50 protein-coding genes, 1 tRNA gene, 2 pseudogenes and 1 other annotated feature are annotated in these 44,984 nt (G+C 44.2%); of the genes and pseudogenes, 48 read left to right on the top strand and 5 right to left on the bottom strand.

What is annotated here, in order from left to right; translation table 11 throughout:
- Positions 1 to 218: 218 nt before the first annotated feature.
- The 29 genes and pseudogenes from ACKI5G_RS06430 to folD all read left to right on the top strand — a co-directional run.
- Positions 219 to 833, top strand: a pseudogene (locus tag ACKI5G_RS06430) (malate dehydrogenase); the annotation flags it as partial.
- Positions 834 to 1,057: 224 nt separating this feature from the next.
- The gene (locus ACKI5G_RS06425) at positions 1,058 to 1,321 is read left to right on the top strand and encodes a hypothetical protein (RefSeq protein ID WP_407398724.1); all 264 of its coding nucleotides are present in this window, start codon (positions 1,058 to 1,060) and stop codon (positions 1,319 to 1,321) included.
- The gene (gene tadA, locus ACKI5G_RS06420; protein ID WP_407398722.1) at positions 1,322 to 1,858 is read left to right on the top strand and encodes a tRNA adenosine(34) deaminase TadA; all 537 of its coding nucleotides are present in this window, start codon (positions 1,322 to 1,324) and stop codon (positions 1,856 to 1,858) included.
- Positions 1,859 to 1,967: 109 nt separating this feature from the next.
- Positions 1,968 to 3,242, top strand: coding sequence for a dicarboxylate/amino acid:cation symporter (locus ACKI5G_RS06415; protein WP_407398720.1), 1,275 nt, complete (start codon positions 1,968 to 1,970; stop codon positions 3,240 to 3,242).
- Between the two features lie 113 nt (positions 3,243 to 3,355).
- Positions 3,356 to 4,486, top strand: a complete 1,131-nt coding sequence (locus tag ACKI5G_RS06410) for an HAD family hydrolase (protein WP_407398718.1) — start codon at positions 3,356 to 3,358, stop codon at positions 4,484 to 4,486.
- Positions 4,487 to 4,525: 39 nt separating this feature from the next.
- Complete coding sequence (locus ACKI5G_RS06405) at positions 4,526 to 5,230, top strand: tetratricopeptide repeat protein (protein WP_407398717.1); 705 nt, start codon at positions 4,526 to 4,528, stop codon at positions 5,228 to 5,230.
- A gap of 172 nt (positions 5,231 to 5,402) precedes the next feature.
- Positions 5,403 to 6,281, top strand: coding sequence for a 4-(cytidine 5'-diphospho)-2-C-methyl-D-erythritol kinase (ispE, locus tag ACKI5G_RS06400; RefSeq protein WP_407398715.1), 879 nt, complete (start codon positions 5,403 to 5,405; stop codon positions 6,279 to 6,281).
- A gap of 2 nt (positions 6,282 to 6,283) precedes the next feature.
- Positions 6,284 to 6,973, top strand: coding sequence for a GntR family transcriptional regulator (locus ACKI5G_RS06395; protein WP_027397316.1), 690 nt, complete (start codon positions 6,284 to 6,286; stop codon positions 6,971 to 6,973).
- Between the two features lie 32 nt (positions 6,974 to 7,005).
- Positions 7,006 to 8,373 carry a bifunctional UDP-N-acetylglucosamine diphosphorylase/glucosamine-1-phosphate N-acetyltransferase GlmU gene (glmU, locus tag ACKI5G_RS06390; RefSeq protein WP_276839820.1) on the top strand — a complete coding sequence of 456 codons (1,368 nt, stop codon included), beginning with the start codon at positions 7,006 to 7,008 and terminating at the stop codon, positions 8,371 to 8,373.
- A gap of 119 nt (positions 8,374 to 8,492) precedes the next feature.
- Positions 8,493 to 9,443: a ribose-phosphate diphosphokinase gene (locus ACKI5G_RS06385; RefSeq protein WP_407398712.1), complete on the top strand. Its 951-nt coding sequence runs from the start codon at positions 8,493 to 8,495 to the stop codon at positions 9,441 to 9,443.
- 70 nt (positions 9,444 to 9,513) lie between these two features.
- A complete protein-coding gene (locus tag ACKI5G_RS06380; protein ID WP_407398710.1) occupies positions 9,514 to 10,680 on the top strand; it encodes an aminotransferase class I/II-fold pyridoxal phosphate-dependent enzyme in 1,167 nt (388 codons plus the stop codon).
- 139 nt (positions 10,681 to 10,819) lie between these two features.
- A complete protein-coding gene (locus tag ACKI5G_RS06375) occupies positions 10,820 to 12,325 on the top strand; it encodes a Na+/H+ antiporter NhaC family protein (RefSeq protein ID WP_407398708.1) in 1,506 nt (501 codons plus the stop codon).
- 129 nt (positions 12,326 to 12,454) lie between these two features.
- Positions 12,455 to 12,862, top strand: coding sequence for an acyl-CoA thioesterase (locus tag ACKI5G_RS06370; RefSeq protein WP_407398706.1), 408 nt, complete (start codon positions 12,455 to 12,457; stop codon positions 12,860 to 12,862).
- 37 nt (positions 12,863 to 12,899) lie between these two features.
- Complete coding sequence (locus ACKI5G_RS06365; protein WP_407398704.1) at positions 12,900 to 13,460, top strand: hypothetical protein; 561 nt, start codon at positions 12,900 to 12,902, stop codon at positions 13,458 to 13,460.
- A 14-nt stretch (positions 13,461 to 13,474) separates the two neighbouring features.
- Positions 13,475 to 14,143 carry a F420-0:Gamma-glutamyl ligase gene (locus tag ACKI5G_RS06360; protein WP_407398702.1) on the top strand — a complete coding sequence of 223 codons (669 nt, stop codon included), beginning with the start codon at positions 13,475 to 13,477 and terminating at the stop codon, positions 14,141 to 14,143.
- A 57-nt stretch (positions 14,144 to 14,200) separates the two neighbouring features.
- A complete protein-coding gene (gene rph / locus ACKI5G_RS06355; protein ID WP_407398700.1) occupies positions 14,201 to 14,944 on the top strand; it encodes a ribonuclease PH in 744 nt (247 codons plus the stop codon).
- 228 nt (positions 14,945 to 15,172) lie between these two features.
- Complete coding sequence (locus tag ACKI5G_RS06350; protein ID WP_407398698.1) at positions 15,173 to 16,015, top strand: fumarate hydratase; 843 nt, start codon at positions 15,173 to 15,175, stop codon at positions 16,013 to 16,015.
- Positions 16,016 to 16,032: 17 nt separating this feature from the next.
- Positions 16,033 to 16,590, top strand: coding sequence for a Fe-S-containing hydro-lyase (locus ACKI5G_RS06345; protein WP_407398696.1), 558 nt, complete (start codon positions 16,033 to 16,035; stop codon positions 16,588 to 16,590).
- Between the two features lie 45 nt (positions 16,591 to 16,635).
- Positions 16,636 to 17,256: a succinate dehydrogenase gene (locus ACKI5G_RS06340; RefSeq protein ID WP_407398694.1), complete on the top strand. Its 621-nt coding sequence runs from the start codon at positions 16,636 to 16,638 to the stop codon at positions 17,254 to 17,256.
- Positions 17,257 to 17,356: 100 nt separating this feature from the next.
- Entirely contained in the window at positions 17,357 to 19,111 is a 1,755-nt protein-coding gene (gene sdhA / locus ACKI5G_RS06335) for a succinate dehydrogenase flavoprotein subunit (RefSeq protein WP_407398726.1), read from the top strand.
- A 17-nt stretch (positions 19,112 to 19,128) separates the two neighbouring features.
- The gene (gene sdhB, locus ACKI5G_RS06330) at positions 19,129 to 19,884 is read left to right on the top strand and encodes a succinate dehydrogenase iron-sulfur subunit (protein ID WP_407398692.1); all 756 of its coding nucleotides are present in this window, start codon (positions 19,129 to 19,131) and stop codon (positions 19,882 to 19,884) included.
- 159 nt (positions 19,885 to 20,043) lie between these two features.
- Positions 20,044 to 21,435, top strand: a complete 1,392-nt coding sequence (gene amrA, locus ACKI5G_RS06325; protein WP_407398690.1) for an AmmeMemoRadiSam system protein A — start codon at positions 20,044 to 20,046, stop codon at positions 21,433 to 21,435.
- A gap of 212 nt (positions 21,436 to 21,647) precedes the next feature.
- Complete coding sequence (locus ACKI5G_RS06320; protein ID WP_407398688.1) at positions 21,648 to 22,619, top strand: polyprenyl synthetase family protein; 972 nt, start codon at positions 21,648 to 21,650, stop codon at positions 22,617 to 22,619.
- A gap of 32 nt (positions 22,620 to 22,651) precedes the next feature.
- Positions 22,652 to 22,784 (top strand): annotated as a pseudogene (gene tatA, locus ACKI5G_RS06315) (twin-arginine translocase TatA/TatE family subunit); the annotation flags it as partial.
- A gap of 246 nt (positions 22,785 to 23,030) precedes the next feature.
- Positions 23,031 to 23,234, top strand: a complete 204-nt coding sequence (tatA, locus tag ACKI5G_RS06310) for a twin-arginine translocase TatA/TatE family subunit (RefSeq protein ID WP_407398686.1) — start codon at positions 23,031 to 23,033, stop codon at positions 23,232 to 23,234.
- A gap of 2 nt (positions 23,235 to 23,236) precedes the next feature.
- Positions 23,237 to 24,007 carry a twin-arginine translocase subunit TatC gene (gene tatC / locus ACKI5G_RS06305; RefSeq protein WP_407398684.1) on the top strand — a complete coding sequence of 257 codons (771 nt, stop codon included), beginning with the start codon at positions 23,237 to 23,239 and terminating at the stop codon, positions 24,005 to 24,007.
- Positions 24,008 to 24,017: 10 nt separating this feature from the next.
- Positions 24,018 to 25,478 carry a menaquinone biosynthesis decarboxylase gene (locus tag ACKI5G_RS06300; RefSeq protein WP_407398682.1) on the top strand — a complete coding sequence of 487 codons (1,461 nt, stop codon included), beginning with the start codon at positions 24,018 to 24,020 and terminating at the stop codon, positions 25,476 to 25,478.
- Positions 25,471 to 26,346 (top strand): 4-hydroxybenzoate octaprenyltransferase, encoded by an 876-nt coding sequence (locus ACKI5G_RS06295; RefSeq protein ID WP_407398680.1) that lies wholly within the window; start codon positions 25,471 to 25,473, stop codon positions 26,344 to 26,346. Before ACKI5G_RS06300 ends, ACKI5G_RS06295 begins: the two co-directional genes overlap by 8 nt.
- A gap of 17 nt (positions 26,347 to 26,363) precedes the next feature.
- A complete protein-coding gene (gene folD / locus ACKI5G_RS06290) occupies positions 26,364 to 27,224 on the top strand; it encodes a bifunctional methylenetetrahydrofolate dehydrogenase/methenyltetrahydrofolate cyclohydrolase FolD (protein ID WP_407398678.1) in 861 nt (286 codons plus the stop codon).
- A gap of 77 nt (positions 27,225 to 27,301) precedes the next feature.
- On the opposite strand, the gene ACKI5G_RS06285 is transcribed toward folD, so the two are convergent.
- Complete coding sequence (locus ACKI5G_RS06285; RefSeq protein ID WP_407398676.1) at positions 27,302 to 27,730, bottom strand: hypothetical protein; 429 nt, start codon at positions 27,728 to 27,730, stop codon at positions 27,302 to 27,304.
- A gap of 84 nt (positions 27,731 to 27,814) precedes the next feature.
- Between ACKI5G_RS06285 and ACKI5G_RS06280 the strand changes: the two genes are divergently transcribed.
- Positions 27,815 to 29,278, top strand: coding sequence for a serine/threonine-protein kinase (locus ACKI5G_RS06280; protein WP_407398674.1), 1,464 nt, complete (start codon positions 27,815 to 27,817; stop codon positions 29,276 to 29,278).
- A gap of 77 nt (positions 29,279 to 29,355) precedes the next feature.
- On the opposite strand, the gene ACKI5G_RS06275 is transcribed toward ACKI5G_RS06280, so the two are convergent.
- On the bottom strand, positions 29,356 to 29,706 hold the full coding sequence (locus ACKI5G_RS06275; protein ID WP_407398672.1) for a helix-turn-helix domain-containing protein: 351 nt from the start codon (positions 29,704 to 29,706) through the stop codon (positions 29,356 to 29,358).
- Between the two features lie 373 nt (positions 29,707 to 30,079).
- Between ACKI5G_RS06275 and ACKI5G_RS06270 the strand changes: the two genes are divergently transcribed.
- The 7 genes from ACKI5G_RS06270 (at position 30,080) to ACKI5G_RS06240 (ending at position 32,974) form a co-directional block, all read left to right on the top strand.
- Positions 30,080 to 30,286, top strand: a complete 207-nt coding sequence (locus tag ACKI5G_RS06270; protein WP_407398670.1) for a hypothetical protein — start codon at positions 30,080 to 30,082, stop codon at positions 30,284 to 30,286.
- Positions 30,287 to 30,466: 180 nt separating this feature from the next.
- The gene (locus tag ACKI5G_RS06265) at positions 30,467 to 30,763 is read left to right on the top strand and encodes a hypothetical protein (protein WP_407398668.1); all 297 of its coding nucleotides are present in this window, start codon (positions 30,467 to 30,469) and stop codon (positions 30,761 to 30,763) included.
- A 148-nt stretch (positions 30,764 to 30,911) separates the two neighbouring features.
- Complete coding sequence (locus ACKI5G_RS06260) at positions 30,912 to 31,319, top strand: hypothetical protein (protein ID WP_407398666.1); 408 nt, start codon at positions 30,912 to 30,914, stop codon at positions 31,317 to 31,319.
- Between the two features lie 22 nt (positions 31,320 to 31,341).
- On the top strand, positions 31,342 to 31,722 hold the full coding sequence (locus tag ACKI5G_RS06255) for a YkvA family protein (RefSeq protein WP_407398664.1): 381 nt from the start codon (positions 31,342 to 31,344) through the stop codon (positions 31,720 to 31,722).
- 77 nt (positions 31,723 to 31,799) lie between these two features.
- Positions 31,800 to 31,991: a hypothetical protein gene (locus tag ACKI5G_RS06250; RefSeq protein WP_407398662.1), complete on the top strand. Its 192-nt coding sequence runs from the start codon at positions 31,800 to 31,802 to the stop codon at positions 31,989 to 31,991.
- 147 nt (positions 31,992 to 32,138) lie between these two features.
- A complete protein-coding gene (locus ACKI5G_RS06245; protein ID WP_407398660.1) occupies positions 32,139 to 32,384 on the top strand; it encodes a hypothetical protein in 246 nt (81 codons plus the stop codon).
- A gap of 386 nt (positions 32,385 to 32,770) precedes the next feature.
- Positions 32,771 to 32,974: a hypothetical protein gene (locus ACKI5G_RS06240; RefSeq protein WP_407398658.1), complete on the top strand. Its 204-nt coding sequence runs from the start codon at positions 32,771 to 32,773 to the stop codon at positions 32,972 to 32,974.
- Positions 32,975 to 33,061: 87 nt separating this feature from the next.
- Here the strand turns inward: ACKI5G_RS06240 and ACKI5G_RS06235 are convergent, their stop codons facing one another.
- The gene (locus tag ACKI5G_RS06235) at positions 33,062 to 33,961 is read right to left on the bottom strand and encodes an Rpn family recombination-promoting nuclease/putative transposase (RefSeq protein WP_407398656.1); all 900 of its coding nucleotides are present in this window, start codon (positions 33,959 to 33,961) and stop codon (positions 33,062 to 33,064) included.
- A gap of 338 nt (positions 33,962 to 34,299) precedes the next feature.
- Complete coding sequence (locus tag ACKI5G_RS06230) at positions 34,300 to 34,476, bottom strand: hypothetical protein (protein WP_407398654.1); 177 nt, start codon at positions 34,474 to 34,476, stop codon at positions 34,300 to 34,302.
- 278 nt (positions 34,477 to 34,754) lie between these two features.
- Between ACKI5G_RS06230 and ACKI5G_RS06225 the strand changes: the two genes are divergently transcribed.
- Together ACKI5G_RS06225 and ACKI5G_RS06220 are read left to right on the top strand one after the other, a co-directional pair.
- Positions 34,755 to 35,114 carry a type II toxin-antitoxin system RelE/ParE family toxin gene (locus tag ACKI5G_RS06225; RefSeq protein ID WP_303725282.1) on the top strand — a complete coding sequence of 120 codons (360 nt, stop codon included), beginning with the start codon at positions 34,755 to 34,757 and terminating at the stop codon, positions 35,112 to 35,114.
- Positions 35,111 to 35,416, top strand: coding sequence for a helix-turn-helix domain-containing protein (locus ACKI5G_RS06220; RefSeq protein WP_407398652.1), 306 nt, complete (start codon positions 35,111 to 35,113; stop codon positions 35,414 to 35,416). The genes ACKI5G_RS06225 and ACKI5G_RS06220 overlap by 4 nt, the downstream gene beginning before the upstream one ends.
- A gap of 92 nt (positions 35,417 to 35,508) precedes the next feature.
- Here the strand turns inward: ACKI5G_RS06220 and ACKI5G_RS06215 are convergent, their stop codons facing one another.
- A complete protein-coding gene (locus ACKI5G_RS06215) occupies positions 35,509 to 35,700 on the bottom strand; it encodes a hypothetical protein (protein ID WP_407398650.1) in 192 nt (63 codons plus the stop codon).
- Between the two features lie 294 nt (positions 35,701 to 35,994).
- Here ACKI5G_RS06215 and ACKI5G_RS06210 point away from each other — a divergent pair, with 294 nt between their 5' ends.
- From ACKI5G_RS06210 to ACKI5G_RS06170, 9 genes are all read left to right on the top strand, one after another.
- A complete protein-coding gene (locus ACKI5G_RS06210; protein WP_407398648.1) occupies positions 35,995 to 37,662 on the top strand; it encodes a formate--tetrahydrofolate ligase in 1,668 nt (555 codons plus the stop codon).
- A gap of 27 nt (positions 37,663 to 37,689) precedes the next feature.
- Positions 37,690 to 38,433 (top strand): methylenetetrahydrofolate reductase, encoded by a 744-nt coding sequence (locus ACKI5G_RS06205; RefSeq protein WP_407398646.1) that lies wholly within the window; start codon positions 37,690 to 37,692, stop codon positions 38,431 to 38,433.
- Between the two features lie 21 nt (positions 38,434 to 38,454).
- The gene (locus ACKI5G_RS06200) at positions 38,455 to 39,294 is read left to right on the top strand and encodes a sulfide/dihydroorotate dehydrogenase-like FAD/NAD-binding protein (RefSeq protein ID WP_407398644.1); all 840 of its coding nucleotides are present in this window, start codon (positions 38,455 to 38,457) and stop codon (positions 39,292 to 39,294) included.
- 6 nt (positions 39,295 to 39,300) lie between these two features.
- The gene (gene gltA / locus ACKI5G_RS06195) at positions 39,301 to 40,701 is read left to right on the top strand and encodes an NADPH-dependent glutamate synthase (protein ID WP_407398642.1); all 1,401 of its coding nucleotides are present in this window, start codon (positions 39,301 to 39,303) and stop codon (positions 40,699 to 40,701) included.
- 81 nt (positions 40,702 to 40,782) lie between these two features.
- Entirely contained in the window at positions 40,783 to 41,265 is a 483-nt protein-coding gene (locus ACKI5G_RS06190; RefSeq protein ID WP_407398640.1) for a DUF523 domain-containing protein, read from the top strand.
- Between the two features lie 3 nt (positions 41,266 to 41,268).
- Positions 41,269 to 41,694 (top strand): hypothetical protein, encoded by a 426-nt coding sequence (locus ACKI5G_RS06185; protein WP_407398638.1) that lies wholly within the window; start codon positions 41,269 to 41,271, stop codon positions 41,692 to 41,694.
- A gap of 28 nt (positions 41,695 to 41,722) precedes the next feature.
- Complete coding sequence (locus ACKI5G_RS06180; protein WP_407398636.1) at positions 41,723 to 42,865, top strand: glycerate kinase; 1,143 nt, start codon at positions 41,723 to 41,725, stop codon at positions 42,863 to 42,865.
- A gap of 59 nt (positions 42,866 to 42,924) precedes the next feature.
- Positions 42,925 to 43,009 (top strand) — tRNA-Leu (locus ACKI5G_RS06175).
- A 73-nt stretch (positions 43,010 to 43,082) separates the two neighbouring features.
- Positions 43,083 to 43,321, top strand: a binding site (T-box leader).
- Positions 43,322 to 43,371: 50 nt separating this feature from the next.
- Positions 43,372 to 44,984 (top strand): valine--tRNA ligase (locus tag ACKI5G_RS06170; RefSeq protein WP_407398634.1); only part of this gene is annotated, 1,613 nt, incomplete at its 3' end.

The raw sequence follows: 44,984 nt of genomic DNA, 5'->3' as shown, positions 1-44,984 counted from the left end.
TTCATGTCATTTTTCCTTTCTCACTTTTATGTGATTTAACAAACTATCTCTTCTACATATAAATTGAATAAGTAATTCACATAATCACTTTCTTCAAATAATCTTTGTGATGTGAAATCTCCATATTTTTGAATAAGTTCACCTATCGTTATTTCTTTTGCTTTTTGTAAAGCAACGATATCACTTTCTTGTATTCTTCTTATGATTTCTAAAGAAGAATCTTCATTGTTATTTCCAATCCTATGGATGCAATGACTTATTTGGCATTTAAGAACTCTGGCCTTCCTAAGAACAAGGTTATCGGTATGGGTGGCATGTTGGACAGCTCCCGTTTCCGTTATTTCCTTTCCCTTGCTCTGAAGGAAAAGGGCTATCCTGCTACTCCTACTGATATTGATGGTATGGTTATCGGTGGTCATAGTGACAAGACTATGGTTCCACTTGGATCTATCGCTACATACAAAGGTATCCCTGTTACTCAGTTCTTGTCTGATGCTGAGCTGGAGGATGCGATTGCAAAGACTAAGGTTGGCGGCGCTACACTGACCGGTCTGTTGGGCACTTCCGCTTGGTATGCTCCAGGCGCTGCTGCTGGTGAGCTGGTTAAGTCCATCATCACTGATGGCAAGAAGCTCATTCCTTGCTGCGTATACCTCGAGGGTGAGTATGGCGAGGATGACCTCTGCATCGGCGTTCCAGTTATTCTGGGCGAGAACGGCATTGAGAAGATTGTTGAGCTGAAGCTCGAGGGCAAGGAGAAAGAGCGTTTCGCTGAGTCCGTACAGGCAGCTCGCAACACTCAGAACAACCTGGGCGATGCACTGAAGAAGTAATTTTACTTCTAAACATCACATTTAATATGTACATGAAAGGTCTGCAGATTCCTGTGGGCCTTTTTTGTATATTTGAAAAGGATAAAAGTATACATGAATTTTTCAGAAAATAATGTTAATTTATAGGTAAATAGTACCGATATATGTGGCAAGAAGAGATAATTATTTAATTTTGGGGGCTTATGGTCGATGGTTTATTAAATTAAAAAAGTGAGGTGATCATCATGTTAGAGAAAATTGAGAGAGTAGCAAGAGTAAAAGGCGTTGACTGTGATGTGAACAGCCCATTCCTGCGGAAAAATAATCGTGATGATCAGGACAATGGTAAATCCCCGTTTCACAAGATGCTGAATGAAAAGATGAGACAGCAGAGGGAGGAGCCTCCGGTTTCTGAGGCTTACGTGCTGGATTGCCAGCAGGTAACCCAGTCATTATTCTATCAGGGTGGCGTGGATTTGCGATTCTTTAGAGGAGGAGCTGAAGCGTAAATGATATTAGATGACGAAAAGTATATGAATCTTGCCCTGGCTGAAGCTCAGAAGGCTTACGAGCTCGGGGAAGTTCCTATAGGTGCCGTCCTTGTGGCCAAGGACGGCACTACTGTTTCTGTGGGACATAATCTGCGTGAAACAGCTAAAGATGCCACAGCCCATGCGGAGATAGAGGCTATACGGGCGGCAAATAAAAAACTGGACAGGTGGCGTCTTTCCGGCACTACTCTTTATGTGACCATAGAGCCTTGTCCTATGTGTGCCGGGGCCATTGTGAATAGCCGTATAGATCGGGTGGTATACGGTGGCGCAGATATTAAGGCTGGGGCAGTGCATTCTATTTTTAATGTGCTGACCAACAGTAATCTTAACCATCAGACGGAGGTTACGGCAGGGGTACTGGAGGATAGATGCTGTGGCATAATGAAGGATTTTTTTAAGATGCGAAGGGAACAGAATAAAAAGAGAAAACAAAACAATACTTTGAGTTGTGAAAAAATAGACAAAGACACCTGTACTCTTGAAAAAGAATGATAAAATATTAATTGACAATTATATATTTTTTGAGTATGATACTAAGCATATTACATACAAAACCGACTAAAAGGGTTGGTAATGTATGAGAAGAAAGAGGGGGAAGGATATGTCTAGTGAAAATGATGTTCAGAAGAAGGCTCAGGAGGCCATAAAGCAGACTGATCAAAAGGCTCAGATAAAACAGATGATTTTATGGTTTTCAGCACTGATTGTGGGTGGAGCCTTGGGGTGGCTTAATATTCCTGTGCTTAACGATTTGTTCAATTTCGTTGCCACCGTATTTACCCGCCTGTTCCAGTTTGTGGCAGTTCCAACAATTGCTCTGGCAGTTATAACCACCTTGGCAACATTGGGCACCAAGAAGGAAACAGGCCGAATTTTTGGTCATGCTGTGGTATACACCATGCTTACCACCATTGCGGCAGCAGCTGTGGGCTTGGCATTATACATTTTTATTGCTCCGGAAAATCTGCCAGCAGATGTTATTGGTGCGGGAGTTGCTGAGGTACCAGATAAGTTGGGCAAGCTGTCATATTATGATCACTTTCTGTCAGTAATTCCGAACAATTTACTTCAGCCGTTTTTAGCTGGCAATGTGTTATCTATTCTCTTAATTGCCTTTGCTATAGGTCTTGGCTTGGCTCACATGGCAAAAACAGAAAATGTACAGATACTTATAAAGGCGATAAATGGTCTTCAGGAATTGCTTTTTACTCTGATAAGAGGCATTGTTTACGTGTTACCAATCGGTATTGTTGCCTTTGCTGGTCAGCTTGCTGCCCAGATTGAGGCCGGTGTAATCGTAGGCTCCCTTGGTAAATATGTGGCTGTGGTTATGGGTGGAAACGTAATCCAGTTCTTCATTGTTTTGCCAATCTTCCTGCTTCTCAGGGGTCTTAATCCATTTACCGTATTCAAGAAGATGTCCCCGGCGTTGGCAGTGGCACTTTTCACCAAGAGCTCTGCCGCAACATTGCCTGTTACCATGGCATCAGCTGAGGATAACTTAAAGGTAAACAAGAAGGTTTCCCGCTTTGTTTTGCCAATCTGTACAACAATCAATATGAATGGTTGCGCTGCATTTATTTTGGTAACTTCATTGTTCGTAATGCAGAATGCGGGCTTTGAGCTTTCCATGGGAACTATGATCACCTGGCTTTTTGTGGCAGTGTTCGCCGCAGTGGGGAATGCAGGTGTGCCAATGGGATGTTATTTCCTCACATTGTCCCTTATGTCCTCTATGGGAGCGCCACTGGGAATTATGGGTGTGATTCTTCCAATTTACACTATTATTGATATGATAGAAACTGCAGAAAATGTTTGGTCTGACTCCTGTGTATGTGCTATGACCAACAATGATCTGAAGGATTCTCTTGATTAAAAAATAATCTATGTTTTTAGTTAAGTCGGTTACTGAAAGGTGACCGACTTTTTCTTCGCCTATTGACTTTTATGGTACCTGCTACCATAATTATTTGGTAGGAGTTGGTAACAATGTTTGATATGTTTCTTGAAAATAGAATTGTATTTTATGGCATGATTGCCGGGATTTTTATAGTGGTAAACGGGCTGGCTTATCTATTATTGAAGTATATTCTTCCTTGGCAGGCTATGAGGACCTTGAAAAAGTTCAAGATTCATGCCAAGAGCCGCAAGCTGCTTCCGTTGTTAAATCTTACTGGACAACTGGTAATGGGCCTTTCCGGTGCTGTTACCAAGGGAGTGCCAATGGTTTATGATATTATTCCCGCTGGTATTGCCCCTTCAAAGATGATGACCATTGCGGCATCTGCTGAGGCGGGGGTACAGCATCCTTTGGCTGATGCAATAGCCGAGTGGGCTGACGAAAAACACCTTGAACTTTCTGAGGCGTCTGCCAGCAATGTGGTTCCTGGAAAGGGCGTTGAGGCACTCATTAATCATCAGGAGGTAAGAGTCGGTACGGCGGCCTTTTTACAGGACCATGATGTAAAAATTCCTGCGGAAATATTGACCAGAGCCGATCAGCTGGCAGGCAAGGGAAATGTGGTTTCCTTTGTGAGCATTGGCGGTTTTTGCCGTGGCTTTATTGTATTCAGTGATGCATTGCGGCCAACTGTTCCCGGTGCTGTTCAGACCCTTAGGGATTATGGAATTTCCACTGTTATTATGACCAGTGCTGCTGGCAGCACTGCCCGTAATATTGCACGACAGGCCGGTATTAATAATGTTAATGCAGAAATGGATACCATGGAGAAGGCCAAGAAGATTACTATAATGAAGACCTCTGATTCACTAATTGGAGCTGTGGCCACCACCAGTAATACTCAGGTCTTGGCCCAGTCAGCGGATATCAGCTTCGCTCTCAGCATTACGGAGCAGTCCTTAAAGGAGCAGTGTGATGTTTATGTGGACAGCGTTGATTTCGGTAATATAATGAGTGCAGTGGATATTGCCAGATATACATACAGTAAGCGAAAAACAGGTATCGTTGTTACGGTGCTGTTTAATCTTGTTTTAGGTGCCATTACCAGCTATATTGTGGCTGAGTCAGCTCTGCCGTTTTTTGCGCCAGTGCTGCCGATTATGGCAGGAGTGCTTTTCCTCATTGGTATTATTGCCAACCAATTTACTTATGGTTATTGATGGTAAAATAGATTTAGATGCGTAAGGAGTTACATTTTTATGGATAAAGAAGAATTTTCAGAATTAGTAAATATTGTTCTTGATAATACCGCCCGTCCACCACAGGAGCTTTTTGCCAATGGCTATGATGATTGGCATTGTCGTGCCCGTTTAGGGCATTTTCTTGCCATGCCGGAATTTAATCGTCTGGATGCTGCCAAGGAGCTGTTTATGTCTGTGCTGGACGTGGAGCCTGACGAGGAAAACAGCCAGGATGTGGAGGAGAAGGCCTATGCTCTTCAACACCTTAGCCAGGTGGAGAAGGATCAGAAGATTTATAACAAGGCTCTTGAGCACATCAATATGGCTATTGAAACGGCAGAATCCTATGATTATCTTTACAAATATATACTTAGAGGTGAGCTTTGGGCTCAGCGCTGGAATATTATGCATCTCATGAAGCAGACTGAGGATGCTGAGGCTGAGGTGGATGAGCGTATTGAGGTGTTCAAGGACATTCCTATAGAGCATAACAGCTATCTGTATTATGGTTACCGCTTCAAGGCCCAGCTGGCGGCTGAGCGGGGAGTACCATTGGTGGCCAAGGATTATATGCACATGGCACTTCACAATATGGAGATTACCGAACAGTACAAAAAACGGTTGGATCAGGCATTTGCTGCTACCCATGAAAATATTTCCTGGATTTTGTCAGAAATTGACAAGGCAACACCTAATCCTGATAATTTGCACTGGGACATCTGACATTTATAAGGAAAGGTGGAAGGTATATAGAATGACGTATTTTGCGTCGGTACTTAACGAACAGCAGGTGAGTTTAGTATCCGCTACGCAAACTAGTGAGCGGGAGCGTTCATGAGATGTACCTTCCACCTGGACTTGAGCTATTAAGTAAATGTTTAAAGGAGTGGGAACTGTGAGTTCCAATAAAATCGAAATACAGGCGAATGCCAAAATTAATTTGACATTGGACATTTTGGGCACCAGAGATGATGGCTACCATGAGGTGGCTATGGTTATGCAGGAGGTAAGCCTTCACGACAACCTATATATGGAAAAGACAGATGGTGGTATTGAGCTTGAAATTCCGGGCTCTGACCTGCCTGCTGATAATACCAATCTGTGCTATAGGGCAGCTGCACTTGTTATGGAGGAGTGCGGTCTTAATGCTGGGGTGAAAATAACCTTGGATAAGCATATACCCATTGCTGCAGGTCTGGCAGGAGGGTCATCTGATGCGGCGGCTGTTCTGAAGGGAATGAATCAACTTTACAGCTTAAAAATGTCTGAGGAACGGCTTTGTGAATTAGGGGCACGTCTTGGTTCAGATATTCCTTTCTGCATAATGGGAGGCACCATGTTGTCCACTGGCCGGGGGGAAATTTTGGAGCGTTTGCCGGATTTCCCGGAGGTGGATATCGTTTTGGCAAAGCCTAAGGTGGGAGTATCTACTGCCTGGGCCTACAAGACCTACGATGCGGGCTATACTGGTCCTCACCCTGATAACAAGGCCATGATAGAAGCTATAGAGCATGGTGATGTTTTATCTGCAAGTAAATTGTTGTGTAATGTGTTGGAAAGTGTTACTATAGACAAGTATGCCATTATCGACAGATATAAGAAGGAAATGTTGGATAAAGGGGCACTGGCCAGTATGATGTCGGGCAGCGGTCCTACTGTATTCGGTATTGCTCCTGACGACTCTGTGGCAAAGAAAATGGCAGCGGCGGTTAAAAACATAGATAATGAGGCGGCTGTATTTACAGCGAAAACAGTTGGCAGAAATAGAGGTTAATTATGGACACTAAATTATCACCTATTAAATTGGATAGCTATCAGCCTCTACGTGAGGTAGTTTGTGAAACCCTCAGGGATGCTATTCGCAAGGGGAAATTGAAGCCCGGCGAAAGACTTATGGAAAGCCAGTTGGCAGAGGATTTAGGTGTCAGCCGTACCCCTGTAAGGGAAGCAATCCGCAAGCTGGAGCTGGAGGGCTATGTTATAATGATGCCCCGTCGTGGAACCTATGTGGCTAATTTGTCCATCAGGGATGTAAATGAGGTTTTTGAAATCCGTACTTCCCTTGATTCTTTGGCCAGCGGTTTGGCCGCAGAACGCATTACCGATGAGGAGCTGGAAAGATTACAGCGTCTATTGGTAGCCATCGGAGGATATATTGAGGAAAATGATATGGACAAAATCGTTGAGTGCGATACTGAGTTCCATGATCTTTTGTATCAGGCAAGCCGCAATTCCCGTTTGGTAGGTATAATTTTCAATCTTCGTGAACAGCTCACCAGATTCCGTTCCACCTCCATGGCCTTTCCAGGACGTCTGAAGGCAACCTTGGAGGAGCATCGTCGCATTGTGGAGGCCATTGCCCAGGGGGATGTGGCAGAAGCCCGTGCGGCTGCTGAGTATCACATGGAAAAGTCTGAGCAGACTCTTTTAGAGAGCATGGAAGCCATGAAAAATCGGGGAAAATAATCTTATATATAAAAAATTGGAGGCAATCTTTAATGCTGGATTTAGTAACAGTAATTTTAGCGGCAGGCAAGGGCACAAGAATGAAGTCCAAGCTGCCAAAGGTTTTACATAAAGTAGCGGGTAAGTCTATGCTGCAGCACGTTCTTGATGCTGCAACCAAGGCTGGTTCCAAGCGCAATGTTGTTGTCGTAGGCTTTGGTGGAGATACTGTTAAGGAAGCTATTGGGGACCAGGCTGAGTTTGTGGTACAGGCTGAGCAGCTGGGAACTGGTCATGCGGTAAAGCAGGCTGCACCACTTCTTTCAAAGGAAAATGGTACTGTTATGGTGCTTTGTGGTGATACCCCATTGGTTACTGCCGATCTTATCAGCAAGCTCTACGAGGGTCATAAGGCTGCTGGTGCCAAGGCAACTGTGCTCACTGCCATTATGCCGGATGCCACTGGTTATGGACGTATTATCCGTACTGCTGAAGGTGATGTTGCCCGTATCGTTGAACAGAAGGATGCCACTGAGGAGGAACGCCAGGTTAAGGAGGTAAACTCCGGCATTTATTGCTTTGAGTGCAAGGACTTGTTTGAGGCTCTGGAGAAGGTGGGCTGTGATAATGCCCAGGGTGAATATTACCTTCCGGACGTATTGGGAATTCTCCGTGAGCAGGGTGAGAAAATCTGGGCTGTGGCTGCAGATGATTATGAGTCCACTTTGGGCATAAATTCCCGCGTTCAGCTTTCCGGAGCAGAGAAGATTCTCCGTCGCCGCAAGAATATTGAATTGATGGATAACGGAGTAACCCTTATGGATCCAGACAGCACCTTTGTGGATGCTGATGTTGAGGTAGGGCCGGATACAGTTATCTATCCGTTCACCTGGCTGGAGGGCAATACTAAAATTGGTGCCAATTGCGAAATCGGTCCTAACTGCCGTTTTAGTAATGTAACTATTGGGGATGGTGTGAAAGGCCACTTCGCTTATGGTCATGACTGTATCGTTGATGATGGTGTTGATTTTGGTCCTTATGTTCACCTTCGTCCTAATACTCATATTGGTAAGGACGTTCATATTGGAAACTTTGTTGAGGTTAAGAATTCCAACATCGGTGAGGGTACCAAGCTGCCTCATCTCCAGTATATTGGTGATGCTGATGTGGGAAGCCATGTAAATTGTGGCTGTGGTACTGTTACCGTTAACTACGATGGAAAAAACAAGCATCGTACTGTTATTGGTGACAATGCCTTTGTGGGGTGCCAGACAGCATTGGTGGCTCCTGTAACAGTTGGTGAGGGCGCATATATTGGTGCCGGTTCCACTATTACCAAGGATATTCCAGCCTCTGATTTGGCTATTGCCAGGGCCCACCAAAAAAATATAACTGGTTGGGCAGATAAACGAAAAAATTAAAGTGGATATTTCAGTGGTTTACTGATAATATATATACGGAAATTTTTTGCTAGGACATTCTGGCAGGATAATTTTCCGAAAGAAATTTGTTTTATTAAAGTTTGGAGGCTTTATAAAAAATGTCACAATCTGCAAAGAGTAACATGCGTCTTTTAGCTGGTAATGCGAACCCGGAGCTGGCTCAGGAAATTGCCGAGCACCTTGGTATCAGCCTTATCGAGGCTCAGGTGGGCCATTTCAACAATGGTGAAATCCAGGTTATGATCAGTGAAAGTATTCGCGGTAAGGATATCTTCATTATCCAGCCTACCAGCCAGCCAGTTAATGAGAATCTGATGGAGCTTCTCATTATGACTGATGCTTGTAAGCGTGCATCTGCTCATAGCGTAACTGCCGTTGTTCCTTATTATGCTTATGCCCGTCAGGATCGTAAGACCCGTGGCCGTGAGCCTATTTCCGCAAAGCTGGTTGCAAATCTGATGCAGTCTGCTGGCTTGGACCGTGTAGTTACTGTTGATCTTCATGCTGGTCAGATTCAGGGCTTCTTTGATATTCCAGTTGACCATTTGGCAGCGGCTCCTGCAATGGCTGAGTATTTCAAGGAGCTTAACCTTGAGGATGCTATTGTGGTATCCCCTGACCTTGGCGGTGTTACCCGTGCCCGTAAAATGGCTGATTTGCTTGATGTTGGCATTGCCATTGTGGAGAAGCGTCGTCCACGTCCTGGTTGTGCAGAGGTTATGAATCTCATCGGTGATGTTAAGGGCAAGACCTGTATCATGATTGATGATATGGTTGATACTGCTGGTTCCCTGTGCGAGGGTGCCAAGGCTCTGAAGAAGCTGGGTGCCAAGGAGGTTTATGCTTGCTGCTCCCATGGTATCTTAACTGATCCTGCTGTACAGCGTATAAATGACTCTGTTATTAAGCAGCTTGTTATTACCAATACTATTCCATTGGCTCCGGAGAAGCGTTCCAATAAGATTGTAACCATTTCTCTGGCTCCTATGTTGGCTGAGTTCATTGATTGTATTTACAACAATGGCTCTGTAAGTAAGCTCTTCAAATAATAATTAAATAATGCAAGGGGCGAATCTCGGTTCGCCCTTTTCGTTTAGCAATAATTTTGGGGTGATAATAATGGAATTTGCAAAAAGAATGGAACAGTTTGGAGAAGGGGTTTTCTCCAGATTGGCAGAAATGCGCAAGGCACGTGTGGCTGCCGGCAAAAATGTCATTGACCTGAGTATCGGTGCGCCTAATATTCCACCGGCCAAACGTATTATGGAAGCGATGGCCAAGGCCGTAATGAATCCGGCCAATTATGTGTATGCCATTTCTGACAGAAAGGGTATGCTGGATGCTGTGGCCCAGTGGTATCAGCGTCGCTACAATGTAACTTTGGATCCTGATACAGAAATTTGCTCTCTTTTGGGATCCCAGGATGGATTGGCCCATATTGCCCTTTCAATTTTGGATCCAGGGGATATTATGATGGTTCCGGATCCATGCTATCCTATTTTTGCAGATGGTCCACGAATTGCCGGGGCTGAGCTTTATTATATGCCTCAGAAAAAAGAGCATGATTATGTGATTCAGCTTAAGGATATTCCGGAGGAAGTGGCCCGTAAGGCCAAATTTATGTTGGTTTCCTATCCTAATAACCCTACTGCTGCTATGGCACCGATAGAGTTCTACAAGGAGCTTATTGCGTTCGCAAAAAAATATGACATCATTGTTTTGCATGATAATGCTTACAGCGAGCTGGTATTTGATGGCCGTGAATGGGGGAGCTTTTTGGAGCTTCCTGGTGCCAAGGAGGTTGGAGTGGAGTTTAACTCCTTGTCAAAGACCTACGGCCTGGCCGGTGCCCGCATAGGCTACTGCCTTGGTAATTCCAAGGTTGTTGGTATGCTAAAGACACTGAAATCAAACATGGATTACGGAATGTTTTTGCCAATTCAGGCGGCGGCTATTGAGGCGATTTCCGGGGATCAGTCCATTGTGGCTGAAACCAGGGCAGCTTACGAGCGTCGTCGTGATGTTCTCTGTGATGGCCTCATAGAAGCCGGCTGGCAGATGGATAAGCCACCTGGAACTATGTTTGTATGGGCACCAATTCCAGCCTATTATGAAAATTCTGAGGCCTTTGTTAAGGATTTGCTGGATAAGACAGGGGTGCTGGTAACTCCTGGTAGTGCCTTTGGACCTTCCGGGGAAGGCTATGTTCGTATGGCACTGGTACAGTCTGAGGAGGACATGCAGCGGGCTGTGGAAGAGGTAAAGAAATCCGGCATTTTTGACTGATGTAGTCTGTCAATGGACTTTTGCTATGCTTAATTGTTATATTAAGTATCCGAAATATATATTTTTAGTTGAGAAAAAATGTATTTTGTATTAAAATAAATGAGTATTTATTCTCAATAAAAGAAAGTAGGAAAAACACATGGTAGAATCTGTATGGTCAATATTGCCACCTATAATCACTATTGTGCTGGCATTGGCGACAAAGGAAGTGTATATGTCACTGCTTATCGGTATTTTATCCGGTGCTTTGTTATATACAAATTTCAATGTTATTGAAGCAGTTATGACGATGTTTGATGTGCTGGCCGACAAGGTGGGCGGAAACGTCAATATACTGGTATTTTTGGTAATTCTTGGTATTATCGTAGCTGCCATTACCCGCTCCGGAGCTACCCGGGCATATGGTGAGTGGGCAGCGGAGAATATCAAGGGACGCCGCAGTGCAATGCTGCTTACCGCTTTTTTGGGTATCGTTATTTTTATTGACGATTATTTCAACTGTCTGACTGTAGGTACTGTAATGCGTCCGATTACAGATAAATTCAAGATTTCCCGGGCGAAGCTGGCCTATATTATTGATGCCACTGCGGCACCAATTTGTATTTTGGCTCCTGTATCCAGCTGGGCAGCAGCTGTAGGCTCTTCTTTGCCGGAGGACAGTACAATAGACGGTTTTGGCCTTTTCCTGCAGACAATCCCATTTAATCTTTATGCATTACTGACTATGGCATTTATGGTGTTCATCATTGTTTCCCAGCGTGATGTGTTTGCAATGGCGGCTTATGTCAAGAAAAACCAGGAGAACTTCATTGTTCCTAAGGAATATCGTGATTGTGAGCAGGAAGGACCTGCCGGTAACGGCCGGATTATTGACCTTATTCTGCCACTGCTTGTTCTGATTGGGGCATGTATATATGGTATGCTTTACACCGGCGGCATCAATGAAGGAAAGACAATTGCCGAGGCTTTTGCTGACTGCGACAGCTCCAAGGGATTGGTATTTGGTTCCTTTACTGCCTTTGTATTTACTGCGTTGTTGTATCTGCCACGGCGTGTTATAACCTTTAAGTCCTTCTGCGAAACCTTCGTTCAGGGCTTCAAGGCCATGACTCCTGCCAATCTGATTCTCTGCTTTGCATGGACTCTGTCCGGCATCTGCAGCGAGAAGTATTTGAATTTGGGTGGCTATGTAGGTATGCTGGTAAGTGCAAATGCTGATGTGGTTATGTTCCTGCCAGTTATCTTCTTTGTGGTAGCAATTATTTTGGCTTTTGCTACTGGCACCTCATGGGGTACCTTTGGTATTCTCATTCCGATTGCGGTAGCTGTCATTGGACCAAATGATGCTAATATGCTGGCAATTACAGTAGCGGCAATTCTATCCGGTGCTGTAGGGGGCGACCACGCATCGCCGATTTCCGATACCACTATTCTGGCCTCTGCCGGTGCCCAGTGCAGTCATCTGGATCACGTAGGAACTCAGATTCCGTATGTGCTGATTGTTGCCAGTGCCAGCTTCGTCGGTTATATGGTTGATGGCTATACCATGAATGGCTGGTATGGTCTGGGCACTGCGGCTGCTATTTTGGCAGTGGTTATGGTTATAATCTGTGCCAAGGTTAAGCCTGTGGACGTGGATCATTGATTTTTATTTTTTATATCATTACAACACCTGTGCTTTTTGTGCAGGTGTTTTATTTTCGCCTTGACATTCAGTTGGTATAGTTTTATTCTAAATAAGTTGTAAAAGAATGAAAAATGAGGAGATGATGTTGTGGTCACAACAGTACGCCACAAGGTTAACTTTTATGACACGGATGCTATGTCTGTGGTGCACCATTCAAATTACATTAGATGGTTTGAAATTGGTCGTGTGGAATTTCTCCGTGAGGCAGGCATTACACTGAATCAGTTGATGGATGACGGCTTTGTTTTCCCCATTACAGAGGTTAGTGCCAAATATGTCAATTCTGCAAAATTTGATGATGAACTGATTATCGAAACAACACCAGAGGCTCTTACCAAGGCAAAGATGGCCTTTACCTATCGTATTTTACGGGCATCTGATGATACTCTGCTGGTAAGCGGCAGAACACAGAACGTGTTTACTTCAATGGAGACCGGCAAGATTACCCGTTTGCCGGATGCTTACTATAACAAATTAAAGGCTATGCTTGATTGAGCCATAATGAAGCATTAGTAATTTGGAGGAATAATTTATGGAAACCATTTTATTATGTATTATCGCTATTGCAGTTCTGGTTGTAGCTCTGGTGAAATTGTATTTTTCCCATTTGGGAATTGAGGAGATTATTGCCAAGACAGACAGCAGAACTGATTTTAAGGTTGATGAACAGACTGAGGACAGCCTGACCTTCAGTACCGATATTGAGTTCGTGAATGAAGGCAAGCAGTGTGCAACATTAATGGATTGTTTTGTGCGTCCACAGCTTCCTTATGAGCAGTATGATGGCCTTGAGCTTAAGGGTCATGCAGAGCTTTTGTCAGCTCCCCGTGAGGATGATTATTTTGAGGCGTATATTATTCAGAGAAAAGGCTATGAGAACAATCTTGACCATGCCTTTATTAAAGCTCAGGTTAAGTTGACTGCCCGTCATGGTATGACTATAAAAGAAGCTATTTCTAAAATGCCTGACTTCAATTTCCAGATTATTTGGCTGGAAACCGGTCGTCGTGTGGCCAACTATCGTCAGGTGCGTATTGAGGTACCTGCGGCAGAGCTGGCCAAGCTTGCCGGTACAGAACTGGTGGAAGCATAAGGAGGGCATTTGAGATGAGTAATGATGTAAAAATTGAACTGATTCCAATTCCTACCAGGATTCTCACTGATAAGGATAATATTATTGATACAGTTGAGCGTTATACCAAGGGCAAGATTGGACCGGATGATGTAATTTCCGTGGCAGAAAGTGTAGTGGCAATTACCCAGGGGCGTGCAGTTCGTCCGGAGGATTTGAATATTACCAGGGTGGCTCGTTTCTGCTGCCGATTTATTCCTGATTATGGCTCCTTGGCCAGCCCACACGGAATGCAGTCCCTGATGGATGTGGAAGGTAAGTGGCGCGTAGCTGGGGCGTTGTTCCTGGGCTTTTTCGGTAAATTGGTTGGTGCCAATGGCTTATTCTACAAGTGGGGCGGTGAGCAGACAGCTCTTATTGATGATGTTACCGGTACTATGCCACCATTTGACAAGCACATTGTTTATGGTCCAAAGGATCCTGACAAGGTTGTGGAACAGCTCAAGGAGCGTCTTGGCTGCTTTGGCGGTCTTATTGCTGACGTAAATGACTTGAAGCGTTCCCGTGTAGTAGGTCAGTCCAAGGGCCTCAATGGCCTTATGGCGGCTAATCTTCTGATCGATAATCCTTTTGGTAACGCTTCCCAGAAGACCCCAATTGTTATTATCAAGAACTTTAGACAGTACCAGGAACAGAATAGTTAAGATTTTAGTGCCCCGTCGCCCATATAGGTGGCGGGGATTTTTTCTAAGGAGGAAAATATGGAAAGAAAAGATGGCCGTAAGAATGACCAGCTCCGTAAATACAAAATAAACCGTCATTTTCAGATTCACCCCGCCGGCTCCGTTCTTATTGAAATGGGCAACACCAAGGTGATTTGTGCTGCAACTATCGAGGACCGCGTGCCCAGCTTTTTAAAGGGAACAGGAGAAGGATGGCTTACAGCTGAATATTCCCTGTTGCCAAGTGCTACCAATACCCGTACTTCCAGAGAGGCTGCCCGTGGAAAGCAAACTGGCCGTACCCAGGAAATTCAGCGCCTCATTGGCCGTAGCTTGCGTTCTGTTATGGATTTAAAGGCTTTGGGAGAAAGAACTGTTACTGTTGACTGTGATGTTATCCAGGCGGATGGCGGTACTCGTACTGCTTCTATTACAGGTGCATTTATAGCAGTGGTGGAGGCCTGTGCAACCATTTATGATGGCACTAAGCCTTTCCCTGTAAAAGATTTTTTGTCTGCCATCAGCGTGGGAATTTCAGCATCGGGTGAGCCTGTACTTGATTTAAATTATGAGGAGGACTCCAGCTGTATTGTGGACATGAATGTGGTGCGTACTGGCATGGGCCAGTTCGTGGAGGTTCAGGGTACCGGCGAGGGCAGACCGTTTAGTCGTGACGAAATGGATAATTTACTTGCACTGGCAGAAAAAGGCACCGATGAACTTATATCCTATGAAAAGGATATTTTGGGCAATGATTTAGTTTGGAAAGTTGGTCGGGAATAAAAAGTTTTATTTTTTTTTTCGTCGGTAAAATATGCTAATGATAAGGCGAATATTATATAAACACCGATTATCACTGAATTGTCAGACGACCAAGCAAAAATTACGAATACCATTCATCTTTTTAGTGGCAAACCCTTGTGGTTATTGGCTTGAAAGCACATTAAAAGTATGATAATATGAGATATGTATGCGAGTGTAATTTTTTTATTATATTAGGGAGGGTTTAATTTGCGTACGATCAATGTTGAACAGATCACAGCAGAAGTAGCGCAGATGTGTAAGGAAGCTGCCTACTATTTACCTCAGGACGTGTATGAAGCTCTTAAAAAGGGCCGTGAGACAGAAGAGTCTCCAGTTGGTCAGGTTGTTCTTGATCAGATCATTCGCAACTCTGAGATTGCTAGAGCTGAGGATCGTCCTATCTGCCAGGATACTGGTATGACCATTATTTTCCTTGAGGTAGGTCAGGATCTTCATATCGAAGGTGGCGATCTGACAGAAGCTATCAACGCTGGCGTTGCTAAGGGCTACACTGAGGGTTATCTCCGCAAGTCCGTTGTTGCTGAGCCTTTATTTGACCGTAAGAACACTCAGAACAACACACCAGCTATTATTTATACCAAGATTGTACCAGGCGATCAGCTTAAGATTGAGCTGACCTGCAAGGGCTTTGGTTCCGAGAACAAGGGCGGTATCAAGATGCTGGTTCCTGCTGATGGCGTTGAGGGTGTTAAGAAGGCTGTTCTGGATATTATCCAGCATGCAAGCTGTAACCCATGTCCACCAATGGTTGTTGGTGTAGGTATCGGCGGCACTATGGATCAGGCTGCTTATCTTTCCAAGCGCGCTCTCATGCGTAAGATTACTGAGCGTAATGCTCATCCTGATTACGCTGAACTGGAGAACGAGCTCCTCGGCCTTATTAACAAGACCGGTATCGGTCCTCAGCTTGGCGGTACTACTTCCGCATTGGCTGTAAACATCGAGTGGGGTCCTACTCATATTGCCGGCCTGCCAGTAGCAGTTACCATCTGCTGCCATGCTTGCCGTCATTCCCATCGTGTTCTTTAATATAGGAGGTTTATATAATGGCTGAGACAATTCGTATAACTACTCCTCTTAAAGAAGAGGATTCCCGCAAGCTGCGTGCTGGCGACAGCGTGCTCATTACCGGTACTATCTACAGTGCCCGTGATGCTGCACACAAGGTTATGACTGAGGCTCTGGCTCGTGGTGAGAAATTGCCAATCGACTGGAATAATCAGATAGTTTACTATCTTGGTCCTACACCTGCAAAGCCAGGCGATCCAATCGGTTCCTGCGGTCCTACTACTGCTGGTCGTATGGATGCGTATACCCCTACCATGCTTGAGCAGGGTATCAAGGGTATGATCGGTAAGGGTTCCCGTGCTCCAGAGGTAGTTGAGTCCATGAAGGAAAACGGCGTTACTTACTTCGCTGCTGTTGGTGGTGCTGCTGCCCTCATCGCAAAATCCGTTAAGAAGTACACCGTTATCGCTTACCCTGAGCTGGGCCCAGAGGCTCTTGCTGCTCTTGAGGTTGAGGATTTCCCAGCAATCGTAGTTATCGATTCTGAGGGTAATGACTATTACGAGATTGGTCAGAAACCATATCGTAAGTTATGATATTAAATACTTTCCTGTGTGAAAGAAAATTTTAGGAGGTCAAGAATGATTAACGTATCTTTTTATCTTCGTCGACTGCATTCCCTGTGCGGACTTGTAATGCTCGGCGGTGTGCTGATTGAGCATTTGCTCACAAATGCATCAGCAATGGGCGGCCCAGAGGTGTTCAATAACGGCTTAGCAATGATGGAGCAGATTCCTCAGCCAATTTTCCTCGGCATTGAGATCTGCCTCTACGCTGTACCTATCCTGTTCCATGGTATCTACGGTGTATATATTGCTATGCAGGCTAAGAACAACCCTAGTGAGTACGGTTATTCCCGTAACTGGAAGTTCGCTCTCCAGAGATGGACTGCTTGGTATTTGGTAGTATTCCTCATCTGGCATGTTGGTTACCTTCGTATTTACACTAAGGGCATCTTGGGTGAGCATATCAGCTATGCTTTGGTTCAGTCCACTTTGGCTAATCCAGTTGTATTTGCTTTGTATGCTCTTGGTATGTTTGCTGCAATTTTCCATTTCTGCAATGGTATTACTACCTTCTGCATGACTTGGGGTATCACCAAGGGACCTCGTTCCCAGTGTGTTGTTGACAAGGGTGCTATGGGTCTGTGTGCCCTCATGTGCCTCTTCACTTTGGCATTCATGTCTTCTTACTTCATGTAATAAAGTAAGAGTGTCGTAGTAGTAAAGATTTATTTATAAGGAGAGAACCTACGTGGCTAAAAATAAGATTATTGTAGTAGGTGGCGGCTTATCAGGTCTGATGGCTACCCTTAAAATTTGTGAAGCTGGCGGCGAAGTAGATTTATTCTCTTACTGCCCAGTAAAGCGTTCTCACTCCCTCTGTGCACAGGGTGGTATTAATGCCTGCATGGATACCAAGGGTGAGCACGATTCCATCTATGAGCATTTCGATGACACCGTATACGGTGGTGACTTCCTGGCTGACCAGCTGGCTGTTAAGGGCATGGTTGAGGCAGCTCCAAAGCTCATCAAGATGTTTGACCGTATGGGTGTACCTTTCACCCGTACTCCAGAAGGTGTTCTTGACCTCCGTAACTTCGGTGGCCAGAAGAACAAGCGTACCTGCTTTGCTGGTTCCACCACTGGTCAGCAGCTCCTCTATGCTCTTGACGAGCAGGTTCGTCGTTGGGAAGTTAAGGGCGGCGTAACCAAGTACGAGTTCTGGGAATTCGTAAAGATCTTCAAGGATAAGAATGGTGTTTGCCGTGGTATCATTGCTCAGAGCATGAACTCCATGGAAATCAAGGCTTTCAAGGCTGATGTTGTTATTCTTGCAACCGGTGGCCCTGGTCAGGTATTTGGCCGTTGCACCGCTTCCACTATTTGTAATGGTTCTGCAGTTTCTGCAGTTTATCAGCAGGGCGCAAAGATTGCCAACCCTGAGTTCATTCAGATTCATCCAACCGCAATCCCAGGCTCCGATAAGAACCGTCTGATGTCAGAGGCTTGCCGCGGTGAGGGTGGTCGTGTATGGGTTTACAGAGATGGTAAGCCTTGGTACTTCCTTGAGGATATGTACCCAGCTTATGGTAACCTGGTACCTCGTGACGTAGCATCCCGTGCTATTTTCAAGGTTTGCGTTCACATGGACCTCGGTATTAACCATGACCGTCGTGTATACCTCGATCTGTCCCACATTCCTGCAGATTATCTGGAGCGTAAGCTGGGCGGTATTATCGAGATTTACACTGAGTTCGTTGGTAAGGATCCTCGTAAGGTTCCAATGGAGATTTTCCCTTCCGTTCATTACTCCATGGGCGGTATCTATGTAGATAGAAAGCATTTCACCAACATTCCTGGCCTCATGGCTTCCGGTGAGTGCGACCATCAGTATCATGGTGCAAACCGTCTTGGTGCCAACTCTCTGCTGTCCGCTGCTTACTCCGGTACCGTTTCCGGTCCAGAGGCTATGAAGTGGGCTAAGGAGAACGTATCCAAGCTGTGCGAGATCTCCGATGCTGAAATCGAGGCTGCACGCAAGGAAGTTCAGGATGAGTACGACAAGATCCGTCAGATGAACGGTCCTGAGAATGCTCATAAGCTCCATCAGGAGATGGGCGAAATCATGTACGAGTATGTATCCATCGAGCGTGATAACAATGGTCTGGATATCTGCCTCGGCAAGCTGAAGGAAATCCTGAAGCGTTGGGAGAACATCGGCGTAACTGACCATGGCAACTGGGCTAACCAGGAGGCTATGTTTGTTCGTCAGCTCCGTAACATGATTATCTATGCTATGGCTATCACCAAGTCTGCTCGTTCCCGTGATGAGTCCCGTGGTGCACATGCAAAGATTATGCTGGATGAAAATGGCAAGCGCATTGAGAAGGATGGCGAGTTACAGTTCTATCCTCGTAACGATGAGAAGTTCATGTTTACATCCGTTGTAAGCTTTGATGCAGCAACTGAGGAGCCAGTTGTAACTTATGAGGAGTTTGAGCACTCCCTCATTAAGGCACGTCCTCGTAACTACGCTGTTGCAAAGAAAGAGTAATAGGGGGATAAAATAGAATGGCAGAACAGAAGAAAACAGTTAAGTTTATTATTGAGCGTCAGGATAGCCCTACCAGCAAGCCTTACACTCAGGAGTTCGAGATTCCATATCGTCCTGCTCTGAATGTAGTAGCTTCCCTGATGGAAATCCAGAAGAACCCTGTAACTACTGATGGCAAGAAGGTTGCTCCAGTAGTTTGGGAGTGCAACTGTCTGGAGAAGGTTTGCGGCGCTTGTATGATGGTTATTAACGGTCGTGCCCGTCAGGCATGCTGCGCACTGATCGATGAGCTGGAGCAGCCAATTCGTCTGCAGCCAGCCAGAACATTCCCTGTAATCCGTGACCTCCTTATTGACCGTTCCGTAATGTTCGAGTCCCTCAAGCGCGTACAGGCTTGGGTTGAGGTTGATGGTTCCTGGGAAGTTAAGGATGCTCCTATCCAGAATCCTTACACTGCAACCACTGCTTATGAGATTTCTCACTGCATGACTTGCGGTTGCTGCTTGGAGGCTTGCCCTAACGTTGGTCCTCAGTCCGACTTTATCGGTGCATCTCCATCCGTACAGGCTTACCTGTTCAACCTCCATCCACTTGGAAAGTTCGACAAGGAAAAGCGTCTTGAGGCTCTCATGGGCAAGGGCGGTGTTACCAGCTGCGGTAACTCCCAGAACTGCGTAGAGGTTTGCCCTAAGAACATTAAGCTGACTACTTATTTGGCACAGCTGAACCGCGATGTAAATAAGCAGGCTCTTAAGAACATTTTCAATAAGTAATTGAATATTTGTTGAATAGAAATGACTGCCGTGTTGATTTCAACGTGGCAGTCTTTTTGTTATTATTACGGGGTCTGACATGGGAATATTAAACACAAAAAAGGACTTTGTTATAAGATGTCGTAATATAAAAGTAAAAAAGAATTTGGAGGTGTTCGTATGCCATTTCTTGGAGCATGTGTTGTGCCACATCCACCACTAATTTTGCCGGAGATTGGCAGAGGTGAGGAAAATAAAATTTCTGCTACTATAGAAGCATATAAGAGCGTAGCAGCCTGGATCGTGGAAAATAATCCTGACTTGGTGATTATTACCAGCCCTCATGCCACCATGTATGCTGATTATATCCAAATTTCCTCAGGCACCTTAGTAGAGGGTAGCTTTGCCAATTTTGGACATCCTGATTTGGCTTTCCATGCTGAATACGACGAGGAATTCATTCAGCAGGTGGCAAATACCGCCGAAGAAATAAAGCTGTCTGCGGGCACTCTGGGGCGCCAGGACAGCCACTTGGACCATGGGACAATGATTCCCCTGTATTTCCTCCAAAAGGCTGGATATAACGGGAAGATTGTGCGTATAGGTCTTTCCGGCCTTTCCAATATTCATCACTATACTTTAGGGGTACTTCTTAGGGAAACAGCGGATATTATGAATCGTCGCATGATGATAGTGGCCAGCGGTGATTTATCCCATAAGCTGAAGTCGGATGGCCCTTACGGTTTTGCCAAAGAGGGACCGGTTTTTGACCAGCGCATGGCAGAGTGCTTTTCCTCAGGAGATTTTCTGGAATTGCTCACAACTCCGTCCAAACTGGCAGAGGGTGCAGCAGAATGCGGTCTGCGTTCATTTTGGATAATGGCGGGAGCCTTTGATTGCCTGAATGTGGATGCAGAGCTGTTATCATGTGAGGGACCATTTGGTGTTGGCTATGGAGTGGCACGATTTACCCCTAAGGGAGAGAACGTCAAGCGCAACATAGGTGAGCAGGTTGTGGATTCTCATAAAAAGAGTATGGAAGAGCTACGGAAAAAAGAAGATGATTATTTAAGGCTGGCACGGAAAAGTCTGGAAAGCTATGTACGTTATCATAAACATATTGAAGTACCTAAAGGCTTGCCGGAGGAAATGATTAATACCAGGGCAGGTGCTTTTGTGTCCATAAAAAAAGCAGGTCAGCTTCGGGGATGTATAGGTACTATATTGCCTGTAAGGGATAGTCTGGCATCAGAAATTATTGCTAATGCAATATCAGCCGGAACTGGTGACCCGCGGTTCCCGGCAGTAACAGAGGATGAATTGGATGATTTGGTATATGATGTGGATGTGTTATCAGAGCCTGAGGCGATAGAAAGTCCTGCTCAGCTGGATGTGAAGCGATATGGCGTGATCGTGTCAAGTGAGGATGGGTATAGGAGAGGGCTTTTATTGCCAGACCTGGACGGTGTGGATACTGTGGAGGAGCAGATTTCCATTGCCAGACGCAAAGGCGGGATTTCACCTGCGGAAAAGGTAAAATTACAGCGGTTTGAAGTGACTAGACACGAATAAGACTATAGCCTGATAATCAAAGTTTTTCCGATGCCAACGGCTACTACAACTCCCACTTTAAATGTGGCAGTTAAGCATCCGTAAGGCCCTGGGTAAAATTCGACTAAATTCAGCGGACACATATACTGTTGAATAAGTCTCATTTTATTTGAAAAACAATGCAATATATAGTAGAATTATTAAGGCTTAGTTTATTTGTGTGAGGGATAGAATTGGCTAACAAGTTATTTGAAATAATAAAGTCAGATTTGGCTGAGCTGGAAACAGCTTTACATGAATCTGTTGTATCTCCGGTTGCCACCATCACCGAGATTGGCAATCATCTGATAAAGGCCGGGGGCAAGAGATTGCGCCCAGCAATGTTTTTTCTGGCTGCCCGTTGCAGTGAGAATTTCGATTTAAAAAGAGTAATGCCACTGGCTGTGGCGTTGGAGCTTATACACATGGCTTCCCTGGTCCATGATGATGTTTTGGACAGTGCCGCTACCCGTCGTGGTGAGGCTACTGCCAATGCCAAGTGGGGCAACCAGCTGGCTATTTTGGCAGGAGATTATCTCTTTGCCAAAGCCTTTGTGCTGGTAACGGAAAATGGCTATGGTGAGAGAGTAAACAACCAGCTTTCCAGATTGCTGGCGGATCTTTCTGCCGGTGAGCTTATTCAGAACAAGGAAATCTATAAGGCTTCCTGTGATACTGAGGAATATTATGAGCGTATTGCCATGAAGACTGCCAATTTTTTGGCTATCAGCTGTCAGCTTGGCGGTCATGTGATGGGACTCCCTGAAAAGGATGTTCAGGCCTTGTACGACTACGGTTATTGTGTAGGAATGGCTTTCCAGCTTACTGATGATTTGCTGGATCTTACCGGTGATTCCAAGACCATTGGCAAACCAGCCGGTAATGATATCCTTCAAGGCATTATTACCTTGCCGGCTATCAGAGCTTTGGAAACCTCTCCGGATAAGGAAGAGCTTCTTTCTATAGTCACTAATCGCAATATGAGCAAGGATGACTTGGACAGGGCTTTGGAAATTGTAAGGGCAACAGATGGTATTGATTTTACCAAGAATAAGGTTGAGGAATATCTGGACAGAGCGCGAAATGTTTTACCGGAGAGCATTCCTGAGGATGTGAGAGCTGCCTATGTGATGGCTGCTGATTTCATTGCTGGCAGAGAATTCTAAGAGAGATATGTTTTTTTCACGGAGGTAACGTGATGTTTGGCATAGGTGCCCCAGAGCTTATTATTATTCTTATCATTGGTCTTATTGTGTTTGGTCCCGGCAAGCTGCCTGAATTGGGCAGATCCCTGGGTAAAACTATAAGGGAGTTCCGCAAGGTGTCCAATGGCATCATGGAGGAAGAGCCTACTGAAAAGACTGCCAAGAAGCTGGAGGCTTCCACTGAAGAAAAGAAGGTGGATGAATCCGCTGAGTCTTCCAGTATGGTTGATGAGAAAAATAAACAGTGATAATTATATATCCCCTTCATTTTCTGGAGGGGATATTTTGTTAGAGATTTTCCCTTGGTATGGGAAAAATATGAACAAATAGGGTATAATCAAAGAGAAGTTATGTGTTCGTAGGAGGTATATTATGTTTGGTGGATTTGGTGTACCGGAACTTATTTTAATTTTAATTATTGGTCTTGTGATTTTTGGGCCTGGTAAGCTGCCTGATATCGGCAAAGCCTTTGGCAAGAGCATTAAGGAATTTAAGTCTGCACAGAACAGCAGTGAGGATAAGGATACTATCAATATCACTGCTGAGTCTAAAGATAAGTCCAAGGATGAAGCATAATTATGGGTGCAGATGAAGAAAGATTAGAGGACATTGAAGCTGAGGGCATGGCTGACACTGAGGAAATCACCATCCCGGATAATGATGATGAAATGTCCATTATTGACCATCTGACAGAGCTGAGACGGCGTCTTATTCGCTGTGTTGTGGCGGTTCTGTTGGGAAGCTGTATAACCTATGTCTTTGATGAGGAAATAATGCAGTTTTTGCTGGCACCGGCGGGAAAGCTATATTTTATGCATCCTGGCGAGGCCTTTTTTTCCTATGCAAAGGTGGTTTTGTTCTCCGGATTTTTATTAGCTACTCCGGTGGTTTTTTATGAAATCTGGCGTTTTTTTGTGCCGGCCTTTACCAGACGGGAGCGGATGGTGCTGGGGATCATGGTCCCAAGCTCCATTATGTTGTTTTATGCTGGACTGGCCTTTTCATTTTTCCTCATTGTTCCTATTGGAATAAAATTCTTTATGGGGATGGGCTCAGAGGATTTATCGCCACTGTTTTCCATTGAGAAGTATCTTGATTTTATAATTACATTCCTGCTGCCCTTTGGGCTGGCCTTTGAGCTGCCATTGATTATTATAATTATGGCGGCCATTGGGCTGGTAACTTCCCAACAGCTCAAAAAGTATTTCAGGTATGTATTTTTTGTTTCTTTCATCATTGGTGCCCTGCTGACACCGCCGGATATAGTGTCTCAGATCACTTTGGCGCTGCCACTGACGGTACTCTATGGATTGAGTTATTTGGTTGTAAGATTTGTTTTGAGAAAGTAGGAGGCTAAGCATGGCTTTTAAGGATTTACGGGAGTTTATTGCTGAATTGGAGAGCCGCGGTTTGCTGAAGCGTATTAAGACTGAGGTGGACTGTGAGCTGGAGATTACAGAGATAACGGACCGGGTATCCAAAATGGAGGGGGAGAAAAATGTCGCTCTGCTCTTTGAGAATGTAAAGGGCTACGATATGCCGGTGCTCATGAATGCCTTTGGCAGCATGGAGCGTATGGCTATTGCCTTTGGTGTGGAAAAACTGGATGATATAGCGGATGAGCTGAGGGAAATCCTGCGTCTTCCTTACATTTCCGTTTCCCATAAAATGGATTTGCTCAGCATAATTCCAACTGCCAAGGGGGCTATTAATTTCCCTAAGTATGTGAAGAAGGCACCTTGTCAGGAAGTGGTTATCACCGATAATCCATCTCTGGACAAGTTCCCGATTTTGAAGTGCTGGCCTCAGGATGGTGGCCGCTTCATAACCTTGCCGTTGATTTTTACCAAAAATCCAAATACGGGAAAGCGCAATGTGGGTATGTACCGCCTTCAGAAGTACGACAGCAAAACCACCGGTATGCACTGGCATATCCATAAAAACGGCGCGGACAACTACCGTGACACCAAGTCTATGGGGGCGCAGCGTATGGAGGTGGCAGTAGCCATCGGTACTGATCCTGTGGTGACCTATGCTGCAACAGCTCCACTTCCTCGTGATATTGATGAAATGGTATTTGCTGGCTTCCTCCGTCACAAGGGCGTGGAAATGGTAAAGTGCAAAACCGTTGATGTAGAGGTTCCTGCCCACGCAGAGATTATTCTGGAGGGCTATGTGGATGTGGATGAAACCCGTTGGGAGGGGCCATTTGGTGACCATACTGGCTATTATTCCCTGGCGGATTATTACCCTGTATTCCATATCACCTGCATTACCCATAGAAAGAATCCTATTTATCCGTCTACCATTGTTGGCAAGCCTCCTATGGAGGACTGCTTCCTGGCAAAGGCCACGGAGCGTATTTTCCTGCCACTTCTTCAGCAGGCGATTCCGGAGATTATCGACATAAATATGCCATTGGAGGGCGTATTCCACGACTGCATTTTCGTATCCATCAAGAAAACCTATCCTATGCAGGCCAAGAAGGTTATGAATGCCCTGTGGGGAATGGGACAGATGATGTTCATAAAGATGATTATTGTGGTGGATGCTCACGTTGATGTGCAGAATCCAAAGGAAGTATGGTGGCGCGTATTCAATAACATCGATGCCAAGCGTGATCTGGTAATGGTGGAGGGACCTCTTGATGTCCTTGACCATTCATCCCCTATGGCAAAATGGGGTACTAAGGTGGGTATTGATGCTACCAAGTCCTGGCCGGAGGAAGGCCATACCCGTGAATGGCCTGATGAAATTGAGATGACCCAGGATATAAAGGATTTGGTGGATTCAAAGTGGAAGGAGCTTGGACTTGACTGACAATATAAATAGTTTTTGGCAGAAGGTGGATGCTCATCTGAACAATGTGGCATTCTATCAGACTGTTTTTTCCCTTCCCTTTGCATATATGGCGGCCTTTTTGGCTGCTGATGGCAAGCCGGATATTATGATAATGGTATGGATTACCCTTACCATTGTGGCGGCCCGCAGTGCAGCTTTGGCCCTTGATAACCTTATTGATTTGAAATACGATGTGGACCAGCCACGTTTTAAAGGACGTCCCATGGTGGCAGGCCAGCTTAATAAAAAAGATATTTATTTGCTGGTGGTCATTTGCTTTGCTGTGCTGATTTTTTCCGTGCTGCAGCTGGATCCAATCTGTATTAAGCTGCTGCCGGTGGCGGCACTGCCATTTATAGTTTATCCATATATGAAGCGTATAACCTGTTTTTGCCACTATGTGTGCGGTATTGCAGTGGCTATGGCTCCTGCCGGTGGCTGGGTGGCTGTCACAGGCACCATTGACTGGCCAATGATTGTTCTGTTTGTGGCAGTGGCTCTCTGGATAGGGGGCTTTGACGTGGTATATGGTGCTCAGGATGAGGAATTTGATAAGGCACATGGCCTTCATTCCATGGCTACAGCTATTGGGGCAAAAAATGCCCTTATTTTGGCAAAGCTCACCCATGTGGTGTGCCTTGGGATATTCGTTTATATGGGCACTTTATTTGAGCTGGGGGCTATATATTATTTAGGTGTTGTAGTCTCTGCGGCTGTGCTTTATTACCAGCACCGCCTCATTGCTATCAAGGGCTTTGGTGCCTTTACAAGAGAGTATTACATGCGAAATGGCATAGTATCTGTGGCCATGTTTTTCTTTACCTTGGCCAGTGTATATTTCAAGTAAGATTGGGAGTGTAAGTTATGACGGCAAGATTATTGGAAGGCAAGATTTTTGCGGCTAAAATCCGTGAGGAGGCAGGCAAGAGAGCTGCTCAGCTAAAGGAGAAATATGGCGTTACTCCGGGACTGGCAGTTATTATTGTGGGGGAGAATCCCGCTTCTCAGGTTTATGTAAGAAATAAGCATAAGGCCTGCACTGAGCTGGGCTTTTATTCTGAGGGCGTGGAAATGCCTGAAAGTACTACCCGCGAAGAGCTTCTTGCTGAAATTCACCGTCTTAACAACGATCCAAAGATTCATGGTATTTTGGTTCAGCTTCCCCTTCCAAAGGCATTGCAGCCTTATGAGTCCGAGGTGCTGGAAGCAATTAACCCATTGAAGGATGTAGACGGCTTCCATCCTGTGAATGTGGGACGTCTTGTTACTGGTCAGAAGGCTCTGGTGCCATGTACACCACATGGCTGTATCCGTATGCTGGAGCTGGCTGAGATTCCTATGGAGGGGGCCAGGGCTGTGATTATTGGCCGCAGCAATATTGTGGGCAAGCCAATGCTTCACCTGCTTTTGGGCAAAAATGCCACAGTTACTGTCTGTCATTCCCGCACCACGAATCTGGCAGAGGTGGTAAAGGAAGCTGATATTGTGGTCGCCGCCGTGGGCAAGCCAAGGTTTGTTACTGCGGACATGATTAAGCCTGGGGCCACTGTAATCGATGTGGGCATCAACCGTATCGCTCCTAAAAAGCTGGTGGGGGATGTGGACTTCGACGCAGTTAAGGAAGTAGCCGGTGCCATCACTCCTGTTCCAGGCGGTGTAGGCCTGCTCACCATCGCTATGCTGATGCAGAATACCGTAGACGCAGCCGAAATGCAAGTAAAATAGCCTTCCCCTCTGGGGAAGGGGGACCGCTGCGGTACTGTAATGGCGGTGGATGAGGTTTCTGTCGAGACATATTTAGTTTAATCCAGAAGCTTCGTTTCTCCAAGCTTATCCAGTAAGAGATTTGTTTCCAATACGGAAAGCTTATTTTCCAGGGCATGCCATATTACACTGTCCCAGCTGTTACGCACATATAGCCTTTCGGCCTTTGCATAATATAAGAGGTGCTGTGTTTCATCAGGTGTCAGTCCCATGGCAATGGCCAGTGCCAATATTTTATTTCGGGAGGTATTTTTACGGCCCGCGAAAATGTGATAAGCATATACCTTATCCAGACCAGATTGTTCAATTATGAGGGCTTTGTTTAGCCCTTTTTCTTTTATAAGCGCCTCCAGATGCTCACTCAAGGTCTGATTAACAAGCTCGGAATCATTGGCAGTCAGGTAATCTTCAACCCGCTTTGATTCGCTAAGCTCATGCTCCAGACTGGCAGTAGTTTTATTTTTCATGGCCCCTCCAACTGAAATGATATATTATTATATTAATCTAAGTGGTATGATAATATACTTTAGCGAGCAAAGCAAGGTGATATTATGGGGCAGGAGACTTCCAAGACTGCCATACAGCTGGCAGAGGAATTTATACAAAGCAAATATGAAAAAGTGCGTCTGCTCCACCGGACAGAGAAGGCAGAGGTATGGCTGGCGGCTGACAGCACAGGCAGCTTTGTGGTTGTAAAATATATTAAGCTGGCTAATCTGCCTTATTCGTCCCTTAAGGCAATGGGCAAATCCCTGTGGCCAGAGGTTATATACTGTGCAGAGGATGAAGCCTCTACCATCGTGGTGGAGGAATTTATAAATGGGGAATCCTTTGAAGAACTGCTGGCAAACAAGAGGTATTTGACGGAAGCAAGGGCAAAGGCACTGTTATTACAGCTTTGTGACGGCTTAATTATGCTCCATAAGGTGGGAATAATTCATCGTGACATAAAGCCATCCAATATAATTTTGCAAGCGGTTGGCGGGCATGACTTTGTCAGGCTTATAGATTATGATGCTGCCCGTACTGTAAAGGAGGATCAAAGGGAAGATACCCGTTTGTTGGGAACTAAGGGGTACGCACCTCCGGAGCAATACGGATATGGCCAGACGGATCAACGCAGTGATATTTATTCCTTGGGTATTACCTTTAAGGAAATGCTGGGAGAGAATTATAATGGCTGGCTAAGACCAATACTGCAAAAATGCACCGAAGTGGATGCACGTAGCCGTTACCAATCCGTTGCAGAACTAAAGAATGATTTGCTGTATCATAGACGGAACAAGCTGTTAAAGGTGGCAGGAATTGTGGCAGCATCAATGGCTGTTGTTCTGCTAATATGGTCTAACTGGCGGCATTCTCACCAAGAAAAAATCATTCCTCCCGCAGTGGAAGAAATCATGGAGGAAGTAAAAGAAAAGGTGCCTATTCATTCCGTAGAGGAAAAGGCACCTGAGGTTGAAAAGGATAAGGTTCCATCACAGGAAAATGGCCCTGTACCAGCTGAGAATAAGCCAAACACCCCAGAGAATAACTCAGCGCCAAAGAAAGAAAAAGCTGATAATGAGACAACAGGTCAAAATGCTGTTTATGCCAAGTATTATTTTAATGGTGAACGGCAGGGGGCTTGGACGGATAGATTTGATACACCAAGAAATGATTGGGGGACGTTTTTTACAATTCCGCCTAATATATGGAAAAATTGGGATGACTCTTATCCAAATGACTGGGAAGTACGCGTCACTGTGGAAAACAAGAGCAACGCACCTTGGGAAAATCCTTATCTTAGTGTATGGACCACAGATGGTGTCGGGGGAGAGTCAAAGGACTATTATGGAAATACTTTGGCACCGGGAGAGAGCTGTGTATATGTGGTGCCGTTGAATGATTTCAAATTGCCTGTAATGCATAAGGAGAGGCGAAGACAGGAAATGCATTTCCAATTCTATGCCTCGGGAGATCAGTTGGTTTTTGGTGAAAGAACAAAAATGGTTTTTGAATTGATAAATAAATAGCGACCATAAAAATTGTCCCAGCGGGTAAACAAAACCTGCTGGGACATTTTGTATAATTGCGTTGAGTTGTAATAGTGCTATTGAGGTTCATTTGGGCGATTTTCCTGATCGTATACGGCATTAAGGGTAATATCCACAATATCCTTGCCGGAATCGCTTAAATCCAGATATTTCTGAAGCTGGTCGCTGATATGGGGAGATACATCCCGTACCTTGCTTTCAAGTGTGGATTCCTCACGGCCAAGTAAGTAATCAACACTGACATTAAACAGCACAGCCAGTTCATTTAGCTTTCGAACAGGTTTGATGTCGCCACTTTCATACTTGTTATAGGCTGTTCGAGTGATACCAAGATATTTGGCCACATTTTCCTGTGAAAGCTGCTTTATTTTTCGAAGCTCCCGCAGTCGGGATGCTGTAATATCCATACGAAATCACTCCTTACTTAGATAAGTATAGGGGTTATTTGTCGTATGAAAAAGTCGTGAGTTTAAGTTAAAATATTATTATTTATTGGCAGGAATTTGGGTACTTGATGTTGAAATAGTGAGTTAAAGTTAAAAACGAGTCATTTAAGATTGAAATTTGGATATTGTATTTAAAGATGTATAAGAAATGTCAGTTAGTTAATTGCAGGTGATTAATTGTGATGTATAATGCAGTTTCTGAATACAGAGAAATATATAGAAAATTATTGTGTTCGTTTCTGCCAAGCTGAAGATTGGCATACACAATATAGGTGTGTGCTGATTTTCGCCAGGGCAGGGCGGACTCTTTTTGTTTTGTGGAGGTGTTAGTCGCATGATGAAAACCTTTAATGTAAAGACCCATTCTAGGTGTTGTGCATTTTGCAAATATTGGTATGATCCGGCAAACAGTACCATAGCCCCAAAGAATATTGTGGGCGGATTTTGGGAGTTTGATGACAAGGTATGGAATGTCTGTAAAAATTTTGGAACAAAACAGCCCGCTGGGGGCAGTTGCCCGAAGTATGAGTGCAAGGTATAGGAGGAACGATTATGGCTAATCCATTCATTGAATATATGTGTTCGCATTGTGGCGCTAAGAAAGTAATGCCAGCGGTGCGCGGTAAACCACAGCCAGGAAGGTGCCCAAAACGTAAAAACGGAAAACCTCATGTATGGACGGTAAATAGGAAATTTTAATTTTTGTGGAGGTACACATCGTATGGCAATTACCAAAGTTAAGCAGAAAGATTTGGATCTGATTCGGGTGGAAGCAGAAGATGTTACTACTCTTGATGATAAGTACTTTTTGATGGAAAAATTGCATAAATATATAGAAGTACTGGATGCCCAGGTGGATGCTTTGGATTATGATAACAACGTGTCAGCTAAGGAAAGGGAGAAGCTGTTGAACTTGCAGAGATATTCACAGGAAATTCGCCAGTTCATAATGGGTCGACCTATCGGACCAAGACGTTTTGGTTTATTTGTGGAATACCCAGAGGGGTATGAAGGGTGATATAAAATGGGGTGACTAAATCTAATGCATGGGTAGCAGCTAAAAGAATGTATGTAGGGTGGTGTAATATAACGAGGAAATGAAAAAACATTGGTAATAACGGCTGGTTTGAAGTTTTTTTATATTTATAACGAAGGAGTGAAATAAAATGTTTTTGGATAATCTTTCAGAAGAACAGAAGAATTTGTTTATAGATCTTGCGGTAATAGCGATGGAAGCAAATGGCTCTGTGGATGATAGTGAAACGGCCTTGCTGGAGAAGTATTGTCGTGAAATGGCAATAAAGTACAGAGATAAGGTTCAAAACAACGATTGTGATAAAATTTTAGAAAGATTGAGGGCGATTTCTGACGATGCAACGTTGAAAAAAATAACAATTGAAATTATTACACTTCTGTATATAGATAATAATTTAGCTGATGAAGAGGATGAATTGTTAAATAAAATACAGGAAAAATTTCAGTTCAGCACGCATCTTATGGGAGAGTTGATTTTCGTAACAAAACATTTGATGCTCTCAATGAGTTTTGCGCAAGGTATTATTTGTAGATATTAAATAAAAAAGGAGGAGTTACATTATGAGTGATAAAGTAAATGATATTACAATGGATAAATATACCAATGAATATTCGGAGGATGGATTGTGGAATAAGATTACTAAAAATGTGCAATCAATTGGTGGAAAATTAATATATAATGCCCTTCAGTTGTACTATGCTACGGAAAATCCAGCATGTCCTATGAAAGTTAAAGGTGGTATATATGCTGCTTTAGGTTATTTAATCTTACCTTTCGATTTGATACCAGATTTTTCTCCTATTGTTGGCTATGGAGACGACGCTTCTGGAATCGCGTTTTCTATTACTATGGCTCAAATGTATATTGATGATGAGGTAAAAGCAAAGGCTCGAGCTAGAATGGTGGAGTTGTTTGGTGAAAAAATATTAAGAAATTTATAAGTGAAACTGAAAAAAGAGGTGAGTATTAGATGTTTTCCACATGATTTGAATAGCTTATAAGTAAAGGTGGGATATGTATGTCGGGAGGTTTAGCTCTAGCAGTATTGGGCGTTGTTGCAATTGTAGTTCTTACAGGACAGATAATTAGTGGGAATAAAGTTATTATATTTGTGTTATTGGGAGTGGCGTTGATGTTTATTGCTCCACCTATTGGAGGTGCGATACTAGTTATAATTATTCTTCTAAACGCCATTGGAAGAACTAGATAAATGTGGCGCGACTTAGTAGTTAGTGTAATATTTCTATTGTTTTGCCTTCTTATATTCTGGTTATATCATGGAAAAAATAAAAATTCATAATACTACAAGGAGTAGTATTTAATTATTTAACAAATGGTAATGTTGGAGGGATTCTTTATGAGAAATGCATTTACTGAAGAAGAACTTAAAATTTTAGAGAAATCTTTAATTGAAATTGATGGTATAAAAAAAGTTACTATAATTGAACATGAACCTTTTCAAAAACTTGAAGTTATATATATTCACAAAGAATTTGGAAAAATGAGTTTTGAGATAGAGTCAGCACATGCATTTGATAGATTAGAGGAACTTGAAGATGCTTGCAAATCTTATATTACAAAGGATTGTGTTTTGGATGAGTAAGAAATTATATTTTTTGACAAAGAAAATGCAGAAAGCAACTTGACAGATATTGTCAGTGTAGTAGTGTTGCTGCCAAAAAGTAATGCTTCAGTATTCTGATGGAGGTATAAGTGGCGAACTAGTTTTAGATATGATGGCTAATATCGTAACTATGTAAGTGCCTAGAGGTTTTGCTAATACCGGAGAATAATTTGGCCTTCAAATATGGCAAAAAAAGGTATGATTGTGGCAACCAATGTACCTATTTACCCATTGGGTAAACAAAAGCACATTCCCTTGATGTTAAAATGAAACTAATCAAAAAGAGCTAGCAGTATTATCTGCTAACTTGGAGGTATGCTTTAGTATCATTTCATACAGACGTTTAAAGAGGGAGTGTGACAAACATGAAGAAGAAAGTAATTGCGTTGATAACGATCATTTCAATTCTTAGTATTGTTGCAGTGGCTTACGCTGCCAGACCTACTCTTTATCAATGCGACAAATGCGGTATGCAGGTTACCACAACTGCCAACGGGGGACCAAGTTCACTGGGATGCGGTGGAAAGTTTAGTGAGCGGCATGTATGGAAAATTTTGAAAGTATATTGATACAACGTAATAGAACCCTATGAGAAATCCCGTCTGCTGGTGGCTTTGAGCCACCTGTCAGGCGGGATAAGTTTTTGGTGTAAAGAACTAAATTTCCTTGGCCAATTCTTGAATGTGTTCTTTAGTAAGTCCAGTGTATTTTATGATTTCTTCTATTGGTTTATCGTCATGGAGCATGGCAAGGGCTATATTATTGGCCATTTCCTCACGGCCAGCGGTTCGGCCTTCTTCACGGGATACACGCATGTCAGTATTGTAGTCCATAATGGCCATTTGACGATTTATGTATTTGAGCCGTTCTTCAAAATCCATCATGAAGATGTCAGTGTCATTGACGGCCTTTTTTATAGTAGCGTCACTCATAACAAGTTCCTCCATTTCCTCAGTATCTAGCTTGTTTGAGAAGTATGCCAGCCACCGTTCCATACGGGTCATTTCACCAATAGGCTTTTTCTGGAATTTTGGTATTTCAAGAAAATGCAGTTCCAAATCCTCATTTAGCCGGCGACCAGTTTCAATGTTATAAATACTATACATTGAATGAAGTGGCTCATTAGGGAAGATTTTATGTCCCAGGATGTTTATGGTTATGGCTGGATTGAGAGTGATATAGTCATCTCCCTTGTTTAACCCCATCAGATACATCTGTGACCAGTAAAACAGACTACGTCGCTCCATGTCCTTTTTATTGATCAGCTGAACTTCTACGTCAATCTTGGTTTCGTCTTCTGTAATACAGAAAATATCGAGACGAGTAAGCTTGTCATCTTCATAGTACGGAACAATTTCACTATTTTTGAACTGAATATCCTTGATAGCCTGTTTGCCAGTGCGGTTTAGTATGGCGTTCAGTAAATCAATGGTGATATTCTTCCTCTCATCTTTGCCGAAGATGAACTTGAAAAGGACATCATTCATGGGATTGTATATCTTGTTGGCGATGTCGTTTTCAACTTGTTGCTGTGCAACAGAACGCTGGTCTTTCATGGTGAATCTCCTTTGAGTCAAATAAATTATAACATGAAAAAGTTTATTAGGGTAGAATAGTTGTACTGATAAATATTAAGGTATTTACATAAAATATATTAATATTATAAAACATAAACAATAATTAATCAAAGAGAAAAATATAAAATAATTAAAATAATCATATTATAACAGTGAAAAGGTGATGGTGATAATGGAAGGTTAGTTATTATCAATAAAAAATCCCGTCTGATGATGGCTTTTGCCACCTGTCAGGCGGGATTGGTCTTTTTCGTAGTAAAGTATTAAATTGTTTTGGCCAGCTCCTGAATCTGTTCTATGGGGAGGCCGGTGTATACTCAATCATTTTCATGAGTTTTCCGAAAAAGTGCGAAAAATCCTTTGGCGGGTATGGTCTTGCTATTATTGATATCATACAACCCCTTTTGGAGAAATGATCTGAGTTCTTCTGAAGACATAAGATCGGTATTTACGGAGTTGGGGCCTTTAAGCAGAGCAATTTCTGATCTGTTCATTTGAAGCACCTCACAGTAATAATATGTGCATTTAAATTGTAATGTATCTGTGATTAACAATCAATTAATAGTTATATTAAGTAAATATATTGGAGAAAACTATAGTATTATGAGGTAAAACATAAAAAATATTTAAAAATTTAGAGAAAATCTAAAAATAATAGAAAAAATACAATAAATATGATAATGTAAAGAAAAGATAATAATTTGATACTTGATAGATATATTGTTGTATTATGATAACTAATATGTTATCATAACTATGAAAGGCCAATTAAATGCATAAGATAGTTTTTTATGTAGATAAAAAAGGAAAATCTCAATTATTAGATTACTTGAATGAGTTGGAACAAATCAATAGTAAGGACAGTCGGATTAAACTTACTAAAATTCGTGAATATGTTAAAGCGTTGGCTTTGAATGGTACATTTCTTCCAGAAAAATATGTAAAACATCTTGATGGGGAGATATGGGAGCTTAGGCCTCTGGACAATCGTATATTATTTGCTGGTTGGGTAGATGGTGCTTTTGTGTTACTGCATAGTTTCATAAAGAAAACCAAGAAAACACCAAAGCAAGAAATAGAGCAGGCTAAAAGGGAACTATTGGACTTCAAGGAACGGGAGGGAAATGCATGAATTATACAAAGGGTGGTTTCCCTATATGGGATGAAGAATTTGATAAGGAGCATTTTACTCCGGAGGAGATAGCAGAGAGTGACTTAAGAGCTGAACTCATCACAGCCATGATTAAAGCCAGGAAAGAAAAAGGACTTAGTCAAAGAGATTTGGAAGCTATAAGCGGGGTCAAGCAACCACAGATAGCACGCATTGAGCGTGGGGATACGAATCCGCAATTAGATACGATGCTTAAGGTGCTTGCGGCTATGGGAAAGACCCTTGCTATTGTGCCATTGCCTTCAAAAATTATGATTGAATAAGTAATATCGATTTACAAATACAAAAATGCCAGGGAGTATAGCAGTAGCTTACTTCCTGGCATTTTAGGTTTACATTATGAACAGTTGTCAGATTAACGAACCTGACCAACCAACACCTGAATTTCTTCTTCAGTAAGGCTGGTGTACTTGATGATTTTTTCAATAGGCTCCTCAGCCCTCAGCATACGCATGGCAGTACGACGATTTGCGGCATTCTCGCCCTTGATAATGCCCTTGGACAGGCCGTCATTATAAGATTCCATAAGTTTAAGTTCAAGACTCATATACATCACGCTTTCCGTAAGATATCTTTTGTAAATTATACCATTTTTTGTGTGCATATAAAAAGCTAATTTTTAATATATGTGAATATTGTTTTGATGATATCACTTATAGTGGTTATATGTCAACTGCATAATGGGGGACTGTGAGTCCGTAAAGCGTTGATATCACAGGTATAACAATGGCTTAACTCTCTTTGTTGGCAGGGTGTTTTATTTATAGTATAATGTTCTAGTGTACTTTTTACACGAAATTAATATGAGCGATAATTGGATTGGATTTTAGGAGGATGCTAAATGAAAACTGATGTTGAGATTGCCCAGGAAGCTAAGATGCAGCCTATAGCCCAGGTGGCCAAGTCCCTGAACATTGCGGAAGATGATTTGGAGATGTATGGCAAGTACAAGGCTAAGATTTCTCTGGATGCCTGGAATAAGGTAAAGGCAAATGAGGATGGCAAGCTGATTTTGGTTACCGCAATTAATCCTACTCCTGCTGGAGAAGGAAAGACTACCACCAGTGTTGGTTTGGCAGATGCCTTCCATAAGATGGGGAAGAACATTGCCGTTGCCCTTCGTGAGCCTTCCCTTGGTCCATGCTTTGGCTTAAAGGGTGGCGCTGCAGGCGGTGGCTATGCCCAGGTGGTTCCAATGGAGGATATTAACCTTCATTTCACCGGCGATTTCCACGCTATTACTACTGCCCACAATTTGCTGGCGGCAGTTATTGACAACCATATCCAGCAGGGTAATGCCCTGGATATCGATGTTCGCCGTGTTGCCTGGAAGCGGGTGCTGGACCTTAATGACCGCGCTCTCCGTCATGTGGTAATAGGCATGGGTGGCAAGGCTCATGGGGTTCCTCGTGAGACTGGCTTTGATATTACTGTAGCCTCTGAAATGATGGCTATTTTGTGCTTGGCTACCGATTTGGAGGACATGAAGAAGCGCCTTGGTCAGATTGTGGTGGCATATACCCGTGATGGCCGTGCCGTTCGGGCTGATGAGCTGAATGTAACCGGTGCATTGACACTTCTCTTTAAGGATGCCATTAAGCCTAATCTGGTACAGACTCTGGAGGGAACTCCTGCCCTTATTCATGGTGGTCCTTTCGCCAATATTGCCCATGGCTGTAATTCCGTCATGGCAACTAAATTCGCGCTTAAATTTGCAGATATAGTGGTAACTGAGGCAGGCTTTGGCGCTGACCTCGGTGCTGAGAAATTCCTTGATATAAAATGCCGCTTTGCTGGTCTGAAGCCTTCAGCAGTGGTTATTGTGGCTACTGTCCGTGCTTTGAAGATGCATGGCGGTCTGCCTAAGACAGAGCTGGGCAAGGTTGATATGTCCGCTTTGGAAAAGGGCCTTGAAAATCTTATTAAGCATATTGAAACCGTTAAGGCTTTTGGCCTTCCTGCTGTGGTGGCTATTAATGCTTTCCCTACGGATACCAGGGAGGAGCTGGACTTCGTTGAGAAGAAATGCAACGAGCTTGGTGCTGAGGTAGCCCTTTCCGAGGTTTGGGCCAAGGGTGGCGAAGGCGGTATTGCCCTCGCTGAAAAGGTGCTGGCAGCTACTGAAAAGCCTAATAATTTCAACTTCACCTATGAGGTGGAGCAGTCCATTCCAGAGAAAATTGAGGCCATCGTTAAGCGTGTTTATGGCGGCGATGGTGTAGTGTTCACTGGCCCTGCCATGAAGCAGCTGAAGGAAATTGAAGAGCTTGGGCTGGATAAGATGCCTGTATGCATGGCCAAGACACAGTATTCTCTGTCTGATGACCCAACCAAGCTGGGCCGTCCTAAGAATTTTAAGATTACCGTCAAGGAGCTTCGTATTTCTGCGGGAGCAGGCTTTATCGTGGCACTTACAGGAGATATTCTCACTATGCCAGGACTTCCTAAAAAGCCGGCGGCAGAGAATATGGACATAGATGTAAATGGTAAAATTACTGGTTTGTTCTAAAGTTTTAATCGAAAAGAAGTGAAAGAAATGGGGAGAATATCCGTTGAACTTATTCCCCGCAGCGAAGAAGGCCTGCGGGATGATTTGCAGATAGTTAAGAAGAGTGCTCCAGGAGTGGAGCTGATCAATATTCCTGACCTGCTGAGATTTGATATGAGAAGCTGGCAGGGGGCGGCCATTGCCCAGGAGTATTTTCCTGCGGTAATGCCACACATCAGAGCTATTGACGTGGATTTATCACAGCCACTTTCCATGCGGCCTGAGCTTCGTCAGAGTGGTATTACTGAGGTGTTGGTTATTGAAGGTGATCCGCCTCAGGATATGAGCCATAAATTTTATCCTACTGTTACCACTGATGTTATTTCCAAGTTCCACCAGGAGATGCCAGAGGTGAAGGTTTATGCTGGTATTGACCAGTACCGTGGAAGCATGCGCCAGGAGCTTTATCGCATTCAGCGCAAGGTGCAGGCGGGAGCTGTGGGCTTCTTTACCCAGCCCTTCTTTGATATCCGTTTTATGGAAATGTATGCGGATATGCTGGAGGGACAGAATGTGTATTGGGGCGTATCCCCAGTTATGTCCGAGCGTTCCCAGAGTTATTGGGAGCTTAAAAATAATGTAATTTTCCCTAAAGAATTCCAGCCTACTTTGGAATGGAGCATCGAGTTTTCCAAAAAAGCATTGAAGTTTGCTGAGGAGCAGGATGCAAATCTTTATCTCATGCCTATTAAGAGTAATCTGGAAGCTTATCTCCAGGGTGTTTTAGGTTAAGTGTATTAAGGAGAGTAGACAATGTTTAAGATTATGTACAAAAAGGAGCTTTCCCCTGGCATTTTCCACATGGATATTGAGGCTCCAAGAGTGGCTAAAAAGGCAAAAGCCGGCCAGTTTATCGTATTGCGTGTAGATGAGAAGGGGGAGCGTATTCCTCTTACCATTGCTGACTTTGATGCGGAAAAGGGGACTATTACCCTGATTTTCCAGGTTCTTGGTGCTTCCACCATGCAGCTCAGCTCCCTCAATGAAGGGGACTCCATTGTGGATTTTGCTGGTCCTTTGGGACAGCCTTCTGAAATTGATGGTAATATGGGAACCGTTGTGTGCATTGGTGGCGGTATTGGTGTTGCACCTGTTTATCCTATTGCCCGTGCTATGCATAAGGCTGGCAACAAGGTTATTTCCATTATGGGTGCCAAGACCAAGGATATTCTGATTTTTGAGGACAAGATGAGAGCTATTTCCGATGAGGTTATTATTGCTACTGATGATGGCTCTTATGGTGTGAAAGGGTTTGTTACTACTGCACTTCAGCAGCTGGTGGACCGTGGGGAGAAGATTAACCAGGTTACTGCCATTGGCCCTGGCATTATGATGAAGAGCGTCTGCGATGCTACCCGTCCGCTGGGAATTAAGACTATCGTTTCCTTGAACCCTGTAATGGTTGATGGTACCGGCATGTGCGGTGGCTGTCGCGTGCAGGTGGGTGACGAGATGAAGTTCGCTTGTGTTGATGGCCCTGAGTTTGATGGTCATCTCGTGGATTTCAATAATCTCATGTCCCGTGGCCGCATGTTCCGTGAACAGGAAGCAAAGGCCAAGGATCATGTATGCAATATCGGTCTTGGGAGGTAATTGGTAATGGCTCTTGTATTGGAAAAGCATAAAATGCCGGAGCAGGACCCACAGGTTCGCGCTCATAATTTTCAGGAGGTAGCTTTGGGATATGATGAGGAAACTGCTGTGGCTGAGGCCAACCGTTGCCTCGGGTGCAAGAATCCCCAGTGTCGTCCCGGCTGCCCTGTAGGTATTGATATTCCTGCCTTTATCGGCAAAATCAAGGAAAGAGATTTTGACAGTGCTATCAGCATTATCAAGGAATCCAGTTCTCTGCCAGCAGTTTGTGGACGTGTATGCCCACAGGAAAATCAGTGCGAGAAGAACTGTGTCCTTACTCATAAGGGGGAATCCGTGGCTATCGGCCGTCTGGAGCGTTTTGTAGCTGATTATCAGCTGGACAAGAACGAAGAGGTTAAGCCTATTGAGTTTGCTCCTGATGCCCAGAAGGTGGCTATCATTGGTGCTGGACCTTCTGGCCTGACATGTGCCGGCGATTTGGCTCGCAAGGGCTACAAGGTTACTATTTTTGAGGCACTTCATGTGGCAGGCGGTGTTCTGTCCTATGGTATTCCGGAGTTCCGTCTTCCTAAGGATAAGATTGTTAAGCGGGAGATTGAAAATCTCCAGAAGATGGGTGTTACCATTGAGGTTAACTCTATTGCCGGCCGTCTGTTTACTGTAGATGAGCTGATGGATGAGATGGGCTTTGACGCTGTCTTTGTTGGTACTGGTGCTGGCCTTCCTCATTTTATGAATATTCCGGGTGAAAGCCTCAACGGTGTGTATTCCTCCAATGAGTTCCTTACCCGTTGCAATCTTATGAAGGCTTACGATTTTCCTAATCATGCAACCCCAATTGCCATGGGCAAGAAGGTGGCTGTAGTAGGCGGCGGTAATGTTGCCATGGATGCTGCCCGTACTTCTCTGCGTTTGGGAGCTGATAAGGTTTATATTGTATACCGCCGCAGTGAGGCTGAGCTTCCAGCCCGTGCTGAGGAGGTTCATCACGCCAAGGAGGAGGGTATTGACTTTAAGCTCCTCAATAATCCTGTGGAAATCATCGGTGATGAAAAAGGCTGGGTTAAGTCACTGAAGTGCATCCGCATGGAGCTGGGTGAGCCTGATGCTTCCGGCCGTCGTCGTCCGGTAGCTGTGGAAGGCTCTGAGTTTGAGCTGGATGTGGACACTGTAATCATGGCTATCGGTAATGGCCCTAACCCTATTGTGGCATCTACTACCCCTGGTATGGATACCAACAAGCGAGGCAATATTATTGCTGACGAGGAAACTGGTGCCACTACCAAGGAAGGCGTATTTGCCGGTGGCGATATTGTTACAGGTGCAGCAACTGTTATTCTGGCAATGGGTGCCGGCAAGAAGGCTGCAGCTGCTATTGATGAGTACCTCAAAAGCAAGAAATAAAGTAAGTGTGTAGGTCCAGTGGGTTGGTGCTGTTATTGCATCAGCCCACTTCTGTGTAAGTGTAAGGTTTGAAGTTTTAAAATGATTTTAGTTTCATCATGTCTATTAGGAAATAAAGTTAAGTATAGCGGGGGCTCCAACGACAATGAGCTTCTGATGCGTTACAGCCGCTATTTGACAGCTATCTGTCCCGAATCTGCTGGCAATCTGCCTATACCACGTCCACCCGCTGAGCTTCAGAATGGTGATGGTCGTGAGGTGTTGAAGGGAACTGCAAAAGTGGTCAATAAAGATGGGAAAGATGTAACAGCACATTTTATCCATGGGGCCAAAAATATTCTTGATATTGTGAAAAAGTACAGGGTACAGGTGGCTATTTTAAAGGCAAACAGCCCCTCTTGTGGCAAGGATGTTATTTATGATGGCAGCTTTAGTGGTAACAAAATTGATGGGGAAGGTGTCACGGCTGCTTTACTAAAGCAGAATGGAGTAAATGTCTATTCTGAAAAGGATCTTGATGAAAATACATTACAGCGAATAATTGCAATGTACAGGGAGGAATAATAGATGAGCAAAAAAGCGGAAATTTTTCAGGAGTATTTGACCAGTCACAACCTGACCATGTTCACCCGCCAGGATATGAACGATGAGCTGAAGACATCAGTGTTTCGCTCTGCCTTCAGTGTAGAAGGGCAGAACATTCCCTTTATCATAGTGGTGGATGAAAGTGCGTTTTCTGTATTGCAGGTTCAGATTGCCGGCAGTGTGGTGAATGACACAAATAAGGCCAAGGTTTATGAGGCGATTAACAACTGGAATATTACGCTGAAGCCGTTTAAATATGTTGTAGATACTGATGGCAGCCTGATTCTTACATGCTGCATGATGAATCCTGATGGTAAGATGGATGGTGATCAGGCCAATGCCATGATGAATATTATTCTGAATTATCTTACCAAGGAATACAAAAATATTTTGTCTGCCATAAAATGATATAGTGAGAGCTGCATAGGAGAGAGCCATGAATATTGTTATCGCTATTGACTCATTAAAGGGAAGTCTAACTTCTCTGGAAGCTGGTAAGGCTATTGAGACCGGTATTAAGAAGGTGTATTCTGAGGCAGTAACAAAAGTTTTGCCGCTGGCTGATGGCGGTGAGGGCACAGTGGAGGCATTGACTCTTGGCATGGGGGGAAAGCTGCAGAGCATAGAGGTTACTGGTCCTCTGGGAGATAAGATAAGGGCTCAGTATGGTATTTTATCTGACGGAAAAACAGCCATTGTAGAAATGGCTGCTGCTGCAGGTATTACTTTGGTGCCTGATAATAAGCGAAATCCTCTTTATACCACCACCTATGGTGTCGGCGAGATTTTGCTGGATGCAATGTACAAGGGCTGCCGTCATTTCATAATCGGTATTGGGGGCAGTGCCACCAATGACGGTGGAGTTGGTATGCTTCAAGCCCTTGGCTATGATATGCTGGATGCAGATGGCAAGCCGGTTCCTTTTGGGGCGGCGGGATTAAAGGTCCTTTGCCGTATTGATGACAGCAGGGTGACACCAGAGTTGAAGGATTGTTCCTTCCGCATAGCCTGTGATGTAACCAATCCTCTCTGCGGTGAGAAGGGCTGCAGTGCAATTTATGGCCCACAGAAGGGTGCCAGTCCCGAGGATATAGCTTTAATGGACAAATGGATGGGAGAGTATGCCCGTATATCCAAGGAAAAATATTCTCATGCTGATGCCAATGCTCCCGGAGCCGGGGCGGCAGGAGGAATGGGCTTTGCGTTTCTCACATTTACGAATGCCACCTTGGAATCTGGCATAGAGATTGTTTTGGCAGAGACCAAGCTGGAAGACCATATATCCAAGGCTGATCTGGTCATTACCGGTGAGGGGCGTCTTGACGGGCAGACTGTAATGGGAAAGGCACCTGTGGGCGTGGCCCGAATTGCCAAAAAATACAAAAAGCCGGTGATTGCCTTTGCAGGCTGCGTAACCCCGGAGGCCACGGCTTGCAACGAGCACGGTATAGATGCATTTTTCCCTATTTTGCGTGGAGTTGTAACTCTCTCTGAGGCCATGGAGCCGGAAAATGCAAGGCAGAATATGATTGACACAGTAGAACAGGTCATGCAGCTGCTGAAGATAAAAATAGATTAGGTGTTAGTTGTCAGTCTTGACAAAAAAGCCTAAAGATTGATATACTTAGTAAAGTTTTTGCGGGCGTGGCGGAACTGGCAGACGCGCTGGACTTAGGATCCAGTGCCGCAAGGCGTGGAGGTTCGACCCCTCTCGTCCGCACCAAAAATACAATAACATATAACGAAGGCTTTTTTGCCAGTATCGTGACAAAGATAATGGGAAAAAGACGAGTTAGATAAAGACGATGATAAAGAGGAGTATCTGTTTATGCAGCCCCAAAGAGAGGAAGGGAGAGGTGAGAGCCTTCCGGGTGTGCGGCAGAGAAGGTAGCTTTGGAGTTTTTCGGCTGAAGGGTGCAAGCGCATTTTTAGTAGGCCGGGACGCGGAAACGGCGTTATGTAAATGAGCTTAAAATCTTTGGCGATTTTAAGGAATTTAGGTGGTACCACGAAAGCAGGCACTTTCGTCCTTTGTAGGATGGAAGTGCTTTTTATTTTACATTTGAATTACAGGAGGTCTTGAATATGGAAGAAAATAACATTCCTAAGGTATATGACCCAAAATCCTTTGAGAAAAAATGGTATGGTTATTGGGAAGAAAACAAGCTGTTTCATGCAGTAGTAGACGAGGAGAAGGAGCCTTACAGCATCGTTATTCCGCCTCCAAATGTAACTGGCCAGCTTCACATGGGTCATGCTTTGGATAATACTCTCCAGGATATTCTCATTCGTTGGCGCCGTATGCAGGGTTATAATACTCTTTGGATGCCGGGCTGTGACCATGCGGGTATTGCTACCCAGGCCAAGGTAGAGGGGGCTCTTCGTGAGGAGGGAACTAACCGCTATGAGCTGGGCCGTGAGAAATTTTTGGAAAGAGTATGGCAGTGGAAGGAAAAGTTTGGCAGCCGTATTATGAGCCAGCTTCGTTCCCTTGGTTCTTCCCTGGATTGGGACAGAGAGCGTTTTACCATGGATGAGGGCTGTTCCAAGGCTGTTCGCGAGGTATTCGTAAGCCTTTATGAAAAAGGTCTTATCTATCAGGGTACCCGCATTACCAACTGGTGTCCTGATTGTAATACCGCTATTTCCGATATTGAGGTAGAGCATGAAACTGAGCAGGGCCATCTTTGGCATATCCGCTATCAGGTGGAAGGCGAGCCTGATAAGTATGTAGAGGTTGCAACTACCCGTCCTGAAACCATGTTTGGTGATACCGGTGTGGCTGTTCATCCTGATGATGAGCGTTACAAGGACTTAGTTGGCAAGAATGTAATTTTGCCGGTTGTTAATCGTGTAATTCCGCTCTTTGCTGATGAATACGTTGATTCTGCCTTTGGTACTGGTGCAGTAAAGGTTACCCCTGCCCATGATCCTAACGACTACGAAATGGGCCTTCGTCATAATCTGGAGCAGGTGAAGGTTCTGTCAAACACTGGTAAGATGCTGGAAGGTGCCGGTAAGTATGAGGGCATGGACCGCTATGAGTGCCGTAAAGCTCTGGTGAAGGAGCTGGAGGAAATTGGCGCCCTGGTTTCCGTTGAGGACCATGAACACGCAGTAGGTCATTGCTCCCGTTGCCATTCCACTATTGAGCCAATGATTTCCACCCAGTGGTTTGTAAAGATGGATACTCTGGCAAAGCCAGCAGCTGATGCTGTTAGGGATGGCCGCATTAAGTTCGTTCCAGAGCGCTTCACCAAGATTTATTGCCAGTGGCTGGATAATATTCGTGACTGGTGTATTTCTCGTCAGCTGTGGTGGGGTCATCGTATTCCTGCATGGTATTGCGACGACTGCGGAGAGACCACCGTATCCCGTGATGATATTTGTCAGTGCCCTAAGTGCGGCAGTAAAAATGTACGTCAGGATGAGGATGTACTGGATACCTGGTTCTCCTCCGGTTTGTGGCCATTTGAGACCATGGGCTGGCCTGAGGAGACTGCCGAGCTGAAGCATTTTTATCCTACTGCTACCCTGGTAACTGGCTATGATATTATTTTCTTCTGGGTTGCCCGTATGGTAATGATGGGTCTGGAATTTGGCAAGGATATTCCGTTTAAGACTGTATATATCCACGGTCTTGTAAGGGACAGCCCGGGTCGCAAGATGTCCAAGTCCCTTGGAAACCGTATCGGCCC

Source organism: Anaerovibrio sp. (genome assembly GCF_045637405.1).
Taxonomy (GTDB): Bacteria; Bacillota; Negativicutes; order Selenomonadales; family Selenomonadaceae; genus Anaerovibrio.
Note: the sequence above shows the minus strand (reverse complement) of the source record. Positions and strands in the feature narration are given on the sequence as shown.

What these genes read in the sequence shown, in the direction of transcription:
- ACKI5G_RS06425 (WP_407398724.1), top strand. Translation starts at nt 1,058, where the DNA reads ATGTTAGAGAAAATTGAGAGAGTAGCAAGAGTAAAAGGCGTTGACTGT.
- tadA (WP_407398722.1), top strand. Translation starts at nt 1,322, where the DNA reads ATGATATTAGATGACGAAAAGTATATGAATCTTGCCCTGGCTGAAGCT.
- ACKI5G_RS06415 (WP_407398720.1), top strand. Translation starts at nt 1,968, where the DNA reads ATGTCTAGTGAAAATGATGTTCAGAAGAAGGCTCAGGAGGCCATAAAG.
- ACKI5G_RS06410 (WP_407398718.1), top strand. Translation starts at nt 3,356, where the DNA reads ATGTTTGATATGTTTCTTGAAAATAGAATTGTATTTTATGGCATGATT.
- ACKI5G_RS06405 (WP_407398717.1), top strand. Translation starts at nt 4,526, where the DNA reads ATGGATAAAGAAGAATTTTCAGAATTAGTAAATATTGTTCTTGATAAT.
- ACKI5G_RS06395 (WP_027397316.1), top strand. Translation starts at nt 6,284, where the DNA reads ATGGACACTAAATTATCACCTATTAAATTGGATAGCTATCAGCCTCTA.
- glmU (WP_276839820.1), top strand. Translation starts at nt 7,006, where the DNA reads ATGCTGGATTTAGTAACAGTAATTTTAGCGGCAGGCAAGGGCACAAGA.
- ACKI5G_RS06385 (WP_407398712.1), top strand. Translation starts at nt 8,493, where the DNA reads ATGTCACAATCTGCAAAGAGTAACATGCGTCTTTTAGCTGGTAATGCG.
- ACKI5G_RS06380 (WP_407398710.1), top strand. Translation starts at nt 9,514, where the DNA reads ATGGAATTTGCAAAAAGAATGGAACAGTTTGGAGAAGGGGTTTTCTCC.
- ACKI5G_RS06375 (WP_407398708.1), top strand. Translation starts at nt 10,820, where the DNA reads ATGGTAGAATCTGTATGGTCAATATTGCCACCTATAATCACTATTGTG.
- ACKI5G_RS06365 (WP_407398704.1), top strand. Translation starts at nt 12,900, where the DNA reads ATGGAAACCATTTTATTATGTATTATCGCTATTGCAGTTCTGGTTGTA.
- ACKI5G_RS06360 (WP_407398702.1), top strand. Translation starts at nt 13,475, where the DNA reads ATGAGTAATGATGTAAAAATTGAACTGATTCCAATTCCTACCAGGATT.
- rph (WP_407398700.1), top strand. Translation starts at nt 14,201, where the DNA reads ATGGAAAGAAAAGATGGCCGTAAGAATGACCAGCTCCGTAAATACAAA.
- ACKI5G_RS06345 (WP_407398696.1), top strand. Translation starts at nt 16,033, where the DNA reads ATGGCTGAGACAATTCGTATAACTACTCCTCTTAAAGAAGAGGATTCC.
- ACKI5G_RS06340 (WP_407398694.1), top strand. Translation starts at nt 16,636, where the DNA reads ATGATTAACGTATCTTTTTATCTTCGTCGACTGCATTCCCTGTGCGGA.
- sdhA (WP_407398726.1), top strand. Translation starts at nt 17,357, where the DNA reads ATGGCTACCCTTAAAATTTGTGAAGCTGGCGGCGAAGTAGATTTATTC.
- sdhB (WP_407398692.1), top strand. Translation starts at nt 19,129, where the DNA reads ATGGCAGAACAGAAGAAAACAGTTAAGTTTATTATTGAGCGTCAGGAT.
- amrA (WP_407398690.1), top strand. Translation starts at nt 20,044, where the DNA reads ATGCCATTTCTTGGAGCATGTGTTGTGCCACATCCACCACTAATTTTG.
- tatA (WP_407398686.1), top strand. Translation starts at nt 23,031, where the DNA reads ATGTTTGGTGGATTTGGTGTACCGGAACTTATTTTAATTTTAATTATT.
- tatC (WP_407398684.1), top strand. Translation starts at nt 23,237, where the DNA reads ATGGGTGCAGATGAAGAAAGATTAGAGGACATTGAAGCTGAGGGCATG.
- ACKI5G_RS06300 (WP_407398682.1), top strand. Translation starts at nt 24,018, where the DNA reads ATGGCTTTTAAGGATTTACGGGAGTTTATTGCTGAATTGGAGAGCCGC.
- folD (WP_407398678.1), top strand. Translation starts at nt 26,364, where the DNA reads ATGACGGCAAGATTATTGGAAGGCAAGATTTTTGCGGCTAAAATCCGT.
- ACKI5G_RS06285 (WP_407398676.1), bottom strand. Translation starts at nt 27,730, where the DNA reads ATGAAAAATAAAACTACTGCCAGTCTGGAGCATGAGCTTAGCGAATCA.
- ACKI5G_RS06280 (WP_407398674.1), top strand. Translation starts at nt 27,815, where the DNA reads ATGGGGCAGGAGACTTCCAAGACTGCCATACAGCTGGCAGAGGAATTT.
- ACKI5G_RS06275 (WP_407398672.1), bottom strand. Translation starts at nt 29,706, where the DNA reads ATGGATATTACAGCATCCCGACTGCGGGAGCTTCGAAAAATAAAGCAG.
- ACKI5G_RS06270 (WP_407398670.1), top strand. Translation starts at nt 30,080, where the DNA reads ATGATGAAAACCTTTAATGTAAAGACCCATTCTAGGTGTTGTGCATTT.
- ACKI5G_RS06265 (WP_407398668.1), top strand. Translation starts at nt 30,467, where the DNA reads ATGGCAATTACCAAAGTTAAGCAGAAAGATTTGGATCTGATTCGGGTG.
- ACKI5G_RS06260 (WP_407398666.1), top strand. Translation starts at nt 30,912, where the DNA reads ATGTTTTTGGATAATCTTTCAGAAGAACAGAAGAATTTGTTTATAGAT.
- ACKI5G_RS06255 (WP_407398664.1), top strand. Translation starts at nt 31,342, where the DNA reads ATGAGTGATAAAGTAAATGATATTACAATGGATAAATATACCAATGAA.
- ACKI5G_RS06250 (WP_407398662.1), top strand. Translation starts at nt 31,800, where the DNA reads ATGTCGGGAGGTTTAGCTCTAGCAGTATTGGGCGTTGTTGCAATTGTA.
- ACKI5G_RS06245 (WP_407398660.1), top strand. Translation starts at nt 32,139, where the DNA reads ATGAGAAATGCATTTACTGAAGAAGAACTTAAAATTTTAGAGAAATCT.
- ACKI5G_RS06240 (WP_407398658.1), top strand. Translation starts at nt 32,771, where the DNA reads ATGAAGAAGAAAGTAATTGCGTTGATAACGATCATTTCAATTCTTAGT.
- ACKI5G_RS06235 (WP_407398656.1), bottom strand. Translation starts at nt 33,961, where the DNA reads ATGAAAGACCAGCGTTCTGTTGCACAGCAACAAGTTGAAAACGACATC.
- ACKI5G_RS06230 (WP_407398654.1), bottom strand. Translation starts at nt 34,476, where the DNA reads ATGAACAGATCAGAAATTGCTCTGCTTAAAGGCCCCAACTCCGTAAAT.
- ACKI5G_RS06225 (WP_303725282.1), top strand. Translation starts at nt 34,755, where the DNA reads ATGCATAAGATAGTTTTTTATGTAGATAAAAAAGGAAAATCTCAATTA.
- ACKI5G_RS06220 (WP_407398652.1), top strand. Translation starts at nt 35,111, where the DNA reads ATGAATTATACAAAGGGTGGTTTCCCTATATGGGATGAAGAATTTGAT.
- ACKI5G_RS06215 (WP_407398650.1), bottom strand. Translation starts at nt 35,700, where the DNA reads ATGAGTCTTGAACTTAAACTTATGGAATCTTATAATGACGGCCTGTCC.
- ACKI5G_RS06210 (WP_407398648.1), top strand. Translation starts at nt 35,995, where the DNA reads ATGAAAACTGATGTTGAGATTGCCCAGGAAGCTAAGATGCAGCCTATA.
- ACKI5G_RS06205 (WP_407398646.1), top strand. Translation starts at nt 37,690, where the DNA reads ATGGGGAGAATATCCGTTGAACTTATTCCCCGCAGCGAAGAAGGCCTG.
- ACKI5G_RS06200 (WP_407398644.1), top strand. Translation starts at nt 38,455, where the DNA reads ATGTTTAAGATTATGTACAAAAAGGAGCTTTCCCCTGGCATTTTCCAC.
- gltA (WP_407398642.1), top strand. Translation starts at nt 39,301, where the DNA reads ATGGCTCTTGTATTGGAAAAGCATAAAATGCCGGAGCAGGACCCACAG.
- ACKI5G_RS06190 (WP_407398640.1), top strand. Translation starts at nt 40,783, where the DNA reads ATGATTTTAGTTTCATCATGTCTATTAGGAAATAAAGTTAAGTATAGC.
- ACKI5G_RS06185 (WP_407398638.1), top strand. Translation starts at nt 41,269, where the DNA reads ATGAGCAAAAAAGCGGAAATTTTTCAGGAGTATTTGACCAGTCACAAC.
- ACKI5G_RS06180 (WP_407398636.1), top strand. Translation starts at nt 41,723, where the DNA reads ATGAATATTGTTATCGCTATTGACTCATTAAAGGGAAGTCTAACTTCT.